The following is a 55,977-nucleotide window of genomic DNA, read 5'->3' on the forward strand; positions in this document are numbered from 1 at the left end:
TCGCCGTGCCGTCGATCCGCGAGGGACTCGACGCCTCGGCCGGGACCGTGCAGTGGGTGGTCTCGGGCTACGCGCTGACCTTCGGCCTCGTGCTGGTGGCGGGCGGTCACCTCGGCGACGCGTACGGCCGGCGCCGGATCATGACGATCGGCCTCATCGCGTTCGTCGTCTCCAGCGCCGCCGTCGGCCTGGCGCCGAGCGCGGGCTGGATGATCGCGGCGAGGCTGGCCCAGGGCGCGGCCGCGGGCCTGCTCACGCCGCAGAACGCCGGCCTGATCCAGGAGCTGTTCACCGGGCCGGAGCGCGGTCGCGCCTTCGGCTACTTCGGCCTGACCGTCTCGGTCGCGTCCGGGATCGGTCCGGTCCTCGGCGGCGCCATCATCGCGCTGGCGGGCACCGACCTGGGGTGGCGGCTGATCTTCCTGATCAACGTGCCCATCGGTCTCGTGGCGCTCGTGGCGATCCGTCGCCTCGTGCCGGTGCCGCGCGGCGACACCGATCGCGAGCACATCGATGTCGTGGGTGCGCTGATCCTCGGCCTGACGGTGCTGTGCCTGCTGTACCCGCTCATCGCTGCCGAGTCCGGCGAGCGGCTGCCGCTGCTGCTCATGCTGGCGGTGCTGCCGCTCGCGGTGGCGTTCGTGCGGTGGGAGCGCTCCGTGCGGGCCCGCGACCGCCAGCCGCTGCTCGACGTCCGGATGCTGTCCGAGCTGCCCACCTACGGCAGCGGCATCGTCATCGGCACGCTCTACTTCGCGGGGTTCACGGGCGTGTTCCTGACGTCGTCCGTGTGGCTCCAGGAGGTGCGCGACCTGAGCGCCCTGCAGAGCGGCCTGCTGCTGACCCCCTTCGCGGTCGGCGCAGCGATCACGTCGACGCCGGCGGGCCGGCTGGTCAGTCGCGCCGGGCGCCTGGTCACGATCGGTGCGCTGGCCGTGATCATGGTCGGCTTCACCGCGATGGCGTGGGTGACGCCCGGGCAGAGCGACGAGGCACTCTGGTGGACCTTCGCGCCGTTGCTGCTGTTCGCCGGGCTCGGCGGTGGCGGCGTCGTCGCGCCCAACCAGACGCTCACCCTCCAGGACGTGCCGCCGAGGGTGGGCGGGGCTGCCGGCGGAGCGCTCCAGACGGGCCAGCGGATCGGGTCGGCGCTCGGCACCGCGGCGCTGATGACCGCCTACGGACTCACGGCGTCGGCCCACGACGGCGACACGGCCCTGCGGGTCTCGCTGCTCGCCTCGGTCGTGGTCCTCGGCCTCGCCCTGGCGGTCGCAGTGGGATCACACGTGCGGGCCGGCCGGCGCGAGGCCGCGCGCGACTGACCTCCGACATGTGAAGCGCTCCCCACCCTTCTCAGCCCGTGAGGGCCGAAAAACGGTGGAGAGCGCTACACATCTGGCCCGCCGGAGGCGGGGCCGGGACTCAGAGAGCCTTGATGATGTCCTCGACGCGGTCCTTGGCGTCGCCGAAGAGCATCTGGCTGTTCTCGCGGAAGAACAGCGGGTTCTGCACGCCCGCGTAGCCGGCGGCCATCGAGCGCTTGAACACGATGACGTTCTTGGCCTCCCACACGTGCAGGACCGGCATGCCGGCGATGGGGCTGGACGGGTCCTCGGCGGCGGCCGGGTTGACCGTGTCGTTGGCGCCGATGACGAGCACGACGTCGGTGTCGGCGAGGTCGTCGTTGATCTCGTCCATCTCGAGGACGATGTCGTACGGCACCTTGGCCTCGGCCAGGAGCACGTTCATGTGCCCGGGCAGGCGGCCGGCGACGGGGTGGATGCCGAAGCGGACCTCGACGCCCTTCTCGCGCAGGCGCGCCGTGAGGTCGGCGACGGGGTACTGCGCCTGAGCGACGGCCATGCCGTAGCCGGGCGTGATGACGACGCTCTTGGCTGACGAGAGCAGCTCGGCGGCGGCCTCGGCGTTGATCTCGCGGTGGTCGCCGTAGTCGGTGTCGTCGCCCGGGCCGGCCTCGATGCCGAAGCCGCCGGCGATGACCGAGATGAACGAGCGGTTCATCGCCTTGCACATGATGTAGGACAGGTAGGCACCGGAGGAGCCCACGAGCGCGCCGGTGATGATCAGCAGGTCGTTGTTGAGCAGGAAGCCCGAGGCGGCCGCGGCCCAGCCCGAGTAGCTGTTGAGCATCGAGACCACGACGGGCATGTCGCCGCCGCCGATGGAGGCGACCAGGTGCCAGCCGAGGCCGAGCGCGACGAGCGTGACCAGGATCAGCAGCCACAGGGCGGGGCTGACGACGAACCAGATCGTCAGGATCACGAACAGCGCGAGCGCGCCGAGGTTGATCCAGTTCTTGGCCGGCAGCACGAGCGGGGCGCTCTTCATCTTGGCGCTCAGCTTGAGGTAGGCCACGATCGAGCCGGTCAGGGTGACGGCGCCGATGAACACGCCGATGAAGACCTCGGCGTTGTGGATGTCGAGCAGGGTTCCGGCGTCTCCGGGCAGGTCGTGCGGAAGGTCGCGGTAGCCCAGGTAGCCGTTCCAGCCGACCAGGACGGCCGCGAGGCCGACGAAGGAGTGCAGCAGCGCGATGAGCTCGGGCATGCCGGTCATCTCGACGATCCGGGCGCGCCACAGGCCGATCGCGGCGCCGATCGCCATGGCGACGATCAGCAGGGCCAGGCCGATGCCGGGCTCGTTGTCGACCACGAGGACGAACGTCGCGGCGAGCGCGATCGTCATGCCCGAGATGCCGAAGACGACGCCCCGGCGGGCGGTCTCGTGCTTGCTCAGCCCGGCGAGGCTGAGGATGAACAGCAGGGCGGCGACGAGGTACGCCGCATTGGCGAGGGAGGAGGCAGTCACAGGTCAGCCCTTCACTTCGAGAACATGCTGAGCATGCGACGGGTCACGGCGAAGCCGCCGAAGACGTTGATGCTGGCGAAGAGGACGGCCACGAACGCCAGCGCCCGGATGACCGCATCGTCGGCGCCGATCTGGATCATGGCGCCGACCACGATGATGCCGCTGATCGCGTTGGTGACGCTCATGAGCGGCGTGTGCAGCGCGTGGTGCACGTGGCCGATCACGTAGTAGCCGATCACGATCGAGAGCGCGAGCACCGTGAAGTGCTGCGGCAGCTGGCCCGGCGCGGTGGCCAGGACCCACAGGAAGATCAAGACGCCCGCGGCGAGCGCGCCGATCTTGACGCCGGGGTTGACCGGCTTCTTGGGCTCGGGCGCGGGAGCCGGCTCCTTCGGCGCGGCGGCCGGGGCCGGAGCGGCCGAGACCTGCACCGGCGGCGGCGGCCACGTCTTCTCGCCGTCGCGCACGACGGTGACGCCGCGCTGGACGACGTCGTCGAAGTCCAGGACGATCTGGCCGTCCTTGCCCGGCGTGAGCAGCTTGATGAGGTTCACCAGGTTGGTGCCGTACAGCTGCGAGGCCTGCGTGGGCAGGCGGCCCGCGAGGTCGGTGTAGCCCAGGATCGTGACGCCGTTGTCGGTGACGACCTTCTGGCCGGCGACCGAGCCCTCGACGTTGCCGCCCTGCGCGGCGGCCATGTCCACGATGACGCTGCCGGGCTTCATCGAGGCCACGTCGGCGGCGGTGATGAGGCGCGGGGCGGCGCGGCCCGGGATCAGGGCGGTGGTCACGATGATGTCGACGTCGGCGGCCTGCTCGGAGTAGATCTCCGCGGCACGCCGGTCGTAGGCCTCGCTGGTGGCCTTGGCGTAGCCGTCGGAGGAGACCTCCTTGGCCTCCTCGGGAACGACCACCTCGAGGTACTCGCCACCGATCGACTTGACCTGGTCGGCGACCTCGGGACGCGGGTCGGTGGCGCGCACGATCGCGCCGAGGCTCGACGCGGCGCCGATGGCGGCCAGGCCCGCGACGCCGGCACCGGCGACGAGGACCTTGGCCGGCGGCACCTTGCCCGCGGCGGTGACCTGACCGGTGAAGAACCGGCCGAACTCGTGGGCGGCCTCCACCACGGCGCGGTAGCCGGCGATGTTGGCCATGGAGGAGAGCACGTCCATGGACTGGGCGCGCGAGATGCGCGGCACCGCGTCCATCGCCAGCACCGTGATCGGTCGCGACGCCAGCTTCTCCACCAGATCGGGGTTCAGGCCGGGACTGATCATGCTGATCAGCGTCGCGCCGTCCAGCATCAGGGCGATCTCGATCTCGGTCGGCGCGTTGACCTTGAAGATCACGTCGCTGGCCCACGCATCGGGCTTGTCGCTGATCGTGGCACCGGCCGCCGCGTAGGCGTCGTCGCTGAAGCTCGAGGCCGCTCCGGCCCCGCTCTCCACCGTCACCAGGTAGCCGAGATCGATCAGCTGCTTCACCGTCGCCGGAGTCGCGGCGACGCGAGTCTCGCCGGGCGCGGACTCCTTCACGACGCCGATCCGCATCGAGCCCAGATCGGGCAGGGGGGTGCTCATCCCGCAGACAATAGCCGGGTCTCTCCGGGGTCGGCGCATGAGGTAGGTCACGTTACGGACAGGTACCAGGGCGTCCGAGCGGCGACGAGCGAATGTGACATCGGCAGTGGCACATTTCACATACCGCCGGTATCTTGGCGGGCATGTCGTCTCTGAAGCCTCAGCAATTCCTCGGCAAGGTCGCGCTCATCACCGGCGCCGCGCGTGGCATCGGCGCCGCCGTCGCCCGGGCCTACGTCGCCCACGGCGGTCGCGTCGCCCTCGTCGGCCTCGAGCCCGACCTGCTGGAGGAGCTGAGCACCGAGCTCGGCGAGTCGGCCGCCTGGTGGCAGGCCGACGTCCGCAGCAGCGACCAGCTCCGCACCGCCATCGACGAGGCGGTGGCGTACTTCGGTCGCCTCGACCACGTGGTGGCCAACGCGGGCATCGCCTCCTACGGCACCGTCCGCCAGATCGAGGACGAGGCGTTCGAGCGCGTCATCGACGTCAATCTCAACGGCGTCTTCCGCACGGCCAAGTACGCGATCCCGCACCTGCGGGCCTCGAAGGGCTACCTGCTCGTCGTGTCGTCGCTGGCCGCGTTCTCCAACATCGCCGGACTCAGCTCCTACAGCGCGAGCAAGGCGGGCAACGAGGCACTCGCCGTCGCGCTGCGCCAGGAGGTCGCGCACCTGGGGATCAAGGTGGGCATCTGCCACCCCTCGTGGATCGACACCGACATCGTCCGCAACGCCGAGGCCGACCTGCCCACCTTCAAGGCGATCCGCCGCAAGCTGCCGTACCCCGCGAACACCACCACCGACGTCGAGACCTGCGCCGAGCGGATCCTGGTGGGCCTGGCGAAGCGCAAGAGCCGCGTCTACGTCCCGCGCGCCGTGCTGCTGGCCAACTGGACGAAGGCGTTCGTGAACTCGCCGGCCACGTGGCCGTACGTGCGGCTGCTGACCCGCCGCACGGTGCCGGCGCTGGAGCAGGAGGTCGCCGCGCTCGGCCGCTTCCACCACGCGCACACGCCGGTGACGCCGCAGCAGTAGGTCAGTCGCCCTCGGTCTGCACGGAGGCAGCGAGCGAGACCATGTGGCCGAGGCGCGCGATCTCCGAGGGCAGGAACTCCGGACCGCCGTGGCGGCCGACGGCGACGAAGAACTCGGTGCCCGAGCGGGTGGTGCCGGGGGAGCCGGCCAGCACGGTGGAGTCCCAGGCGGCCACCTCGGGCAGCGCGCGGGCGCTCTCGACCTTCAGCCAGCCGTCGCAGTCGGGCACGACGCGCGGCGCCGCCGAGGAGCCGTACATGAACGCCGCGCCCTCCTCACCGGGGCCCACGGCCATGGCCCAGTCGGTGCGGAACGTGGACGGGATGACCTCGACGAGGCGCTCGATCGCGAGGTCGGGCTCGTCGGTGAAGGCCTCGACCGCCTCGAGGTCCATGCTGAGGTTCGCGCCGGCGGTGTAGCGGCTGATCCAGTGGACGTGCACGCCCTCGAGCGCGTGGCAGGCCGTGATGAGCGCGTCGGGCATGACGGTGTGCGGGAGCTCGAGCAGCACGTCGTCGACCGCGATCCCGTCGGAGCGGTGCTCGACGATCTCGATCGCCTCGATGTCGGCGCCGGCACCACCGAGGGCCGTCGCGAGTGCGCCGAGGGAGCCCGGCACGTCGGGGAGCTCCACGCGCAACAGAAACGCCATGTCAGCCATTGTCGCGCGTCCCGATTGCGAGGAGGTAAACGCCGCGCTGGCGAGTCGCGGCGGGGTGCAGCCCCTAGGCTGGCGCCGTGGTGGAGCACGCACGCGGGACCGAGGGCCTGCGACTCGTCGGCTCGTCGCAGCTGCTGGCCGAGCCGCCGATCCGGATGCTGGGCGACCTGCTGGTCCGCGGCGGCACGACACGCGTCGGCGCGTTCACCAGCCTCGCCCACGGCGTCGAGTCCCAGGGCGCCACGATCGGCCGCTACTGCGAGTTCGCCCCCGACATCCTCATCAGCGCCACCGGCCACCCGCTGACGTGGCTCGGCGTGAACTCGTTCCAGTACAAGAAGGCCACGTGGGGTTGGCATCCCTCCGCGGCGGAGTCGGAGGTCATCGACCCCGAGGCCGGTGGGCGAACCTCGTTCCGCGGCGAGCCGTCGGTGGTCGGGAACGACGTGTGGATCGGCGCGAAGGTCGTGATCCTGCGCGGCGTCACGATCGGCGACGGTGCCGTCGTGGCCGCCGGTGCGGTGGTCACCGAGGACGTGGCGCCCTACTCGATCGTCGGCGGCATCCCGGCGCGCCCGATCCGCGACCGTGTCGACCCCGCCACGCGGGAGCGACTGCTCGAGCTCGCGTGGTGGCGGTTCTCGCCCAACCAGCTGGCGGGCGTCGCCTTCGACGACCTGCCGCGCGCGATCGCGCAGCTCGAGGAGCGCCTGCCCGACCTCGAGCCCCACGAGCCCGGCTTCGTGCCGATCGAGCCGCCGCAGCGCACGGACGCCAAGCGGTCGCGCTGGAGGCGCTGAGGGCGGATACTGGCTGGATGCGAGCCATCTGGAAGGGTGCGATCAGCTTCGGGCTGGTCCATGTGCCGGTGAAGGTGTACTCCGCCACCGAGAGCCACGACGTGTCGCTGCACCAGGTCCACGACGAGGACGGCGGCCGCATCCGCTACGAGCGCCGCTGCGAGATCTGCAAGGAGGTCGTCCCCTACAAGAACATCGACAAGGCGTACGACGACGGCGAGAGGACGATCGTCCTCACTGACGAGGACCTCAAGTCGCTGCCCGCTGAGCGCAGCCACGAGATCGACGTCGTCGAGTTCGTGCCCGACGACCAGATCGACGTCCTGCGCCTGGGCAACCCCTACTTCCTCGAGCCCGAGGAGAAGGCGCTCAAGCCCTACACGCTGCTGCGCCGCGCGCTCGAGGACACCGAGCGCACCGCCGTGGTCACGTTCGCGCTGCGCCAGCGCACCCGGCTGGGCGCCCTGCGGGTGCGCGACGACGTGCTCGTGCTGCAGACCCTCCTGTGGGACGACGAGGTCCGCACCGCCGACTTCCCCGTGCTGGAGAACACCGCGAAGGTGACCCAGAAGGAGCTCGCGATGGCGGGCCAGCTGATCGAGTCGCTCGCGGGCGACTTCGACGCCAGCCAGTTCACCGACGACTACCAGGAGCAGCTCAAGACCCTCATCGAGGCCAAGCAGAAGGCGGGCGAGGGCATCGACACCGAGGCCACCTTCGGCGAGCAGGAGGACGAGGGCGGCGAGGTCGTCGACCTCATGGAGGCGCTGCGACGCAGTGTCGAGGCGCGCAAGGGCGACGCGAAGTCCGACGACAAGCCCAAGAAGAAGGCGGCGAAGAAGAAGTCGTCGGCCTGAGTCAGGCCGGCTGCGGGTCGCCGGTCTCGGGAGCCTTCTTCGCGGGATCGGCCACGAGCGACTCCGGCACGTCCACGCGGACGGTGCCGGGGAACTCCGAGACGGGGCGCTTGCGGTTCTCCACGACCCAGGTGGCCACGGCGTGCAGCTTCTGGTTGTGGTTCTGGGAGTAGCGACGCAGCACGTCGAACGCGCGGTCGGCCTCGATGTCGAAGCGCTCCATCAGTATTCCCTGCGCCTGCCCGATGACCTTGCGGGCGTCGATCGCGTGGAGCAGTCCCTGCTCGTGGTGCGCGTTGGCGAGCGCGACCGAGGCGTGGCGGGCGAAGATCAGCGCCGTGGCGAGATCGTTGCCGTCGAACGCGTCGGGCCGGTCGGCGTAGAGGTTGAGCGAGCCGTAGCGGCGCTCGCGGGTCTCCAGCAGCACGCTCATCGCGCTGCGGATGCCGAGCTCGCCGGCGGCCCTGCCCCACTGGGGCCAGCGCGGGTCGAGGCCGACGTCGTTCGAGACGAAGCTGCCCCCGGCCTCGAGCGCATCCAGGCACGGACCCTCGTCGAGCTCGCGCTGGAGCTCGTGCGACCGGATCACGCGCTCGGAGGTCGTCGACGCCGTCTCGATGCGCGTGCGCGAGTGGACCAGCATGATGCCGGCGTCGTCGCACTCGGCAGCTTTGCGGGCGTACTCGGTGATGCGTTCCACGGTCTTCTCGGTGGTGGGCTGCTCGTGCAGGTCGAGCGCCACCTCGGAGAAGAAGTCAAGCACGGTCACGGCCGCTCCTTCACACTGGTGACTACAGACACTACGCGCAGGGGGTCAAGGTCGTGGCAGGCGCGTCCTCCCAAACCGTCTCGGTGGACGGACGGCTGTTGAGGCTGACCAACAGCGAGAAGCCGATGTATCCGGCCACGGGCACCACCAAGGCCGACGTCATCTCCTACTACGTGCAGGTCGCGCCGTGGCTGCTGCCGCACCTCGCGGGACGTCCGGTCACCCGCAAGCGCTGGGTGAACGGCACCGGCCCGGGGGCCGAGGTGTTCTTCGAGAAGAACCTGCCGGACTCCGCGCCCGACTGGATCCGCCGGGTCACGATCAAGCACAAGTCGCGCACGAACGTCTACCCGATCTTCGAGTCGGTGGCCGACCTCGCGTGGGCCGGCCAGGTCGCCGCGCTCGAGCTGCACGTCCCGCAGTGGCAGGTCGACGCCACGGGCGTCGCGCAGCATCCCGACCGCCTCGTGATCGACCTCGACCCCGGCCCCGGGACGGGCCTGCCCGAGTGCGTCGTGATCGCCCATGCGGCCCGCGAGCTATTGGCCGACATCGGGATCGAGTGCTTCCCGGTCACGAGCGGCAGCAAGGGCATCCACCTGTTCGCGCACCTCGACGGCACGCACGACTCCGACTACGTCAACGCCTTCGCGAAGCAGGTCGCGCAGGCGCTCGAGGCGTCGATGCCCGAGCTCGTCGTCAGCGACATGAGCAAGGCCAAGCGCTCAGGCAAGGTCCTGGTGGACTGGAGCCAGAACAACGGCGCGAAGACCACGATCTCGCCCTACTCCCTGCGCGGCCGCGAGGAGCCCACGGTCGCCGTGCCGCGCGACTGGGACGAGCTCGACGAGAGCCTGCGCCACCTCACGATCGACGAGGTGCCGGCGCGCCTGGCCGAGCGGGGCGATCCCATGGCCTCGCTCGCCGCGCCCGTGGCCGACAAGCTGTCCACCTACCGCTCGATGCGCGACGCCAGCCGGACACCCGAGCCCGTGCCCGACTCCGTGGTGCGCGGCCGCGACGGCGACCCGATCTTCGTCATCCAGGAGCACCACGCGCGCCGCCTGCACTGGGACTTCCGGCTGGAGCGCGACGGCGTGCTGGTCTCGTGGGCGCTCCCGAAGGGCGTGCCCGACTCGACGAGCGGCAACCACCTCGCGGTGCAGACCGAGGACCACCCGATGGAGTACGCGACCTTCGCGGGGAGCATCCCGAAGGGCGAGTACGGCGCGGGCGAGGTCACGATCTGGGACCACGGCCACTTCGACCTCGAGAAGTGGAACGACCACGAGGTGATCGCCACGCTCCACGGAACCCGGGAGGGCGGCCTCGGCGGCTCGAAGCGCCTCGCGCTCATCAAGACGGGGGAGAACTGGCTGATCCACCTCATGAAGGACCAGCAGCCCGGGGCGCCGTCCACGACCTCGCGGCCGAAGGCGACGAAGAGGGCGAAGCCGGCGCGGAAGAAGGCGCCCGCGGGGCGGTCGGGCTTCGTCCCGCCGATGCTCGCGGTGCTCGCGGGAGGTCGTGACGCCTCGGGCGATGGGTGGGCCTACGAGCTGAAGTGGGACGGCATCCGGTGCGTCGCGGTGGTCTCGGGCCAGGACGTGCGGCTGTACTCGCGCAACCACAACGACGTCAGCGCCAGCTATCCCGAGCTCCTCGAGGAGCTCGCCGGGCTCGGCCTCGACGCGGTCCTCGACGGCGAGATCGTCGCGATGGACGAGCGCGGCATCCCCTCCTTCGGCCGGCTCCAGCAGCGCATGGGCGTCACGAAGCCGGGTGACGTCGAGCGGCTCCGACGCACCACGCCCGTCCGGCTGATGCTGTTCGACCTCCTCGAGCGCGACGGCATGTCGCTGCGTGACCTCTCCTACGACGACCGCCGCGAGGCGCTGGAGGACCTGGATCTCGGGTCGGAGCTCGTGCACGCGCCGCCCGCCCACGGCGGCACCCTCGAGGAGGCCGTCGCGCTGAGCCGCAGCCACAAGCTCGAGGGCATCGTGGCGAAGCGGCGCGCGTCCACGTACGACCCCGGTGCGCGCTCCACCGACTGGCTCAAGATCAAGAACCAGGACACCCAGGAGATCGTCATCGGCGGCTGGCGCCCCAGCAGCGGCGGGCGGGGCATCGGCTCGCTGCTCGTGGGCGTGCCCGTGGAGGGCGGCCTGCGCTACCTCGGCCGCGTGGGCACGGGCTACAGCAACGCCGAGCGGCTCAAGCTGCGCTCGCTGCTCGACCCGCTCGAGCGCCAGACCTCGCCGTTCGTCGACGAGGTCGAGTCCGTCGCCTCGCGAGACGCCACGTGGGTCACGCCGCGGCTGGTCGGCGAGGTCGTCTTCGGCGACTGGTCGCCCGCGGGGCACCTGCGCCACGCCAGCTGGCGCGGGCTGCGCCCCGACAAGGACGCGGCCGACGTCGTCCTCGAGGGGACTGCCGAGGTGCGACTGACCCCGCCGTGAGCCACGATGGAAGTCCGACGACATCTGTGCGAAGGAGCCATTGTGGGCAAGAAGAGCGTGAAGGATCACGTCGACACCGTCGTGGAGCAGCTGCCGGACGCCTCCGAGCTGCGCGACCTCCGGGACCAGCTGGTGGAGCGTCTTCCCGACCGAGCCGAGTGGCTCGCGCTGCGCGACGACCTGCTGGAGAAGCTCCCGGACAAGAACGAGCTGCTCGACCTGCGCGACAATCTGGTCGACAAGCTGCCGGACGAGGTCAGCGACAAGCTGCCGATCGAGAAGCGCAAGCGCTTCACGGGCGTCAAGAAGGTCGCCTTCGTGGGCCTGCTGACGGCCGGCATCGCGGGCGTCGTGGCCTTCTTCAAGGCCAGGTCCGCCGACCAGCCGACGTACACGGCCTCGACCTACACGACGCCGGGCCGACCGACGACCACCACGACGCCGACCACGCCCACGGGCGACGTCGGCGCCACGGGCACGGTCACGCCGCCTCCGACCGTCTGACCGACACACGAGCGAGGGCCCCGGGAATCTCTTCCCGGGGCCCTCGTCGTCGTGTCCTGGATGATCAGTGCTTGAACGCGTCCTTCACGTTCTCGCCGGCCTGCTTGACGTCGGACTTGGCCTGGTCGCCCTTGCCCTCGGCCTCGAGGCGCTCGTTGTCGGTCGCCTTGCCGGTGGCCTCCTTGGCCTTGCCCTTGAGGTCTTCGGCGGCGTTCTTCAGCTTGTCGTCAAGTCCCATGATCTCCACCTTCGCTCGGGGTCTGTTCTTGTCTCCATGCCATCACGGACGCACGGTGCCCGCATCTCCAGAGCGACGCACCGCACGTGTTGCGGGCATGTGAAACCTCTGGCGTTCCAGTGACGCGCGCCACGTCCCTCGGACAGGATGAGCGGAACACCTCCCGACGAAAGAGCAGCAATGCCCCTCTCCCCACCCCTGACCCGACCGGCCCGGGCCGTCGCGGCCGCGCTCCTGAGCGGAGCCCTCTGCCTGGGCACGCTCGGCGCGACCGCCACGAGCGCCTCGGCCGCCGATCCGGTCGCCGGCGCCCGCACCTCCGGCGACTCCCTGTTCCCGAACGTGGGCAACGGCGGCTACGACGTCAAGCACTACGACCTCGACATCGCCTGGACTCCCGGCACGCCGGTCGCGACCGCCAGCACGATCGCCGCGACCGCGAAGATCACCGCGACCGCCGACGCGCCGCTCTCGGAGTTCTCGCTGGACTTCGAGGGCCTCTCGGTCGACTCGGTCACCGTGAACGGCGTACCCGCCACGTGGACGCGCGACGTCGACGCCGCGGTCACGAAGTACAAGCTGATCGTCACGCCGGCGACGCCCGTCGAGGGCGAGTTCACCACGGTGATCACGTACTCCGGCTCGCCCGTGACCCACATCGACCCCGACGGCTCGCGTGAGGGCTGGATCGCCGGCGACGACGGCGCCACCGCCGTGAACGAGCCCGTCGGCGCCATGACGTGGTACCCGGTCAACAACTCGCTGAAGGACAAGGCGAAGTACGACATCAAGCTGACGATCCCGCGGCTGATGGACGGCGAGACCATGGCCGCGGCCAGCAACGGCACGCTGCACTCCAAGACGCGCAACGGCGCGCTGGAGACCTGGCACTGGCGCCAGCCGAACCAGATGGTGCCGTACCTGTCGATGGTCTCGATCGGCAAGTACGAGGTGCGCGAGTCGGTGGTCGAGCTCGAGAGCGGCACGTACCGCGACTGGACGTTCCTCGACTCCGCGATGACGACCACGCAGCGGAGCACGACCCTGGCGAGCCTGGCGCAGACGCAGGACATCATGCGCTGGATGGAGTCGAAGTTCGGCCCGTACCCGGGCGTGGCCACCGGCGCGGTCGTCGACCGCATCAACGTGGGCTACGCGCTGGAGACGCAGGACCGGTCGTTCTACCAGAACTCGGTCAGCCGCGGCACGCTCATTCACGAGATCGCGCACCAGTGGTTCGGCAACGCGGTGTCGCCGACGGACTGGAGCGACCTGTGGCTCAACGAGGGCATGGGCGACTACGCCCCGCGGGCCTACAACCTCGCGAGCGGCACCACCACGACCACGCCGGAGACGGCCTACTACAACTCGTGGAACGCCAGCGCCCCGACGGCGGGCCAGTGGCAGGTGCCGCTGGCGGGCTTCACCGATCCGGCCATCCTCTTCAACTACGTCTACGGACGCGGCGGCATGACGTTCGAGGCACTGCGCACCATCGTGGGCGACGAGGCCTGGTTCGAGATCCTGCGCACGTGGGTCGCGGAGAACAACGGCTCGGACGCCTCGACGGCCGACTTCGTCGCGCTCGCGAACCGGGTCTCGGGCCAGGACGTCCGGCCCGTGCTGAACCCTTGGCTGTACGGCACGGTGAAGCCGGCGTGGCCGTCCAAGTGGAACCTGTCGGCCGCTGCCGACGCCACGGGTCCGGTCGCCGCGGGTGACACGGTCGTGCACACGCTGACGGCGCAGAACACCGGCAAGGTGGCTCTCGGCGGTCAGACCGTGACGGTCGACGTCGCCGATCTCGTCGACGACGCACGCCTCGGCACGCTGCCGGCGGAGTTGGCGAACCTCGGCGGCACGCTGCGGTGGACGATCCCGGCCACGGCGGCCGGCACGTCCGCGACCGTCTCGTTCCCCGCCACGGTCAAGGAGTCGGCCTCCGGCGGCACCGTCGGCATCACGACGAGCAGCAGCGCGCTGGGCTCCTTCTGCGTCACCTGCAGCGTCTCGACGGCGGTCGCCGACCAGGACGACGCGTGGACGCTCGGCCTGTCGGCAGACCCGCTGCCGGGAGACGTCGACACCGGCGACGAGATCACCTACAGCCTGGCCGCGAAGAACACGGCGGTGCACCCGCTGCGCGACGCGACGGCCGAGATCGACCTGTCCGACGTGCTCGACGACGCCTCCGTGGTGTCGCTGGGCGACGGCCTCGAGCTCGACGGCACGACGCTGCGCTGGTCCGTGCCGCGCGTCTCGAGCGGCCAGACCGCGCGCGCGGACTTCACGGTCCGCGTCGAGGCGGAGTCGGACGCGTCGCTGCGGATCTCCGCCGCTCCCGGCACCGCCGGCGGCACGGGAGAGCCCACGCTGACGCACACGGTCGGCCTCAAGCCGCTCGGCCCGGCCCCGGTGCCGGTCGTGAGCGGCACGGGACGCGTCGGCACGGTCCTGACGGCCTCGGCCGGCACGTGGCCCGCCGGCACGGCACTGACCTACCAGTGGTCGGTCGGCGGCGCGCCCGTCGCCGGCGCCACCGGGTCGACCTACCGCCTCGCGCCGAAGGACGTGGGACGGGTCGTGACGGTCGCCGTCACCGGCACGAAGGCCGGCTGGGCGCCCGTGACGAAGGTCAGCAAGGCGCTCAAGGTGGCTCCCGGCCTCCTGACGCGCACGCCGCGGCCGTTCCAGAGCGGCCTGCCGAAGGTCGGCCGCACGCTGAAGGTCAACCCGGGTCGCTGGGACTCCGGCGTCACGCTGTCGTACCGCTGGTACCGCGGCAGCAAGGCCATCAAGGGCGCGACGAAGAAGTCGTACAAGCTCACGAAGGCCGACCGCGGTCAGCGGATCCGGGTCAAGGTCACGGCTCGCAAGACCGGCTACGCGACGGTCGTGAAGTACACGCCCCGCTCGGCGAAGGTCATCAAGTAGGTCCTGGCACCGGCGTCACGAGCGCCCCGGTCCGCGAAGGCGGGCCGGGGCGCTCTCGTCTGTCCCCGCCCGCCCATCCGTCCCACCCGTCCACCGTTTCCCCGGTTACGTGGGTTCCTTGTCACTGACCGGGGGTTGCGATCCCCGGTCAGTGACAGGAAACCCCGGTCAGAGGGGCCCGTCATTCCAAGTGGGGGCGCGGGGCCGCGCTGGGACGCCACCTGCCTCCTCGCTGCGACCGGCCGGGGTTCGCCTCCACTTCCCGGGGTTCGCGATCCCCGGTCGGTGACGGCAAACCCACGTAACCGGGGAAACCGTCGCCCGATCGGACCGCCGAGGGGCGGGAGACACGACGAGGCCCCGGCAGCGGATGCTGCCGGGGCCTCGTGTGACTTCGTCAGCGCAGGCGCACCGACTTCGAGCTCGTGCTCGAGCCGTAGTTGGCGTCACCGGAGTAGACGACCTTGACCCGCAGGCCCTGGCGCTTCTTCGGCGTCTTCACCGTGAAGGACGCCTTGCCGGTCGACGTGACGCGCACGGTCCGGGCCAGCTTGTAGCCGCCCTTCGCCTGCTTCACGTAGACCTTGACCGTGCCGGTCGGGGCGACCTTGGCGACGCCGCCGCGGACGGCGAACTTGCCACGCAGGGTCGTGCCGGCCTTGACCGACGACTGCGCCGAGAGGCTCGTCGTCGTGGCCTTCTTCGTCACGGTCAGCATCGACGAGATGCCCACCCCACCCTCGGTGAGGTCGGTGCCGTCGTACGACGCGGCGACCGTGTAGCGGCCCGGCTTCAGGGTGGCCGGCAGCGTGAGTGAGGCCGAGCCGTCCTTGGCCAGGGCGACCTTCTTCGTGACGGTGCCGTAGCGGAAGGTGACGTTGCCGCCGTCCGCGCCGCCGACGACCGCCGACAGCCTCGCGGCCTTGCCGAACACGGTGGTGGCGCTCGAGAGCGACATCACCAGGGTCGGCTTGCCCTTCACCAGGGTGAAGGTGACCGCACCGGACGTCGAGCCGGCGGTGACGCCGGTCTCGGCGAACGTCGCCACGATCTCGTGCGCACCGGCCTTGAAGCCCGGGACGCCGAGGGTGGCCACGCCGTCCACGACCTCCGCGGTGCCCAGCGAGGTGTCGCCGTCGAAGAACTCGACGCTGCCGGTGGTGTCGCCACCGCCGACCGTCGCCGTGAGCGTGACCGCCTCGTTGATCTTCGGCGCCTCGGGGGAGATCGACAGGGTCGTCGTGCTCGCGTCGAGGATGGCCACCGAGGTGGTGCCCGTGCGGCCGGTGCCGCTGCCCGTGACCGTCACGTCCGCGGCCCCGCGGGTGGCGGTGTCCGGGATCGCGACGGCGGCGCTGACGGCACCGGAGCCGTCGGCCACGGCGACGACCGGGTCGACCCCGGCGATCGTCACGGTGACGCCCTCACCGGAGCGGAAGCCGCCCGCGGTGACGGTGACCGACGCGCCCGGCTGGGGCTTGTCGTCGCTGACCGAGACGTCGGCCTGCTCGTCCTTCGCGGCGAGCTCCGCGCACGCGTCGCCCTGGACACCCGCCGGCGGCAGCGCCGTCGCCGAGCCCGTGACGCCGTCGTCCTCGCGGACGATCATCCAGTCGAGGGCGTTCGTGCCCATGACCGCGCCGGCCGTGTTGATGACCGAGGCCTTCACCGAGGTGGAGGCCGTCGTGCTGGCCAGCTGGTCGCCGAGCACCGGGGCGGTGACGACCTTGCAGGTCTCGCCCGGGGCGAAGGTGACCTTCTCCATCGCGATGCCCGCGCGGCCCGTGGCCGAGCCGAGCGCCGACACGTAGCCGGTGACCGGGATCGAGGCCGCCTCGTCGAGGTAGACCGCGATGTCGGCCGTGCCCGGACCGTTGCCCTCGTCGACGACGGGGGCCTTCACGTTGAGCGTCGGCACCGTGGTGCTGTTCGCCGTGCCGACCGCCGAGCTCTCGAACGCGAGGTCGGACAGGAACACGCCGCCGGTGGCCAGGGCGTCCGGACCGGCGAGGGCGCCGAAGCGGACCTCGCGGATGTCCGAGACGTTCAGGCCGGCGTCCGCCAGCGTGGCGACCGGGAGGTCGACCTGCTGGAGCACGATCTTCTTCAGGATCGTGCTGGTCGAGGCGGGCAGGCGCGTGGTCGCCAGCGGGTTGAGGTCCGCGACGGGCGCCGTAAACGTCCGGCCGGCGTTGTCGACCACGGTCAGCGAGATCGCGGTGCTGCTGGCGACGGTGTCGTCAGCGGCGACCTTGAACGACAGGCGCTCCGAGTCCGACGCGTTGCGCGCCTTCGCGGGGACGCTGACGCGCACCTCGCTGGGCGTCACGGTGGTGGTGCCGGTGCCGAGGGCCGTCCACGAGAACTTCGTGACCGGCGTCGCCGGGACGTTGCCGCCGTTGCTGGCGGGCGTCCAGTGCGGCAGCGCGCTGGTGCTGATCGTCGAGGGCGTGCAGGCCGGGAGCGGCTGCGCGACCGTGCGACCGGCGGCGCTCGCGCAGACCGTGGCGGTGGCCGCGCCCTGGACGCGGACCAGCGAGCTGGTCTCCTCGAACGTCGTGATCGTCTTGCGTGCCGAGGCCGGGGCCGTCGACATGCTGCGGATGTCGGCCGAGCCGAGCACCTCGGGCACCTGCGCGGAGCCGTCGAACATGGGCAGGAACTGCTTCTCGTCACCCATCGTCAGACGGAACCAGCCGGCCATGTAGGCCGTGCCGGCGTCGTACTGCGCGTCGGCGCTCAGGCGGATGTTCGTCTCCGAGCGGGGGCCGCAGACGGCGTCCGTGGAGGTCGCGCCCCAGTCGTCGGAGACGCTGTACGCGTACTTCCCGGGGGTCCAGACGGTGTTGTAGAAGTTGTGGTTCGCGCCCATCATCCACACGCCGCTGCGCAGCACGTCGTCGTCGAACGCGTAGCGCGAGTCGTCGAGCATGTGCTGGCCCTGCTGGTTGGAGACGTCGCCGTCGCAGTAGGGCAGGACCACGTTCATCGGCACGTTCGGCACCGTCATGCGCGCGAAGTCGACCGGCGCGAGCGGCAGGATCGACGTGATCTTCCACGGCTTCGCGAGGCCCTGGTTGAGCGTCGCGGCCGAGGTGACGCCTTCGCCGCCGCGCGAGTGGCCCATCATGCCGATGTTCGAGAAGTCGAAGCGACCCACGAAGTCGGCCGGGGCCAGACCCGCGGTGCCCTCGGTCAGGCCCGGCAGGGGCGCCTGGTTGGCGAGTGCCTGCTCGAGCGTGACGTCGGCGTCGGTCTGCTGGTCGTAATAGCTGACCGCAGCGCCCTCGTTGGCCTTCTTGAGCATCGTGAGGGTGTCCAGCAGCAGCTGGCCGCGTGCCTGGGCGCCCTGGTCCAGCGCGAGCTGGTTGTCGTTGGAGTTGATCGCGTTGGCCGAGATCGACACGACCGCGTAGCCGTGGCTGGCCAGCGCGCGAGCCGTGCCGTCGTAGCCGGCGAAGCTCGGGATGTTGATCTGGTTCGCACCACACGGCCAGCGGTTCGGGTTGGCGGTGCCGGTGGAGCACGAGGTGTGGCGGCCGTGCAGCAGCAGCACGACCGGGCGGGCGCCGCCGGTCTTGGGCAGGTAGACCTTGCCCTGCAGCTCACCGCGGATGCCGCCGATCGCCGCGAGCGGGATCGACTGCGCGCCGAAGTTGTAGACGGCCTCGGTGTGCTCGAACTCGCCGAGCGACGCGGGGTTCGCGTCGAGGGCCTCGGGATCGGCCTCGGCGATCTCCTCGACGCTCGTGACCTGGGCCGGGGCGCCGGACGGCTTGCTGAACCAGCCGGCCTCGATGTCGTCGGCCTTCAGCACGGACGCGTCGGCGGTGAAGACGCTCAGGCTCTTGCCGTCGGCGGACTCCGTGGCGATGCCGATCGGCTCGCCGTCGACCTCGATGGTCGGGGCGTCGGAGACGACCGGGAGCTTCTTCGCCAGGTCGACCGTGACCAGGTAGCCACCGGCGGCGCGCGAGACCGTCCAGTCGCTGCCGGAGGCCAGCTCGCCGTCGTCGGCGTGGGCGGGCACCGCAGCCAGTGGCAGCGCGAGCAGCGCTCCCACGGTGGCGAGCCGCCATCCTCGTTGTGTGAACACGTGATCCCTCTCGGGTGGGGGAGCTCGCAGGTGGGGAAGCGAGCGGGGACCGTCCGAGTCTGGGAGGGCTTCGTTTCGCCGATGTGACGAGAAGCGCTCATCCAGATGTGCTGACGGCGTGTCACGTAACAAGTGCGCGACCGTGGCGCGTCGTCGTGTCCACGGACGGAACGCGGCGCACCTTTGGTACCCAGATGTCGCGGGGGCGACCCGAAGGTCGAAGGATCGCGCGCGGCGGTTGCCGGTGTGTCAGCCGGCGTTGAGGACGGCCCAGCCGATGAGCTGGTCGAGGCGACGCACGTCGATCTTCTTGTCCAGCTTGATCTTGATGTGGCCGGCGCGCGTCCAGAGCTCGAGCTCGGCGTTGAAGTCGAGGAACTTGCCGGCGTTCTCGGATGACCACATGTCGATGCGGCTGTACGGAAGTGAGTAGACCTCGATCTTCTTGCCGGTCATGCCCTGCGCGTCGCGCACGATCAGGCGCTTGGTCGTGAAGATCGCGGAGTCCCGGAAGGTCTTGAACGCCGCGACTGCCTGCTCGCCCTCGACGAGGAGGTCGGTGACGTCAGCGGGAATCGGGATCTCCTGGACGAGGGTCCAGGCGGTGATGGGGGCGGTTTCCATGACGGGAGGGTGGCACAGGAGCCAACTCTGCGTGGGCGAAACGCGGCAGGAGGAGACGGAGACCCCCGAGCGACGCATCTTGGTACCCAGATGTCGCTGGGGCGACCCGAAGGTCGAAGGATCGGTCGCGGCGGGGAACGAGAGACCCCCGGCGACCTGGTGGTCGACCGGGGGTGTCTGGCGCGCCCGTAGGGATTCGAACCCCAAACCTTCTGATCCGTAGTCAGATGCTCTATCCGTTGAGCTACGGGCGCACGCCCTTGCGGGCCTCGACGAGTCTAGCGGGTGTTCCCTCGAGGTGCGAAATCGGGGCAACGGACGGGCCGAAATCCCGTAAGTTGGCTTCGATGTCAGATTCCCCCCGCCTGCCCCAGCGCCGCGACGCCGTGGCGAACCGCGAGCGCATCATCGACACCGCCGAGGCCTACTTCGCCGAGAACGGCCTCGACGCGCCCCTGCACGGGCTCGCGGGGGCCGCGAAGGTCGGCACCGGCACGCTCTACCGGAACTTCGCCTCGCAGGAGGAGCTGTGGCGGGCCCTCTACGACCGGTACATCGCGATCTTCGACGAGATCGCGGAGCGCGCGATGGAGGCGCCGTCGGGCTGGGAGGGCATCGAGCTCGTGGTCGACGAGGCCACCCAGGTGATGATCGACCGGCGCATCGTCGCCGAGGTGATGCGCCGCCAGGCGATCAACGACCCGGACTACCGGCCCACCGACCGCTGGGTGGGCACGCTGGCGATCCTCGCGCAGCGTGCCGTGGCCGAGGGCTCGGCGCGCGACGACCTCGCCGTGGCCGACCTGAGCGCCGCACCGCTGATGCTCGGCGCCGTCCACACGGCCGCGCCGGAGAACCGCGAGTGGCTCGCCCGCCGCATGCGCACGCTCCTGCTGGACGGCATGCGGGCCCATCCGCACGAGGCCACCCCGCTGGCCGAGCTGCCGCCGGACTTCTACGATCGCGGCGCCTCGATCGTCAAGCGCACGACCTGATTCGGCGGCTGGGGGTCGGGGTGGGTATCCTGATCCGGTTGTCTGGAGATGTCGCATAGTGGCCTAGTGCGCCCGCCTGCTAAGCGGGTTGAGGTTTAAACCTCTCGCGGGTTCAAATCCCGCCATCTCCGCCAGTGCGGTGGGAGCAGGAGAGCCTGCTCCCGCCGTTCCTGTTTGCTGGTGTGGGCTGCCGGCACCGGGGCGGGGCTTGCTCCGCCAATGTGAAGTGGGAGCAGGCTCAGCCTGCTCCCACTTTCGCGTTCCCGGAGCTCTCAGAGGCCTTCGGTCGGGTCGAACCGTCGGTAGCCGTTGGCGGTGTTGAGCCGGTCGTAGACCTCGCGGACGAGCTCGGCCCGGCGCGTGCGGTCGACGAGGCTCAGCGGGAACGCGGTGATCGCGCCGGTGCCGTCGGTGAAGCGCAGCAGGCCCTCGCTGATCTCGACGGACTCGACCTGCTTCCACGTGAGGTCGCCGTGGCGCCCGCGCGCGCGGAACCCTGCCTGGTCGAGGGTCAGGACGACCGGCGGCCGCAGATTCATCACGGCGGCCACGAGGAGCGCGATCACGGCCACGCCGGCGGCGAGGACGGTCACGGTGGTGCGCAGGGCACTGTCGGTCCCGGTCAGGAACGCGACCAGCACGCCCACGGCAGCGACGATGAAGCACACCCCGGCGAGCACCATGAGGTGCGCGCGATCGAGTCGGTAACGGTTCACGCAGAGGGGACGGGATTCGAACCCGTGGCTGACATCTCTGCCAGCGACCGCTTTCAAGGCGGTTCCGATCGGCCACTCCGGCACCCCTCCAGGCCCGCCGCCGAGGCGGCGGGACCTGCGTCGATTCTCGCATTCCGCACGCGGAGCGCCCCGACGCGGCACCCCTCCCCACTTGTGGAACGCCTTGCACCCTTCCCGCGGCGGAAAGGGTGCAACCCGTTCCACAAGTGGAGAGGGGGAGAGGCGGAGGGATCAGCGCAGGGGCGAGAGGCGCCCGGGCTCGGTGCGCTCGGCGTGCTGCACGGCACGCGCGGAGCGGCGCGACTGCGGCCGGAAGAACACGGCCCGGATGACCAGGCCGATGACCAGACCGATGGCCGCGCTGTAGAGCGTGGAGAGGGCGAAGTACGAGGGGTAGGCCCGCGGGTCGATGAGCGAGTTCGCGACGATCACGGTGCCGACCACGGCGAAGACGCACACCCACCAGCCCTCGCGGTAGCGCGACCGCATCGAGACGCCCACGATCAGCGCCGGGAAGCCGATGAGGAACTCGTAGGGCCGCGGCACGCCGCCGATGTTCTGGCGCAGCCACACGATCGTGTCGTCGAGCAGGTTCGTCAACGCGGGCGATCCGGCCGTGCGCACGAAGCTGCCGTAGAAGAACAGTCCCACCGCGATGACGGCCACGGCCACGAGCAGCTTGAGGTGGCGGCGACCGAAGCCGTGCAGGCTCGAGCCGAGACGCCACACGATCGAGACGGCCAGCGTCACCGACACGGCCATGACCATGAGGCCGAAGGGCCGCACGTCCACCGAGGCGTTCCACGCCGCGACGCCCACGGCGCCGCTGACGGCCAGGACCAGCATCACGACGTACTCGCGCAGCACCTGCAGCACGTTGGCCGCGGGACGCGTGAAGACCACGGCGGTCACCGCCGAGAGCACGGCCGTGGCACCGGCGGACGCGGCGAGCAGCGAGTTCATGTCGGTGAGCACCGCGGCCACCGCCAGCAGGCCCGAGAGCGTCACCCAGATGCGCATGTAGCCGCCGACCCGGTGGGTCAGGATCACCGCGAACACCACGAGCAGTGCTGCCGCCGAGGGCCGCCAGAGCCACGAGGGGGCGGCGACGTCGGAGATCGACGTCGCCGCGCCGAGGGTGCTCGCGAGCCAGGCCAGGAAGGTGCCGAGCATCAGCAGGCGCGCCCAACGGGGCGACGCGACCCGCGGCTCACGGGTCGCGACCTCGTACGGGGTCGGGACCGACGTGTCCAGTCGTCGTCGGCCCGGCGTGGCGGTCGTCACTGCGTCTACATCCTCCGGTTGGCAAGCGACGGGTTCACGTCGCGAGAGTGCTGCACGGCGTCCACCGCGATCTGCGCGGTGACCAGCTCGTCCCCCCCGGCGGCCTCCTCCACGATAGTTCCCCACGGATCGGCGACCAAGGAATGACCGCTGTAACGCTCGCCGCCCTGGCCCGCGGCGGCCACCCAGACGGTGTTCTCGATGGCCCGCGCGCGCAGCAGCGTGCGCCAGTGGTCGACCTTGTGCTCGCCCGCGACCCAGGCGGCCGGCACCACGAACGCGTCGGCCCCGCCGTCGACCAGGCGACGGGCCAGCTCGGGGAACCGCAGGTCGTAGCAGGTCATCAGGCCGACCGTGAGGTCCTCGACGGTGACCGTCACGGGCTCGATCTCGCCGGCGCGCAGGCGGTCGGACTCGCGGTAGCCGAAGGAGTCGTAGAGGTGGATCTTGCGGTAGGTCGCGGAGAGGTCGCCGTCGGGGCCCATCACGACGAGCGTGTTGAAAGGCAGGCCGTCGGTGCGCTCGAACATGCCGGCGACGATCGTCGAGCCGAGGCGCCGTGCCTCCCGAGCGAGGAGGTCCACGAACGGGCCGTCGAGCGGCTCGGCGACGGCCGCGAGGTCGTGGTCGGCGGCCCCGAAGTCGTGCATCGCGCCCTCGGGCAGCACGACGAGTCCACCGCCCTCGACGTCGCGGAGCCGCGCCTCCACGTGGTCGCGATTCGCGGCCGAGTCGAGGGTCGCGGCCAGTTGCACGAGCGTCACCTGCATGTGGACCAGTGTGCCGGTCACTACGGTGGTTCACATGCGAGCCGTCATCGTCGAAGAGCCCGGGGGCCCCGAGAGCCTCCACGTCGCCGAGCTTCCCGATCCCGAGCCGGGGCCGGGCGAGGTCGTGATCGCGGTGGCCGCGGCCGGCGTCAACCGCGCCGATCTCCTCCAGCGCGAGGGCCACTACCCGCCGCCGCCCGGCACCACCGACGTCATCGGCCTGGAGTGCTCGGGCGTCGTGCACGCGGTCGGCGAGGGCGTCACGGGTCTCGCCGTCGGCGACGAGGTCTGCGCGCTGCTCAGCGGCGGCGGCTACGCCGAGCGCGTGGTCGTGCCGGCCGGCCAGGTCGTGCCGGTGCCCGTGGGCGTCGACCTCACGACCGCGGCCGCGATCCCCGAGACCTACGCCACCGTCTGGTCCAACGTCTTCATGCTCGCGGGCCTGCGCGAGGGCCAGAAGCTGCTCGTCCACGGTGGCGCCAGCGGCATCGGCACCACCGCGATCCAGCTGGCCAAGGCCTTCGGGGCCACGGTGGTCACCACCGTCGGCAGCGAGGAGAAGGCCGAGGTCGTGCGCGGCCTCGGCGCCGACGCGGTCGTGAACTACCGCGAGGACGACTTCGCCGAGACCTGCCAGGACCTCGGCGGCGTCGACGTCGTCCTCGACATCATCGGTGGCAAGTACCTCGCCCAGAACGTCGCCTCCTTGGCCCGCGGGGGCCGCATCGTGGTGATCGGCATGCAGGGCGGCCGCAAGGGCGAGCTCAACCTCGGCGCGCTGCTGGCGAAGCAGGGCAGCATCTCCGCGACCTCGCTGCGCTTCCGTCCCACCGAGGAGAAGGCCGCGATCATGGCCGAGCTCGTCGAGAGGGTCTGGCCGCTCATCGAGGACGGCACCCTGGGACCCGTGGTGCACGAGACCGTGCCGCTCGCGCGCGTCGCCGACGCCCACCGGATCCTCGAGGAGTCCTCGCACGTGGGCAAGGTGCTGCTCGACATGGGCGCCTGAGGTCGCACAGCCGTGCGAGGCACCTCGGCCTAGGCTGGGGCGCATGACCGACGACCGGATCATCGACCCCCAGGGCCAGCCCGTGGCCTCCTCCGAGCCCGCGCGCACGCCGCTGACCGACCTGGTCGAGCAGCCCGCGAAGGTCATGCGCATCGGCGGCATGATCCGCCAGCTGCTCGAGGAGGTGAAGTCCGCGCCGCTCGACGACGCGAGCCGGGCCCGCCTGCGCGAGATCCACCACCAGTCGATCGACGAGCTGAAGGACGGCCTCGCGCCCGAGCTCGTCGAGGAGCTCGAGCGGCTCAGCCTGCCGTTCGACGCCGAGTCCCCGAGCGACGCCGAGCTGCGCGTCGCCCAGGCCCAGCTGGTGGGCTGGCTCGAGGGGCTCTTCCACGGCATCCAGGCCGCGCTCTACGCCCAGCAGGTGCAGGCGCAGAACCAGCTCCAGAACATGCGCCTGGCCCTCCCGGGCGCGGGCGGCGAGGATGGTACCCCGGACGATCGCGTCACACCTTCCGAAACCGGGGGAATGTACCTCTAGACTGGTGTCACTCGCATGATCGGAGATGGCAATGAGGCCGACACTCCCACCGTGTGCCATGGCACCCGAGATGTACCAGGACGAGATCCTGCTGTCCCCGCCCTCTCGACGCGACGTCACCGTCGAGCAATGGCGTGACTATCTGACCAAGCGCGCTGCCGCCCACCGCCGATGTGCGGGCTGCAGCGTCCTCGACGACTGCCTCTACCGGTCCGTCGTCGACGTCGACGTGTCGGGCTTCGTCGCCTGCACCAGCGAGGCCGAGCGCCGCACCATGCGTCGCGATCTCGGCATCGAGGTGCGGGTCGACTCCAGCCCCTACGGCACGGCGCGCGTCGGTGGCGGTCCCGTCGACCACGCCGAGGTCATCGGCGCTCGCAAGGCGCACCCCGACGAGACCTGTCGCGAGCTCGCGCAGCGGCTCGGCTGCTCGACCTCCACGGTCAAGCGCCACCTGCGTCAGGAGCGCGAGGGTCGCGCGGCGGTGGTCACCACGATCGCCAAGCCGACGATGGACGAGGTGCTCGACTCGTTCGACCGCCTCGACAGCTCGCGTCGGGTCTAGGTCAGAACCGCCGGTCCACCTGCACCCGCTCCGGCGTGTGCAGGCGGACCATCGTGCGACCGACGGTGGCCGGGACGCGCGACCGGGTGACCAGTGACACCCCCACCATGAGCCCGAAGCCCACCGGCACCGACCACACGGCCGGCTGGCTCATGAGCGTGCCCCACCAGCCCTCGACGTCGAGGGCGAGCGTGACGAACGGCGCCGCGCCCGCACTGATCCCTCCGCCGATGAGGCCCGCGATGGCGCCGGCCGACGTCAGTCCGCGCCACCAGATGCCCAGCACCAGGAGCGGGCAGAAGGTGGACGCCGCGAGCGCGAAGGCGAACACCACGGAACTGGCCACGGGGATCGGCTCGGCGACGAACGCCAGCACGAGCGGCACCGCCACGCACACGGCGGCGGCGATCCGCAGCGCCGCGATGGAGGAGAGCCGGCTGCCCCACGGCGCGTGGTTGCTCAGGCCCTGGCCCACCACGCCCGCGAGCGCCATCGTCACCCCGGACGAGGTCGACAGGAACGCGGCGAAGGCGCCGGCGGTGACGAGCGCCGTCAGGAGCTCTCCGGCCGTCCCCGCGATCACGCGGCTCGGCAGCTCGAGCGCCACCGTGTCGGCCCGGCCGGAGGCGATGAGGTCGGACGAGTAGACGCGTCCGAGCACCCCGTAGAACGTCGGCAGCAGGTAGAAGACCGACACGAGGCCGAGCACGATGAGGGTCGTCCGGCGCGCGGCGTGCCCGTCGGGGTTCGTGTAGAACCGCACCACCACGTGCGGCAGGCCCATCGTGCCGAGGAACGTCGCCACGATCACCGCGTACGTCGAGTAGACGGTCTGCGGGTTGGCGTCGCCGAGGGGGATCCACCAGTCGCTGCTGGCCTGCGCGGCCGGCTGTCCGTCACGCGACCAGGCCAGCAGCAGGAACACGAGCGGCACCAGCAGCGCGGTCAACTTGAGCCAGTACTGGAACGCCTGCACGAACGTGATCGAGCGCATCCCGCCCAGCACGACGTTGAGCGTCACGATGATCGCGACGAGCACGGTGCCCACCCAGCGGGGCGCGTCGAGGACGGCCTCGAGGGTCAGTCCCGCGCCCTGGAACTGCGGCAGCAGGTACAGCCAGCCGACCGCCACGACCAGGGCGGTGCAGACGCGCCGCACCGCCACCGACTGCAGGCGCACCTGGGCGAAGTCGGGGATCGTGTAGGCGCCCGAGCGGCGCAGCGGGGCCGCCACGAACACCAGCAGGAGCAGGTAGCCGGCCGTCCAGCCGATCGGGTACCAGAGCATGTCGGCGCCGTAGACGAGCACGAGGCCGGCGATGCCGAGGTAGGAGGCCGCCGAGAGGTACTCGCCGCTGATCGCCGAGCCGTTGAGGGCAGGGGAGACCGACCGCGAGGCCACGTAGAAGTCACTCGTCGTGCGGCTGATGCGCAGGCCGAACGCCCCGATCGCGAGGGTCGCGATCGAGACGAGGGAGACGGCGACGATGCCCCAGGTCGGACTCATGGCCTCGTGTCGTCCGGCTCGACCAGCAGGGTGAACAGGCGCTCGGCGCGCTCCACGTGGCGCACGTAGAGCCAGCCCAGCACGATCACGCCCGCGTGCACGCCCCCGCCGAGGACGAGCCACGGCAGCGGGATGCCCAGGACGCGCAGGTCGTTCAGGCCGGGCACCCACGAGAACACCAGCGGCAGGCTGACGACGGTGAGCAGGAGCGTGATCGCCACGGTCATCGCGGCGCGCAGCTGCGACCGGATGAGCGACTGCATGTAGACCTCGCCGACGCCGGTGGCCTCGTCGATCTCCTGGCCCACCGTGCTGCGCACGTGCGCGGGCGCCGTGGAGAGCGGGCTGGTGATGCGGACCCGGCCGGACGGCTCGGGCAGGGCCTCGTCGGTCACGGCGTGTGCTCGCCGATCAGCTCGCGCAGCGCCCGCGTGTGGCGGCGGGCGACCTGCAGCTCGAGGGTGTTCCCGCCGGCGGCCGGCACGACCACGCTGGCGCGGCCCGAGGACATCCGGACCTCGAGGATGTGGGCGCGGTTCACCACGAGGCTGCGGTGGATGCGCAGGAAGCCGGCGTCGGCCCAGTCGTCGGCGAGCGAGCCGAGGGGCGTGCGGATGAGGTGGCTCGAGCCCTCGAGGGTGTGCAGCCGGACGTAGTCGCCCTGTGCCTCGGCGTGGGTGACCTTCGACCGGGAGACGAAGCGTGTGACGCCCGCCAGCTCGACCGCGATCGTGTCGTCGGACTCGCCGCCGCCGTGGTCGGAGTCAGCCACGGCCCTGCGCACGCTCTCGCGCAGGCGCTCCTCGCGGATCGGCTTGAGCAGGTAGTCCACGGCGTTGAGGTCGAACGCCTCCACGGCGTGCGCGTCGTGGGCGGTGACGAAGATGATCTGCGGCGGGGTCTTGAACTTCCCCAGCAGGCGCGCGATGTCGATGCCCGTCAGTCCGGGCATGGCGATGTCGAGGAACAGCAGGTCGATGTCGCCGGCGTCGAGGCGACGCAGGGCCTCGGTGCCGGACCGAGCGGTGTCGATCGTGCCGATCCGGTCGTCACGGCCCAGCAGCCAGACCAGCTCGTCCAGCACCGGTTGCTCGTCGTCGACCACCAGCGTCCGCAGTGCGCGCGCCATGGGAGTGAGCCTAGTCACTGTCGATGGATACGGGGTCGAACCGGGTCAGTCGAGGACGCCGCGGGCGTGCAGTGCGTCGCCGGTGTCCCGCGCCCGGGCGACCACGCGCAGCACGAGCGGGATCGTGCGGGCGCGGATGCTGCGCTCGAGCCCGCGCGCCCGGGCCGCGTCGCGCGTCTCGGCCGCCAGCTCGATCGTGCCGGGCAGCGCACGCAGCATGAGCGAGAACGTGAGGCCGACGCGGTCGGGGTCGACGCCGAGGCGGCGGAAGGGCCGCAGGCCGCGCACGATCGTGTCGAGCAGGTCGTTGACGGCGGTCGTGGCCGTCAGGACCGTCGCGGCGAGGATGAGCGCGGTCAGGTCGGCGACCACCTCGACCGCCCGCGGCCAGCCGTTCTGCCACGCGTTGAACGCCAGCAGGAGCACCGCGACGATGAGGAAGGGCCGCAGCGCCCGCAGCAGGGATCGGGGCGAGAGGCCACCGAGCGCGGCCAGGGCGAGGGCGAATGCGACGAACCCGACGCCGGTCCAGGGACCCTTCGCGACGAGCACGGCCACCGCGAGCAGGAACAGTCCCGCCAGCTTCGGGCCGGGCGTCAGCCGGTGCAGCGGCGACGTCCCCGGCTGGTAGAGCCCGAGTGGCGAGCTCATGACACGAGGGCCCGGTAGTGGTCGACGGCGGTCGCGGCCGGGCCGTCGAACGCGACCCGTCCGGCGTGCACGACCAGCGCCCGGTCGCACCGTGCGGCGAGGTCGAGGTCGTGGGTCACCAGGACGACCTGCTGGGGCAGCCCCAGCAGCACGTCGCCGACCCGACGGGTGTTCGCGAGGTCGAGCAGCGTGGTCGGCTCGTCGGCGATGAGGATGTCGGGGTCGGTCGCCAGCACCGTGGCGATCGCCAGCAGCTGCCGCTGGCCACCCGAGAGCGCGTGCACGCTGCGCTCGGCCAGGTCGGCCAGGCCGAACCGCTCGAGCACGGCGAGGGCGGCCGTCTCGCGCTCGGCCTTGTCGCGGTGCTGCTTGCGCAGCGACAGGGCGACGTCCTCCGCGACGGTGGGCATCACGAGCTGCGCCGCCGGGTCCGTGAAGACGAAGCCGACGCGCCGGCGGACCTCGCGACCGTTCCGGCGCGTGTCGAGCCCGTCGACCAGGACCTGCCCGCTCGTGGGCTCGACGAGGCCGTTCACCAGCCGCGCGAGCGTGGACTTGCCCGAGCCGTTCGAGCCGACGATCGCGATGCGACGCTCCTCGAGCCGGAGGCTGGTGGGCTCGAGCCGTCCCTCGACGGCGGCCTCGACGAGCTCGATCACTTCCGTCGGGCCGGCAGCAGGTCCGGGAACGCGCGGTGCACCGCGGTCGCGACCGTGGCCATCGCGAGGTTCTTGATGACGTCGCCGGGCCAGAAGGTCAGGTCGAACTTGGCCGCGGCCGCGACGCTCATGTCGGCGCGCCAGGCCAGTCCGAGGATGCCGAGCGTGTGGATCAGCAGGGCGCTGGAGAACAGTCCGGCGGCGAAGATCAGCGGGATGCTCGTGGCGACCTTCTCGCGCGGCAGGCGCTCGACGATGAACCCGCACAGGGCGGCGGCCAGCGGGAAGCCGATCAGGTAGCCGACGGTGGGACCGGCGAACACGGCCAGGCCGGCGGCGCCTCCGGAGAACACGGGCAGGCCCGCGGCTCCCATCGCGAGGTAGAGCATGACGGCGAGGAAGCCGCGCTTCGCGCCGAGGACGGCGCCCGACAGCAGTACGGCGAACGTCTGCAGCGTGATCGGCACGAGGCCGGCGCCGACGTTGATGGCCGGGAGCAGCGCGCACGCGGCGATCAGCGCGGCGAAGGCGGCGATCAGCGCGAGGTCGGTGGAGGTGAGGCGACGGCTCGCCGAGGTGGTCGTGGTCATGAGGTCTCCTGAACGGTGTTCACCTGAACGGTGTTCAGGCTAGCCGATAGGATGCCCACATGGCCAACACCCTCGACGACGTCGTCTCCGGGGCCCTGCGCGTGCTCGACGCCTACGGGCTGGAGTTCTGCTCGATGCGCCGGGTCGCCGGCGAGCTCGGGGTGCAGCCCAGCGCGCTCTACCACCACGTGCCGGACAAGCAGACGCTCTTGGCGCTGATGGCCGACCGGATCGTCGCGAACGTCGAGGTCGGCGCCGATCCGGCCAAGGCGGCCCACGCCCTGCGCGAGGCGCTGCTGTCCACGCGCGACGGAGCGGACGTCGTGGCCACCGCCTCGGCCTTCCGGCTGGGTGACTCGCGCATCGAGACCGAGCTGGCCGCGCTGACCTCGCCCGACGTCGCGCGCACCCTGCTGCTCTACGTCTTCGGGCACACCCAGGCCACCCAGATGCACCGGCAGGCCGCCCAGATCGGCATCCTCGCCGAGGACCCCGACCTCGACGCGTCCTTCGCGCGCGGCCTCGACCTCATCCTGCGCTGACCCTCCTCGACCGACGCCCCGTGACGGGGCGGGGTCGACCTGTCGTACTCTGTCGGGAATGACATTCATTCTCAACAAGGAGCGACGATGACGAGATGGCGACACGTCCGCCTGGCGGTGGCGACCCTGGTGGCGGGGTCGGCGCTGGCCGCGTGTGGTGAGACGGCGAGCGAGTCCGGGCACGACGACGACCACGGTGGCGCCGAGGTCTCCGGACCCCGGCTCGTGGTGACGACCGACGACGGACTCCTCGTGCTGGAGCGCGACACCCTCGAGCCGGTGAAGACGCTGCCCGCCGAGGGGTTCGTGCGGGTCAACGCCGCCGGCGACGCGCGGCACGTGTTCGTGTCGACCGAGGAGGGCTTCCGCCTGCTCGACACCGGCGTCGAGGCCGAGGCGCACGGCGACCACGCCCACTACCGGACCAAGGGCGAGCCAGCGTTCGGCGAGACCTACGAGGCCGCGGAGCCGGGCCACGTCACGATCAGCGACGGCCGCACCGTGCTGTTCGGCGACGGTGACGGCTCGATCCGCGTCCTCGACTCCGAGGACCCGACCGAGGTCCTCGAGACGACCGAGACGCCCGACCCCCACCACGGCGTGGCGGTGAACCTCGGCGGCGACCTCATGCACACCGAGGGCACCGCGGACGCCCGCTCGACCGTCGTCCTGCGCGACGGCGTCGACGGTGACGAGAAGGCCCGCACCGACGACTGCCCCGGTGTCCACGGCGAGGCGACCGCCGCCGACGGCCGTGCCGTCGTGGGCTGCGAGGACGGCGTCGTCGTGGTGGACCACGGCACGATCACCAAGGTGTCGAGCCCCGACGCGTACGGCCGCATCGGCAACCAGGCCGGCAGCCCGGCCTCGCCCATCGTCCTCGGCGACTACAAGGTCGACGCGGACGCCGAGCTGGAGCGTCCCGAGCGCATCAGCCTGATCGACACCGAGACGGGCAAGCTGCGCCTCGTGGACCTCGGGACGAGCTACACGTTCCGCTCGCTCGGGCGCGGCCCGGCGGGCGAGGCTCTCGTGCTGGGCACGGACGGCGCCCTGCACGTGATCGACCCCGTGACGGGCCAGGTCGCCGACCGCATCGTCGTGATCGACCCGTGGCAGGAGCCGCTCGACTGGCAGCGTCCGCGGCCGACCCTCGAGGTCGACGGCGACACCGCGTGGATCACCGAGCCCGGCGCGTCCACGGTGCACGAGGTCGACCTCGCCGCCGGGCGGGTCACCCGCAGCGTCGAGCTGCCCGGCGTCCCGAACGAGATCGTCTCGGCCGGCGCCCACTGACGCGGGCCCCTGGAGTGAGCGGTCAGCTGTCAACCCTTCCCGGGGAGACCCGGTGCGTCACCAACCTCATGCGGTGGTGATGAGGTTGACGGCTGACCGCTCGAGCGGGGATCCACAGCGGGGCGTGGGCTGAGCTCGCTTTCCACAGGGGATGGCCGGACCCGCCACTGAGGGTCCTCGCCGCGGCAGCGTGGAACGGTGCCTCGACCACCCGAGATCCCCGACCTGGCTCGCCGCGGACCATTCAGCCGAGAACAGGCGCGCTCCGCCGGTGTCAGTGACCGTCGCCTGCAGGGCAGGCACTTCGAGCGACTCCATCCGGGCGTGTGGCGGTGGACGGGCTTCGAGATGACGCCGCTCGACTGGCAGGCGGCAGCGGCGCTCGCGATGCCGGACGGAGCGGCGCTGAGCCACGTGAGTCGGATCCAGCGGACAGGTCTGGACGTCGGACCGGTTCGACCGGTGCGCTTCACGATCGTCGGCGACCATCACCTCGCGGTGAACGGGACCTTCCTGCATCGCACGGCGGTCATGCCCCCGCGTGACGATGTCGGCGTGACGCCCGCGGCAGCCTTCGTCCAGTGCTGCGCCTCGATGATGCTGCTCGACCTCATCGTGATCGGCGACCACCTGCTGCGTGAGGAGCTAGCAACGGTCGGCGAGATCGTGGACGTCTGCCGACTCCACCCGTGGCGGCCCGGCGCGAGCCAGGCGCCTGCGGTCCTTCCGTGGCTCCACGAACGAGCCTGGTCGCCGAAGGAGTCCGAGCTCCGCGCCTACGTCGACGCAGCGGGCCTGCCGAGACCGGAAGTGAACGCCGACGTCCTCGCCCTCGACGGGACACGGTTGGGCATCGGCGACCTGTGGTTCCCGCAGTGGCGACTGGTGGCCGAGTACGAGGGCCGGCAGCACGCCGAGGACCCACTCCAGTTCCGCAAGGACATCGATCGGTACGCCGGATTTCGGGACAACGACGTCGCCTACGTCCAGATCACGGCCGCCATGACGGCGAACCCGGCCGGAGCCGTGCAGCGGCTCTTCGCCGCGCTCGCTCGCAACGGCTACACCGGACCGCCACCGAAGTTCGCGGAGCGCTGGGGCTCCCTCTTCCGGGCGGTCCCGCGAGGGCGGTGAGCCACCAACCGCATGGGGGACCTGTTCGGTTGACAGCTCACCGCCACCCGCGCGGAGAGGTTGACAGCTCACCGCCCACGAAGGTCACCAGGAGGCGTGCAGCGGGCGGCCCTCGTCGTAACCGGCGCTGGACTGCAGGCCCACGGTGGCGCGGTCGGAGAACTCGGCCAGGGTGCGGGCGCCGGCGTAGGTGAACGAGGAGCGGACGCCGGCGGTGATCTGGTCGACCAGGTCCTCCACGCCGGGGCGCTCCGGGTCGAGGTACATGCGCGAGGTCGAGATGCCCTCCTCGAACAGCGCCATGCGGGCGCGCTCGAAGCCGGCGGCGTCGCGGGTGCGGTTGGCCACGGCGCGCGAGGACGCCATGCCGAACGACTCCTTGTACTCGCGGCCGTCGGCGCCGAACTTCAGGTCGCCGGGGCTCTCGTGCGTGCCCGCGAACCACGAGCCGATCATGACGCTGCCGGCTCCGGCGGCCAGCGCCAGCGCCACGTCGCGCGGCCAGCGGACGCCGCCGTCGGCCCACACGTGGGCGCCCAGCTCGGCGGCTGCCTCGGAGGCCTCGAGCACGGCCGAGAACTGCGGCCGGCCGACGCCGGTCATCATGCGCGTGGTGCACATGGCGCCGGGGCCGACGCCCACCTTGGCGATGTCCGCGCCGGCGGCGACGAGGTCGCGGACGCCCTCGGCCGACACGACGTTGCCCGCCGAGATCGGCAGGCGGCGACCGGTGGCGGCCTCGTGGGCGTCGCGGACCTCGCGCACGAGCGGCAGCGCGTCGAACATCTTGGCCTGGTGGCCGTGCGCGGTGTCGACGACGAGGACGTCGACGCCGATCTCGATGAGCGCCTGGGCCTTGCCCTTGACGTCGCCGTTGATGCCGATGGCGCCGCCGACGACGAGGTGGCCGTCGGGGTCGGTGGCGGGCGTGTAGATGGTGGAGCGCAGCGCGCCCTTGCGGGTGAGCACGCCGGCCAGCGCGCCGCCGTCGACGACGGGGGCGAACGGGACGTGCTGCTCCGAGAGCAGGTTGAACATCTCGCGCACGTCGCCGCCGGCGGGCAGGACGAACGGGTCGGTCAGCATGACCTCGCGGACCTGCGCGAACCGGTCGATCTCGTGGGCCTGGTGCGGGGTGAAGATGCCGACGACCTTGAGCTCGGGGCCGTGCAGAGACTCGACGACGACGGCGCCGCCGTGGGCGCGCTTCGGCACGAGGCTCAGCGCCTCGCCGACGGTCATGTTCGGGGTCAGCACGACGGGCGTGTCGTAGACGGGGTGCGCGGCCTTCACGCGGGCGACCGTGTCGGCGACGATGTCGAGCGGGATGTCCTGCGGCAGGATCGCGATGCCGCCGCGACGGGCGACGGTCTCGGCCATGCGGCGACCCGAGACGGCCGTCATGTTGGACACCACCAGCGGCAGGGTGGCGCCGGTGCCGTCGCTCGTGGACAGGTCGACGTCGAAGCGCGATGCGACGTCCGAGCGTCCGGGGACCATGAAGACGTCGTTGTACGTCAGGTCGTGGCTGGGCTGCAGATCGTTGAGGAACCTCACCGGTCAAGTCTACGGATCGTCAGTCGACCGTGGTGGGAGTGAATTTCGGGACCCGCAGCGTCACCTTCGTGCCCAGTCCCGGCGCGGTCTCCACGACGAGGCCGTGGTCGTTGCCGTAGACGGTGCGCAGCCGCTCGTCCACGTTGGCCAGGCCCACCGACGGCGAGCTCGTACGTCCCGCCAGCGCGGCTCGCACGGTCTCGGGGTCCGAGCCCACGCCGTCGTCCTCGATCGAGATGAGGCACTCGGTGCCGGCGTCCTCGGCGATCACCGTGAGCGTGCCGGGACCGGGCTTGCGCTCCAGTCCGTGGCGCACGGCGTTCTCCACGAGCGGCTGCACGGTGAGGAAGGGGACGGTCAGGCTCAGCACCTCGGGCGCGATCCGCGTGACGACCCGCAGCCGGTCGCCGAAGCGCGCCTTCTCCAGCACGAGGTAGCGCTCGATCGACCGCAGCTCCTCGGCGAGCGTCGTGTAGTCGCCGTGCTGGCGGAACGAGTAGCGCGTGAAGTCGGCGAACTCGAGCAGCAGCTCGCGGGCGCGCTCGGGATCGGTGCGGACGAACGAGGCGATCGCGCCGAGGGAGTTGTAGATGAAGTGGGGCGAGATCTGGGCCCGCAGCGCCCGCAGCTCGGCCTCCATCAGCGCGGTGCGTGATGCCGAGAGCTCGGCGAGCTCGAGCTGGCTGGAGACCCAGCCGGCGACCTCGGTGGCGGTGCGCGCGAGGCCCGCCGACGCGCTCTCGTCGACCACGACGATGCTCCCCACGACACGGCCCTCCACCGAGAGCGGCGCGACGATCACGCGGTTCGAGGCCTGGGTGCGGCCGTGCTCGAGGGCGACCGCGACCAGCTCGGCCGTGTGCTCGGTCTCGTCCGTGCCGGCCCAGCCGAGGGGTCCGTGCGTGTCGGTGATGCCCACCGTCGGCGCGCCGATCAGCTGGCGCAGGTGGGGGAGCGCCTGGCGCACGCTCTCGGCGTCGAGGCCCGACCGGAGGGCGGGTGCCGCCAGCGCGGCGGTGTGCAGCGTCTCGTACGTGGCGCGGTCCTCGGCGGATCCGAGGCTGCGGCGGCGGCTCAGCAGCACCCAGCGCGTCAGCAGCGCCAGCGCCACCAGTACGGCGACGACGGCCAGTGCGATCGCCGCATCGAGGGGACCCACGTCAGTCCAGCGAGAGCAGGATCGCGTCCGGCGGATCGGGCTCGCCGGCGAGCGCGGACTTGTCGACGACGGCGCGGACGCACCGGGTCTCGTGCCGCAGCCGGAGCTTCGCGGCGCCGGAGGCGTACTCGCGCCACAGGTCGTGCACGGCGCCGAGCGCGGACTCGGGCACGGAGGGGCGCCGGGTCTGCTCGGCGAAGCGCAGCAGGTGCGGCAGGTCGAGCTCCTCCCAGGCGTTGAAGACCTCGACCTCGGGCGGGCCGAACAGGCCGGAGGCGGAGAAGGTGTCGACGGCCGGCTCGGGGGCGTCGCGGTCGCCCGTGATGGTGCGCAGGCGGCGCATCCACGGGATCGAGTCGTCGTAGCGGCGGCGGCTCATGCTGGACAGCAGTCCGCCGGGCACCAGGACGCGCGCGTACTCGGCCAGCGCGGCAGGCGACTCCTCGAGGAACGGCGTGATGACGACGTCGAAGCTGTTCGACCGCAGCGGCAGCCGGTCGCCGCCGGAGCGGATGTAGGAGAGGTCGGGATTGCGGACCTGCTCGACGTCGTCGCCGATGACCGTGACGTCGTGGCCCTGCTCGGCCAGCTCGTACGCCAGTCCGCCGTCGCCGAGGTGCAGCACCGTGGCGAGGCGGTCGCCCACCATCCACTTGGCGGCGCGCGCGGCGGGGATGACGTCCACGCTCCGAGGCTACCGCCGGTCAGCCCGTGGCCCCGGAGGTGCGCTGGGTACGCTGCCTGCGTGTCCGATCCGTTCATCGCAGCCGCGTCCCTCGAGGGCGTTCCGTCGGCGTTCCGCGCCGCCCGCGACGGGATGGACGCCGTCCTGCGCGACCGCGGCCTGCGCCGCAGCACGCCCGACGACACCGCGCGCTCGCTGCTGATCGGCGCCTGGGCCACGGCCACGCTCGAGGGCTCCGAGATCGACCTCGACGAGCTCTCCTCGGGCGGCGGCGACGCCACCGCTCGGGCGGCCGTCCGGCTGTCCACCGAGCTGCTCGGCCTGCTGCCCACGTGGCAGCGCTCGCCGGTGCAGGCGATGGCGCGGATGCACGCGCTGGCCGCGGCGGGCTCGGTCCCCGACGACGACCTCGGCCGTCCCGTGAACCCGGCCGGAACCGCCCGGCTGACACAGCTGGCGAAGCTGCTGGGCGCCAGGACCGAGGCGCCGGCGATGGTCGTGGCGGCACTCGTGCACGCCGAGATCGCCTCCGCGGGCGCCTTCGTCTCGCACAACGGCGTGGTGGGGCGCGCGGCCGAGCGGCTCGTGCTGCTGGCGCGCGGCGTCGACCCCGCCTCGGTCACCGTGCCCGAGGCCGGCCACGTCGCCGCCGCGCCCGACTACTTCGCCGCGCTCGAGGCCTACGGGACCGAGGAGACCGGCGTCCACCGCTGGCTGCTGTACGCCGCCGAGGCGTTCACGCGGGGCGCCGAGGCGTCTCCGCTGTCCTCGCGCTGAGCCGTTCGGCCTCGGCACAGGACGACGGCGTCGGGGCGGGCCCGACGCCGTCGTGGAAGTCCGCACCTTCAGCTACCAAGCGTGCCTTCGTCAATCATCGCCTCGGGTCCGGCGTCGTGAGACGGCGGTTGTCCCGTCTGCGATTGCCCTGTGGGACGGGAGATCGCCGCGTGGGTACCGGGGTGCGGACTGCTCTGGAGTTCTGGCTCCAGCGTGCCTCACGCGGACTGGAACCACAAGGGTGAACGGCGTTGTCAGGCCGGTCGCGAGGTGCGACGCCGCACGGCCGCGGTGATCCCGAGGGCCAGCAGCGAGGCCGACGCCGCGATGCCGCCAAGGGCCATCGCCTTGCCCGTGGTGGACTCCGGCAGGAGCCGCGCGCGCAGCGCCGTGGGCCGCTCGAACGTGAGGATCGGCCAGCCCTCCTCGGTGGCCCGGCGGCGCAGTCCCTTGTCGGGGTTGACCGCGAACGGATGGCCCACCGCCTCGAGCATGGGGATGTCGGTCTCGGAGTCGGAGTAGCCGAAGCTGCGCTCCAGGTCGTAGCCCTCGGCCTCGGCCAGCTCGCGCATCGCGGTGACCTTGTTCGGGCCGTAGGAGTAGTGCAGGACGCGGCCGGAGTAGCGGCCGTCGACCTCCTCCAGGCGCGTGGCGATCGCGTGCGTGGCGCCGAGCATCTCGGCGATCGGCTCGACCATCTCGGTGCCGGAGGCCGACACGATGATGACGTCGTGGCCCGACGCGCGGTGCTCCTCGATGAGGTCGAGGGCCTCGGAGTAGACGAGCGGCTCGATGACGTCGTGCAGGGCCTCGCGCACGATCTGGCGCACGGTGACGGCGTCCCAGCCGGTGACCATGGCGCTGATCTCGTCGCGCATCTTCTCGAGCATGTCGTGGTCGGCGCCGCCCGTGCTGAAGACGAGCTGCGCGTAGGCGCTGCGCAGGACGGCGCGGCGGCTGAGCAGGCCCTCGGCGAAGAGGGACTTGCTGAAGGCAAGCGTGCTGGACCTCGCGATGATCGTCTTGTCGAGGTCGAAGAAGGCGGCGGGCCGTCCCGCGGGGGTCGCCATGTCCTCCAGCGTAGGCGGTCCGCACCGACAGTCGGGGAGATTCGTCCACACGCCTGCGTCACACCCGGCGCTCCGTCCACAGGCTCGGCGCGACCTCTCCCGGTGCGTCCCGGGCCTCGCGAGGGTGGGGGCATGGACCCACGCCCGCCCTCCGCAGCACCCCTGGTGGTCACCCGCGACGCGTCGTTCGCCGAGAGCGCGCGGCGCTGGTGCGCGGCCGCGGGTCACGAGCCCGAGACCATCGCCGATGTCGACCGGGTGCGCCGCGCGTGGCGCTCGGCGTCGTCGGTGCTGGTCGACTCCCGCAGCCTCGACGCCCTGCTGGCGATCGACCTGCCACGGCGCGACGAGGTGGTCGTGGTGGCGCCCGACCCGCGCGAGGCCTGGCGCTCGGCGCTCGACCTCGGGGCGCGCGACGTGCTGTGCGCCGACGAGGACGCCGCGATCGTCGGGGCGCTCGTGCGGGCCCTCGACGGCTCGGGCGAGGCCTGCGCCATCACGATCGTCGGCGCGTGCGGAGGCGTGGGCGCCTCCACGCTCGCGGCCGCCACGGCCGGGCTCGCCGCGCGGCGCGACCTCTCTCCCGTCCTCGTCGACGGTGATCCGCTGGGCGGGGGACTCGACCTCGTCACGGGTGCCGAGGCCGTCGACGGCTCCCGTTGGAACGATCTCGACGGGGCCGTCGGGCACGTCGGCGCGGCCGAGCTGGTGGAGAGCCTGCCCGTGCACCGGGGGATCGCGCTGGTGTCCTTCGGCCGGGCCGGACGTCCGGTGCACGGCAGCGCCCCGGTGATCGGCGCGGCGATGCGCGGCTTCGACGTGGTCGTGGCCGACGTGCCGCGCCACCTGGACGATCTCGGCCGCGAGCTCGCCTCGCGCTCGGTCCTCACGGTGGTCGTCGTGCCGCGGCGGCTCCGCGGGGTGGTCGCGGCGCGGGCGCTCGTCGAGCGGCTGGGCTCCTGGTCCGGCTCGGTCGCGCTCGTCACGCGGTCGGCGCCGTCGGGGATGCCGGCCGCCGCCGTCGGGCGCGAGCTCGGACTGCCGGTCCTGGCCGATCTCGGCACCTCGCGACGCCTGGCGGCCGACCTCGAGCACGGCCTCGGGCCGTTGCGCGCGCGGTCGGTGGTCGGGGCTGCGCGGCGGGTCCTCGACACGGTGGGCCTGCGGTGACGGCCGTCCGGGCCGAGGTCGTCGAGCGGGTCCGGCGGCGGCTGGCCGCCTCGGGCTCCGAGCCCACGCCGCACTCGGTCGCCGAGGCGCTGCGCGCCGAGGAGCAGCTGTGGGGCACCACCACGGTGCTGGCGATCGTCGAGCAGCTGCGCAGCGAGGTGCTGGGCGCCGGGGTCCTTCAGCCGCTGCTCGACCTGCCCGGCGTCACCGACGTCCTGGTCAACGGCGCCGAGGGCGTCTACGTCGACGCAGGCGACGGTCTCGCGCCCCGGCCCGAGGTCGGGTTCGCCGACGAGGCCACCGTGCGCCGCCTGGCGCAGCGCCTCGCGGCCACCGCGGGGCGACGGCTCGACGACGCGTCGCCGTGGGTCGACGGCCGCCTCGCCGACGGCACCCGGCTGCACGCGGTGCTCTCGCCGGTCGCCCGCACCGGCACCGCGATCTCCCTGCGGGTGCCGCCGCAACGGGCGATGACCCTGACCGAGCTGGAGGCCGGCGGTTCCGTCGCACCGGAGATGGGCGCCGCCCTGCGTGATCTCGTCGCGTCCCGGCGCAGCTTCCTCGTCACCGGCGGCACCGGCTCGGGCAAGACCACGGTCCTCGCCGCGCTGCTGCACCTCGTGCCGGAGGCCGAGCGGATCGTCGTCGTCGAGGACTCCGACGAGCTGCGGCCCCGGCACCCGCACGTCGTCGGTCTCGTCGCGCGCCCACCCAACGTGGAGGGCGCCGGAGCGGTGGGACTGCGCGACCTCGTGCGTCAGGCCCTGCGGATGCGTCCGGACCGGATCGTGGTGGGCGAGGTCCGCGGTGCCGAGGTGGTCGACCTGCTGGCGGCCCTCAACACCGGACACGAGGGCGGCTGCGGCACCGTGCACGCCAACGCGCCGGACGACGTCCCGGCCCGGATGGAGGCGCTCGGCATTGCCGCGGGGCTCACCCGCGACGCGGTCCACGCCCAGGTCGCGGCGGGGCTCGATGCGGTCGTGCACGTCGTGCGTCACGCCGACGGGGTGCGCGAGGTCGCGGCGTTGGCCGACGTCGCGGCCGACGCGTCGGGCCGACTCGTCGTGCGGCCTCGGCTGGAGATCCGTCGCGGCCGGGTCGTCGAGCCGTGAGGGAGGCGGCCGCCCTGCTGGGCGTGGCCGCGGTGCTCGTCTGGCGACCGCCGTGGGGCTGGGTCCGGGTGCGGATCCGCCCGGTCACGTGGCGGCGGCCGGGGCGCCGCCAGCTCGTCCCGGTGGCCGTGCTCGCGTCGAGCGCCACCCTGGTCGTCCTGCCCGCCGCACCGACGATCCTCGCCTGGACCGTGGCGGGCATCGCGGTCGCCGCCGGCGTCCGCTGGGGCCGGGCCCGCGAGCGCAGGCGCCGGCTCGCGGTCCGCGACGAGTGCCAGGTGGTCATCGACGGACTCGTCGGCGAGCTCCGCAGCGGGGTGCCGCCGACCACCGCACTCCAGCGGCTGGAGCTCGAGGCGCCCGTGCTTCGCGTCGCCGCGACCGCCGCGGCCACCGGTGGTGACGTGGCCACGGCGCTGCTCGAGCTGGGACGCCGTCCGGGCGCCGAGGCGCTGAGGGGAGTGGGCCAGGCCTGGGCCGTCTCGCAGTCGTCCGGAGTGGCGCTCGTCGACACCCTCGAGCGGGTCCGCGAGGCCGCGCGGGAGGACCGCGAGCTCGAGCGCGAGCTGGCCGCGGGCGTCGCGCCCGCCCGTGCCACCGCGCTGCTCGTGATCGCGATGCCACCCCTCGGACTCGGCCTCGGGACGGGCCTCGGGGTCGACCCGCTGCACGTCGTCCTCACCACCGTCCCCGGCGCCGCGTGCGTCGCATTGGGTGTCGCCTTCGCCGCGGCGGGCGTGCTGTGGATCGAGGGGATCGCCGACCGGCTCGAGGCCGGCGGATGATCGCGGGCCTGCTCGTGGCCGCGGCCGTCCTCGTGGCGGTTCCGGGGCACGCCCGGCGACGTCACGGACGGCTGAGACGGGCGCCAGCAGCCCGGCGCGTGGATCGAGCACTGCTCGTCGCAGCCTGCGCGCCGGTGGCGGGCTGGCTGGTCTTCGGGGCCGTCGGTCTCGTCGTGGGTGCGGCGGCCGCGCCGTTCGTCCACCGGCAGGCCGGCCGGTGGGAGTCGTCGCGCGACGCCCGCCGGCGGGTCCAGCTGGTGCGCGGTGCGCCGCTCGCGCTCGACCTCGTCGCCGCGGTCCTCGAGGCCGGGCGCTCGCCGCACGAGGCGGTGCTCGCGGTCGCGGCGCAGGCACCCGAGCCCATCGGGCCAGAGCTCCAGGCGGTCGCCCTCCGCGTGCGCCTCGCCGCCGACCCGGCGACGGCGTGGAGGTCGCTCGACGGCGACGTCCTCGAACCCGTGGGCCGCGCGTTCGCGCGGGCCGAGACCTCGGGAGCCGCGATCGTCCCGCTGATCCGCGACACCGCCGACGACCTGCGCCGGGCCGACCGCGCGCAGCGGCGCGAGATGGTCGGGCGCGTCGGCGTCCGAACGACCGTGCCGATGGGGCTGTGCCTGCTGCCGGCGTTCGTGCTGGTGGGCGTCGCTCCCACGGTGATCGCGGTCGTGGGGTCGGTCCGGCCGTGACTCGTCCCCAGCCCGACGCGTGGCGCCGAGAGATCTCCACAGGCTTCCGGAGGGTCCGCAGATCGGGGCCCCGGATCGCCATCTTCGGGTGTCACATCATCCGTTGGAAGGACACCCATGAAGTTGATCGCCACCCTGCGCCGTGTCGCCGATCGTGCCGACGAGCTCGGCATGAGCACCTCCGAGTACGCCGTGGGCACGCTCGGCGCCTGCACCATCGGCGGCGTCCTGGTGAAGATCGGCCAGTCCGACTGGTTCGGCGACCTCGTCCGGGACGTGCTCGGCCGGATCCCCGACCTGCTGCCGTTCTGACCGTCCCGCCGCGGCACCCGGGGAGCCGGGTGCCGCGGCCCCGCCCGAGGAGGCACTGCATGAAGAAGCTGAGTCGAGCCGAGCACGGCCAGGTCACCGCCGAACATGCCGTCGGCGGCGTCGCGGCCGTCACGGTCGCCGGGGCGATCCTCGGCGGTCCCGGCTCCGCGATGGGCCGGTGGGTCCTCGAGTTCGCCACCGACCTCGTCGCGCGGGCGTTCTCGACCACGCTGCCCGACCTGTTCCGGTGGCAGTGGTGAGGCGCGGCGAGCGGGGGATGGTCACCGCCGAGACGGTCGTGGTCCTGCCGTTCGTCGTGCTGGTGGCGTGCGTGCTGGTCTGGGTGGTGTCGCTCGGCGTTGCCCAGATGCGCGTCGCCGACGCGTCGCGCGAGGCCGCTCGCCTGCTGGCGCGGGGGCAGTCGACGGCGGACGCGCGTGCGGCGGTGCGCGAGGCCGTGCCGGGCGCGAGGATGCGGGTGAGCCGCGACGGCGACCGCGCCGGGGTCACCGTGCGCTACCGGGCGCGGTTGCCACTCGTGCCGCGCGTGCACCTCGACCTCTCCAGTCGCTCGGTGGCGGTCGTCGAATGAGGAGAGCGGAGCGGGGATCGGCCACGGTGCAGGCCGCGGCGGTCGTCGCGCTGCTGGGCCTCGTGGCGTTCGTCTGCCTGCAGGTCGCGCTGGCGGTGTCGCTGCGCGAGCGGGCGGCTGCGGCCGCCGATCTCGCGGCCCTGGCGGCCTCGCGGGCCAGCGTGGAGGGGCAGGATCCCTGTGGCGAGGCGCGTCAGGTGGCCGGCGACAACGGTGCGCGCCTGCAGGACTGCCGGATGGACGCCGACGTCGCCACGGTCACGGCGCGCGTGGTGGGCCCGCGCTGGTCGATCGGCCGGTGGGCCGCCGACCAGCGGGCCCGGGCCGCCCCCGCCTGGTACCTCGAGTGAGGCGGCGGGGGCGGACGGGTTCAGCTCTTGACGGACTTGTCGATGATCGGGTCGTCGCCGTCGACGACGGGATCCGACGGGCCGTCGGACGGGGCCTCCTCCACCACGAGGGCGAAGTCCTCGCCGTGGCGGTCGACGCCGGCCAGCACCGCGTCCTCGACCAGGCTCTGGCCCAGGTCCTCGCGGACGATGATCGGGTCCGAGCGCAGGTCGCGGTAGAGCGACACGCACAGCGCGATCATCACCAGCAGGAACGGCAGCGCGGCGACGATCGTCAGCGCCTGCAGTCCCTGCAGGGCCACCGGGTCGCCCGGGTCGGCGATGAGCAGCATGATCGCCGCGACGGCACCGGTCAGGCCGCCCCAGAAGACGACCGTCCAGGTCGCGGGGTGGATCGAGCCACGCTGCGACAGGGTGCCCATGACGAGCGAGGCCGCGTCGGCGCCCGACACGAAGAAGATGCCGACGAGCAGCATGACGAGCACGGTCGTGATCGCGGGGATCGGGTACTGCTGCAGCAGGTCGAACAGCGCGTAGTTCGAGTCCACCGAGGACTCGCCACCCGAGATCGCGTCGGCCTCGCTGATGCCGGCGCCGCCGAAGATCGCGAACCAGATCAGGCTGACCATGCTCGGCACCAGCAGCACGCCGGTGACGAACTGGCGGATCGTGCGGCCACGGCTGATGCGCGCGATGAACATGCCCACGAACGGCGTCCACGAGACCCACCAGGCCCAGTAGAAGATCGTCCACGCGCCGAGCCAGTCGGCGACCTCGCCACCGTTGGCGTTGGTGCGGCCGGCCATCTCGGGCAGGAACGCGACGTAGTCGGCCATCGACGTCGGGATGAGGTTCAGCATCATCAGCGTCGGGCCGGCGAGGAAGACGAAGGCGGCCAGCACGAGGGCCAGCACCATGTTGATGTTCGACAGCCACTGGATGCCCTTGGCGACACCCGAGACCGCCGAGAGGATGAACAGGATCGTCAGGACCACGATGATCGCGACGACGAGCGTCTCGCCCACCGACTCGACCCAGCCGTTGTGCTCGATGCCGGCGGCGATCTGCAGGGCGCCCAGGCCCAGCGACGCGGCCGAGCCGAAGAGCGTCGCGAAGATGGCCATGATGTCGATGACCTTGCCGATGGGGCCCTCGGTCTGCTTGCGGCCGAGCAGCTTCGTGAACGCGGCCGAGATCAGCTGCGGGCGACCCAGGCGGAACGTGCCGTAGCCGATCGCCAGGCCGACGACCGCGTAGACGGCCCACGGGTGCAGCGTCCAGTGGAACAGGGTCTGGCCCATGGCCACCTGCATGGCGGCGTCGGTGCCGGCCTCGGCGGTCTCCGGCGGCGGAGCGAGGTAGAACGTCAGCGGCTCCGCGACGCCCCAGAACATCAGGCCGATGCCCATGCCCGCGCTGAACATCATCGCGATCCACGAGGCGGTGCGGAACTCCGGCTTCTCGCCGTCACGGCCGAGCGGGATCTTGCCGTAGCGGCTGGCGGCCACCCAGATGGCGAAGACGACGAAGCCGGTGGTGGCCATGACGAACAGCCAGCCGGTGTACTCGATCACCCACGACTGGGCGTCCGAGGCGCGCTCGCCGAGGGAGACCTGGTCGAGGATTCCCCACAGGACGACCACGAGGGCCAGAGCGGCCGCGACCCCGAAGACGACCTTGTCGAGTCTCCCTTCTGGGCGTGGCTCCAGCTCGGGCTCGAACACGTCGTCGGTGGGTCGGTCGATGCCGATGGCCATCGGAGAAATCACCTCAGGTTTCTTTCAGGTCTGTTGGTGCAAACCTTTCAACCCTCGCACCGACGTCCAAGATTGGCCAATCGAGGACGCCCGGAACTCCGGGCGAAACGGCCCGATCAGGCCGGTGCGGACGCCAGCACGGCGTCGAGCAGGAGCACGGCCCCGGCCTTGTCGAGCGGGTGGTTTCCGTTGCCGCACTTGGGCGAGACGACGCACGACGGGCACCCGTCGCGGCACGTGCACTCGGCGATCGTGTGGCGCGTCATCCGCAGCCACTGCGCCATCTGCTCGTACCCTCGCTCGGCGAACCCGGCGCCCCCGCGATGGCCGTCGTGGACGAACACCGTGAGCTTCCCGGTGTCGGGGTGCAGCGCGGTCGACAGGCCGCCGATGTCCCACCGGTCGCACGTCGCCAGCAGCGGCAGGATGCCGATCGCGGCATGCTCCGCGGCGTGCGCGGCACCGGGCAGCGCCTCGGGGTCCATGAGGCCGGTGGCGACGTCGGTGTCGAGGGTCCACCACACGGCCGCGGTGGGCAGCGTGCGCTCGGGCAGGTCGAGCGGCTCCTCCCCGATCACGCGGCCGGTGCTGCGGTCGCGGATCTGGTAGCCGATCACCTGGCTGGCCACCTCGACGTCGCCGAAGGCGACCGTGGCCGGGCCCCAGGCGACGCGGCGGCGCTCCTCGACCACGGTGACCGCCGTGGCCGAGCGCGCGCTGGTGGTGTGGTGCACGTCGGCCCGGCGGACCACCGCCGCCCCGTGCTCGGGGTCGTAGGACTCGACGAGGTGGTCCTCGCCGCGGTGCACGTAGATCGCGCCCTCGTGGACCTCGGCGTCGGCGGAGCCGGCGTCCACCGTGCCGACGAGGCGTCCCGTGGTGCCCTCGACGATCTGCACGGGGTGGCCCCCGGCGGAGCGGATGTCGGCGAGGTCGGCCGCGCGCTCGCGGCTGGTCCAGAACCAGCCCGCCGCGCGCCGGCGGAGCATCCCGGCGGCCTCGAGCGCGGCGACGCCCTCCGCCGCGCGGGGGCCGAACGGGCCGAAGTCGGCCTCGGTGAGCGGCAGCTCCTGGGCCGCGGCCGCGAGGTGCGGGCCCAGCACGTAGGGGTTCTCCGGGTCGAACACCGTGGCCTCGACCGGCGCGCCCAGCACGGCCTCGGGATGGTGCACGAGGAAGGAGTCGAGCGGGTCGTCGCGCGCGATCATCACCCCCACGCTGTCGACCCCGGCGCGTCCCGCGCGCCCCCACTGCTGCCACAGGGCGGCGCGGGTGCCGGGGAAGCCCACCGTGACCACGGCGTCGAGGCCCGAGATGTCGATGCCCAGCTCGAGCGCGTTGGTGCTGGCCAGGCCGAGCAGGTCGCCGGAGCGGAGCCGGGCCTCCAGCTCGCGTCGCTCCTCGGGCAGGTAGCCGCCGCGGTAGGTGGCCACGCGCCCGGCCAGCTCGGGATCGACCTCGGCCAGCGCCCGCGAGGTGGTCATGGCCAGCTGCTCGGCGCCGCGCCGCGAGCGGACGAAGACGAGCGTGCGGGTGCCGCCCACGACGAAGTCCGTGAGCAGGTCGGACGCCTCGGAGCCCGCCGAGCGACGCACCTCCACGCCGTCGCGCGCGGCCTGCAGCGGGGGCTGCCAGAACGCCACGGTGCGGGCGGCGTGGGGCGAGGCGTCCTCGGTGACGGCCGTGACCGGCGCCCCGATCAGCCGCTCGGCCGACGCGGCGGGCTCGGCGACCGTCGCCGACGAGAGGACGAAGAGCGGGTCGGCCCCGTAGTGCGCGCAGATCCGCCGCAGCCGGCGCAGGATCAGCGCCACGTGGGCGCCGAAGACGCCGCGGTAGTGGTGGCACTCGTCGATCACGACCACGCGCAGCCCGGCCAGCAGGCGCGCCCATCGGTCGTGCTGCGGAAGGATCGTGCGGTGCAGGATGTCGGGGTTCGCCAGCACCCAGTTGGCGTGGTCGCGGGCCCACGCGCGCTCCTCGCGGCTGTTGTCGCCGTCGACCGTGGCCGGGCGCAGGCCGGGCACGCCGGTGGGCAGCCGCCGCAGCTGGTCGGCGGCGAGTGCCTTCGTCGGCGCGAGGTAGAGGACCGACGGCCGTCGGGCGCCGGAGAGGCCGGAACCGCCGCGTCCCTCGCGGAGCGCCTGCAGCGCGGCCGCTTGGTAGACGAGCGACTTGCCCGAGGCGGTGCCGGTCGCCACGACGACGTGCCGCCGGTCGCGCAGCGCCGCGAGCGCCTCGGCCTGGTGCCCCCACAGCACGTCGGCGCCCTCGGCCGCGAAGAGGTCGCGGACCTCGGGGTCGATCCACTCGGGCCACGGCTCCACCACGGGCTCGACGGCGGGGTGGTGCTGCACGTGCACGAGTCGCTCGGCATGACGCGCGAGAACGGGGTGCAGGGGCATGGGGGAAGTGTCCCCCACCACCCTGACTGGCCCGTGCGTGCGTTCAGGTGGGAAGACGTGCCCCCGGATGATTGAATTCGGACATGGACCTCACGCTCACCGAACGGGAGTCACCCCCGTTCCACGTGGTCGAGGTCGCGGGGGAGATCGATGTCTACACCGCGCCGCGCCTACGTGAAGTCGTCGTCGGCGCGATCGACGACGGACACATCCGCCTGGTGATCGACATCGAGAACGTCGCCTTCCTCGACTCGACGGGCCTCGGCGTGCTCGTCGGGGCGCTGAAGCGCGTGCGGGCCGAGAACGGCTCCCTCGACATCATCTGCACCAGCGAGCGTCTCCTGCGCATCTTCGCCATCACCGGCCTCGACAAGGTCTTCGGCCTGCACACCTCGATCGACGAGCTGGTCTCCTGACCGTGGCGACCCCCGACGTCGGCAGGCTCCGGGAGGCGATCGACGGCTTCACCGTCGACGCCGTGCACGGAGTCCTCGGCGACGCGGCGTGGCGCGCCCTGGCCCGCAACGAGACGGTGCCCGGGCTGCGGGCCACGGCCGACGGGTCGGCCCTCTCGACGCTCATCAGGCTCTTCCAGCTGCAGGCGTCCGTGCCCCGCACGAGTGCCGAGGCGGCCTTCGGCGACGCGTGGGAGACCGCGCTCGCGGTGGGCCTGGTCGAGGCCGACGGCGACGAGGCGCGGGCGCTGCTCGACCTGCGTCCCTACGGCGACGAGCTCCACGACTGGTGGGTCGTGTGCGACCTGACCCCGGGCCTCGACGGACGCGAGAACCCGCGTGACCCCTCCTACGTGCTGGGCATCAGCGAGGCCTCGTCCTCGCTGGCGCAGCTCACGGTGCGGCCGCCGGTGGGACGCGCGCTCGACCTCGGCACCGGCTGCGGCGTGCAGGCCCTGCACCTCGCCACCCACTCACGCGACGTCGTCGCCACCGACGTCAACCGGCGCGCCACCGACCTCACCCGGCTCACCGCCGCGATCAACGGCGTCGACCTCGACGTCCGCGAGGGCAGCCTCTTCGAGCCCGTCGCGGGGGAGCGGTTCGACCTCATCTCCACCAACCCGCCGTTCGTCGTCTCGCCGCCCGAGGGCCACCGCCTCGTCTACCGCGAGACCGGCTTCCCCGGCGACGACGTCGTGCGCCGCATCGTCACGCATGCGCCCGACCACCTCAACGAGGACGGCTGGTGCCAGGTGCTCGCCGCGTGGATCCACGAGGACGGCGTCCCCTGGCAGGAGCGGCTCGCGTCGTGGATCGCGCCCACCGGGATGGACGCGTGGGTCGTGCAGCGCGAGCGGGTCGACCTGCCCGAGTACGCCGAGATGTGGCTCGCCGACGCCGGACTCCGGCACGCGCCCGGTCACCTGGAGCGCTACGACCGCTGGCTCTCGTGGTTCGCCGAGCAGCGCATCGAGGCCATGGGCTTCGGCTGGATCACCCTCCGCAAGGCCGGCCGCGCCACGCCGCAGGTGCGGATCGAGGAGTGGACCGGCCCCGTGGCGCAGCCGGTGAGCACCGAGTTCGCCGCCTGGGCCGACCGCGCGGACGCCCTCGACGCTGGCGACGTGCTCGACCGCGCGTGGCGGGTGGGCGACGACGTCGTCCAGGAGACGGCGGGTCCGGCGGGCGCGCCCGACCCCGCCATCATCCGGGTCGTTCGGATGGGCGGCCTGCGCCCCACGCGCCAGCTCGACACGATCGAGGCCGGACTCGTCTCGGCCAGCGACGGCGACCTGACGGCGGGTCAGCTGCTCGACGCGATCGCCCAGCTGCTCGAGCAGGACGCCGCCGAGGTGCGCCGGACCTACGAGACCGCGGTGCGCGAGCTCGTGGCCGACGGCTTCCTCGTCTAGCTCCCGGCCCCCACTCGCACGGGCCGACGCTGGCCGCCCAGCGACACGAGCGCGATGGCCACGGCGATCCCGCCTCCGGCCGCGAAGCCGGCGGCAGCGCCCCACTGGTCGATCGCGGCGCCGATGACCGGAGCGCCCGCGGCGCCGCCGACCGTGAACGCCGTGGCCTGCCAGCCCATCGCCTCGCCGCGACGGGACTCGTCGGTGAGCTTGGCGATGTACTCGCTGCACGCGGTCATGATCGGCGCGCACAGCAGGCCGGCCGGGATCGCAGCGAGCGCGAGCGTCCACGGCGCGTGCGCGATGCCGACGGGGATCGTCAGCAGGCCCATCGCGAGCAGCAGGTATGTGGGCCGGATCGACGCGGGGCGTGCTCCGTAGATGAGGCCGCCGACGAGCGACGACAGGCCCCAGCCGAGGTACACGACGCCGACGAGCCCGACCGCGTCCAGCTCGCGCAGCACGGCGATGATCCCGAGGTCGGTCGACATCAGGGCCACCATCGCCCCGCCCGACACGAGGAAGAGGAACATCAGGTCGCGCGTGACCCAGTCGAAGCCGCGGGTCCGGGCGGCCGGCGGCTGGCCCTCGCTGCGCGTGGGCGGATCGAGCCACCACAGGATGAGCAGTCCGAGCGCGACCGTGAAGCCCACCGCGAGCAGCGCGATCTCCGGCGAGGCCGCCACGACGAGCACGCCCGCGGCGGCCGGGCCGATGATGAAGGAGGCCTCCGCGATGACCGAGTCGAGCGCGAAGGCGCTGCGGTGGTGGCTCGACGGCAGGTTCGCGGCCAGCGACACCCGCACGATCGAGTGCACGGGCGCGATGAACAGGCCCATGACGAACGCCAGCGGCAGCAGCCAGAGGTAGTTCGCGGTGGCGGCGAGCGGGTAGACGATGAAGAGGACGGCGATCGAGGGGATCAGCGCGCGCCGCACGCCGAGGCCGTCGATCATCCGGCCGCGCCAGGGCGCGCCGAGACCCGCCCCGATGGTCTCCACGGCGGCCACGATCCCGGCCTCGCCGTAGGAGGCTCCGAGCCCCTCGACGACCAGCAGCGTGAGCACGAGCGGGACCGCCATCATGGGGATTCGGGCGAGGAACGCCGCGATGTACAGGGGTACGGTTCCGGGTGACCGGAGCACCTGTCCGTAGGTCACCTTCTCCACTCGCCGGATTCTTCCACGGCTGGCACCTGTGAGAAAAATGGTTGACAGGAGGCGCTACGGTGGGCCTCCATCGGCCTCTCTCCCCAACAGGCCCCCTCGGAGGAACCCAACGTGACATCACTGGTGATCGTCGAGTCGCCCAACAAGGTGCGCAGCATCGCGGCGTACCTCGGCGACGGCTACGTCGTCTCCTCCTCGGTGGGCCACATCCGCGACCTGCCGCAGGGCGCCGACCAGATCCCCGCGAAGTACAAGGGGGAGTCGTGGGCGCGACTCGGCGTCGACATCGACAACCGGTTCGAGCCGGTCTACGTCGTCCCGGCCGAGAAGAAGAAGCAGATCGCCGAGCTGAAGAAGCTGCTCAAGGAGGCCGACGAGCTCGTGCTCGCGACCGATGAGGACCGCGAGGGCGAGGCCATCGCGTGGCACCTCTTCGACGAGCTGAAGCCCAAGGTCCCGGTCAAGCGCATCGCCTTCAACGAGATCACCAAGGAGGCGATCCAGCGCGCGATCGCCAACCCCCGCGACATCGACCAGGACCTCGTCGACGCGCAGGAGACCCGCCGCATCCTCGACCGCCTCTACGGCTACGAGATCAGCCCGGTCCTGTGGAAGAAGGTCATGAGCGGCCTGTCCGCCGGCCGCGTGCAGTCGGTGGCCACCCGCCTGGTCGTCGAGCGCGAGCGCGAGCGGATGGCCTTCCGCACCGCGTCCTACTGGGACCTCGAGGCCACGTTCGGCTGCGATCTCGAGCCCTCGCGCTTCCCGGCGAAGCTCGCCACGGTCGACGGCAAGCGCGTCGCCTCGGGCTCGAACTTCGACAGCTCGGGCGCGCTCAAGGGCAACGTCGTCCACCTCGACGAGCCGGCCGCGCAGGCACTGTCCACCGCGCTCGAGGGCCGCGAGTTCACCGTGCGCTCGGTCGAGTCCAAGCCGTACACGCGCCGTCCCTACGCACCGTTCCGCACCACCACGCTGCAGCAGGAGGGCTCGCGCAAGCACGGCTTCGGCGCCCAGCGCACGATGTCGATCGCCCAGAAGCTGTACGAGGGCGGCTACATCACCTACATGCGCACCGACTCGGTCACGCTGTCGCAGACCGCGCTCACCGCGGCGCGCTCGCAGGTCAAGGAGCTCTACGGCGCCGACTACCTGCCCGACAAGCCACGCGTCTACAGCTCCAAGGTCAAGAACGCCCAGGAGGCGCACGAGGCGATCCGCCCCGCCGGCGAGACGTTCCGCACCCCGAAGCAGACCGGCCTGTCCGGTGACGAGCTCAAGCTCTACGAGCTGATCTGGAAGCGCACGATCGCCTCGCAGATGGCCGACGCGAAGGGCAACTCGGTCTCGATCCGCATCGGCGCGGCCACCGAGGGCGGCCAGGACGTCGAGTTCGGCGCCTCGGGCCGCACCATCACGTTCCACGGCTTCCTCAAGGCGTACGTCGAGTCCACCGAGGACCCCGACGCCGAGGGCGACGACCAGCAGACCAAGCTGCCGAACCTCTCCGAGGGCGACGTCGTCACCGCGGTCGAGCTGGCCGCCGCCGGCCACCAGACCAAGCCGCCGGCGCGCTACACCGAGGCCTCGCTCATCAAGGAGCTGGAGGACCGCGAGATCGGCCGCCCCTCCACCTACGCCTCGATCGTCAACACGATCCAGAACCGCGGCTACGTCTACAAGAAGGGCACGGCGCTCGTGCCGGCCTGGGTCGCGTTCAGCGTGATCCGCCTGATGGAGCAGCACTTCCCGCGCCTCGTGCAGTACGAGTTCACCGCCGAGCTCGAGGGCGTCCTCGACGAGATCTCGCACGGCCGCGAGAACCGCGTCGCCGTCCTCGAGGGCTTCTGGTCGGGCGAGGGGGAGACCGACACCGGCCTCAAGCGCCTCGTCGACAACCTGCCCGAGATCGACGCCCGTGGCCTGGCCACCTTCGAGCTCGGCGAGGGCATCGCCGTGCGCGTCGGTCGCTACGGCCCCTACGTCGAGGGCCCGCCGATGGTGCCGGCCAAGGACGGCGGCGAGCAGCCCACCCGCGCCAACGTGCCCGAGGACCTGCCGCCCGACGAGCTCACGCTCGAGAAGGCCAAGGAGCTCCTCGCCACGCCCGCCGGCATGGAGAAGGTGCTCGGCACCCACCCCGAGACCGGTCTCGAGATCGTCGCGAAGAACGGCCGCTACGGCCCCTACGTCACCGAGTCGCTGCCCGAGGACGCCAAGAAGGGCGCCAAGCCCCGCACGGCCAGCCTGTTCAAGTCGATGGACCTCGACTCGATCGGCCTCGAGGACGCGGTGCGCCTGCTGACGCTGCCGCGTGTCGTCGGCACCGACGTCGACGGCACCGAGATCACGGCGCAGAACGGCCGCTACGGGCCGTACCTGAAGAAGGGCACCGACTCGCGCTCGCTGGAGTCCGAGGAGCAGCTGCTGACGATCACCGAGGAGCAGGCGCGGGCGATCTACTCCCAGCCCAAGACCTACGGTCGTCGTGCTGCCGCGGCTCCGCTGAAGGAGCTCGGCGAGGACCCCACCAGCGGCAAGCCGATCGTGGCGAAGGACGGCCGCTTCGGCGCCTACGTCACCGACGGCGAGTACAACGCCACGCTGCGCAAGGACGACGACATCGCGACGCTGACGCACGAGCGTGCCGTCGAGCTGCTCGCCGAGCGCCGCGCGAAGGGGCCCGCGAAGAAGGGCGCCAAGAAGACGGCGAAGAAGGCCACCAAGAAGACGGCCACCAAGAAGACGGCGGCCAAGAAGACCACCGCGAAGAAGACCACCGCGAAGAAGGCCACGACGAAGAAGTCGACCGCCGAGAAGTCCTGAGTCCACCCCCGCGGAGGTCTCGCCCACGACCGCGTTCGTGCCCTACGGTGTAGGAACCCTTCGCAGTGGGACGGAGCACTCATGACCGAGGCACCTCAGTACACGATGGCCCAACGGCTGGGCGCCGAGGCGCTCGGCACGTTCTGGCTGGTCTTCGGCGGCTGCGGCACGGCGATCTTCGCCGCGACCGCCATCCCCGTCGACGCGCAGATGGCGGTCGGGGTGGGCTGGCTGGGCGTCGCCTTCGCCTTCGGCCTCACCGTGCTCACGGGCGCGTACGCGTTCGGCCCGGTGTCGGGCGGCCACTTCAACCCCGCGGTCTCGGTGGGCCTCGCGGTCGCCAAGCGATTCGCGTGGCGCGACCTGCCCGGCTACGTCGCGGCGCAGGTCGTCGGCGCCACGCTGGCCGGGGCCGTCCTGCTGATCATCGCGCGGGGGATCGAGGGCGGCTTCGACCCGGTCGAGACCGGCTTCGCCACCAACGGCTACGGCGACCGCTCGCCGATGGGCTACAGCCTCGCGTCGGTGGCGCTCATCGAGGTCGTGCTGACGGCGGTGTTCCTCTTCGTCATCCTCGGCACCACCGCGAAGCGCGCGGCGGTGGGCTTCGCGGGCCTGTCGATCGGTCTGGCGCTGACCCTGATCCACCTCATCAGCATCCCGGTGTCGAACACCTCGGTGAACCCGGCGCGCTCGCTCGGCGTCGCCTGGTACGCCGGCGGCGACGCGTTGGCGCAGGTGTGGGTGTTCATCCTCGCGCCGGTGGTCGGCGCCGCGATCGCCGGCTTCGCGCACGACTTCCTGCTCGGCCGCGACCGCGATCCCGTCGCGTAGCCGGCGTCGTCCACAGGCGCGCTCGGCCGTGCGCCACGCTGTCGGGCGAGCCGACTAGGCTCGCCCCATGCAGCCATCGGACGACCCCCTCGTCACCGAGGTCGGCGTCTTCGTCGCGTTCGAGGGCGGCGAGGGCTCGGGCAAGTCCACCCAGTCACGACTGCTCGCGTCGTGGGTCGAGTCGCGGGGGCACACCGCGCTGCTCACGCGTGAGCCCGGCGGCACCGAGGTCGGGGCGCGGCTCCGCTCGATCCTGCTCGACCCGGCCACGGGCGACCTCTCCCCGCGCACCGAGGCGCTCATCTACGCCGCCGACAAGGCCGAGCACGTCGACACCATGATCCTGCCGGCGCTGGCCGACGGCACGGTCGTCATCACGGACCGCTACGTCGACTCCACGCTGGCCTACCAGGGCGCCGGGCGGGCCCTCCACGTTGGCGAGCTCGAGCCGCTGGCCCGCTGGGCCACCGCCGACCTGCGCCCGCACCTCACCGTGGTGCTCGACGTCGACCCGCGCGTCGGCCTGGCCCGAGCGGGCGAGCCCGACCGCATCGAGGGCGAGCCGATCGAGTTCCACGACCGCGTGCGTCGTCACTTCCTCGACCTCGCCGATGCCGACCCCGATCACTACGTCGTCCTCGACGCCGACGAGGCGCCCGGGGTGATCCACGAGCACGTCCGCGCAGCCGTCCTGCCGTGGCTGCCCCAGGCGCGAGGAGCGCAGGCATGACCGCTCCCGTCTGGGACGAGCTCGTCGGACAGGACGACGTCGTCGCCACCCTCGGGTCCGCCGTGGCGGGGCAGATGACCCACGCCTGGCTGTTCACCGGTCCGCCCGGCTCGGGTCGCTCCAACGCCGCCGTCGCGTTCGCCACCGCGCTGCAGTGCGAGCAGGGCGGCTGCACGACGTGCCACTCGTGCGTCACCGCCGCGGCGGGCAGCCACCCCGACATCGCCGTCATCAACACCGACGGCCTCAGCATCGGCGTCGACGCGGCCCGCGATGCCGTGCGCCGCTCGGCCCTGCACCCCTCGATGGGGCGCTACCAGATCCTCGTCGTGGAGGACGCCGACCGCCTCACCGACCAGGCCGCCAACGCGCTGCTCAAGTCGATCGAGGAGCCCGCGCCCGGCACGGTCTGGCTGCTGTGCGCGCCGGCCGTCGAGGACGTCATCATGACGATCCGCTCGCGGTGCCGGCCGGTCCTGCTGCGCACGCCGCCCGCCGCGGCCATCGCCCGGCTGCTGCACGAGCGCGACGGGATCGAGCTCGACGTCGCGCAGCGCGCCGCGGCCGCCGCCCAAGGCCACATCGGCCGCGCCCGCGGCCTCGCCCGCGATCCCGAGGCGCGCCGTCGTCGTGCCGAGATCCTCGCGCTGCCGGTCGGCCTGCGCGGCCTCGGCGACTGCCTGCGCGCCGCGCAGCGGATCGACCAGGAGGCCACCGCCCGCGCGAAGGAGCGCTGCGACGTGCTCGACGCGCGCGAGCTGAGCAACCTCCAGGAGTCCTGGGGCGTCGAGGAGCGGGGCCGTCGTCCGGCCGGCTACGCCGGTGCGCTCTCCTCGCTCGGCAAGGAGCAGGAGCGTCGGCGCAAGCGCATGGCGCGCGATGCCATCGACGGCGTGCTGCTCGACCTGCTGTCCTTCCAGCGCGACGTGCTGGCGCAGCAGCTGGGCACGGGGGCGGCCGCCATCAACGCCGACGTCGCCGACGACATCGCCACGATGGCCGCCCGCTCCACGCCCGAGGGCACGCTCGCCTCGATCGACGCGATCGTCGGCTGCCGCGAGGCGCTCCAGGCCAACGCCGCGCCCCAGCTGGCGCTCGAGCACATGATGTCGAGGTTCCTCGGATGAAGCGCGTCACCGTCATCGCCCTGGTCTCGCTGCTGGTGGTGGCGCTGGTCGCCGGCGCCGTCAGCGCGCTGTTCCTCGTCGACCGGGCCGCGCCCGACCCCGAGCCCACGGGCGAGACGGCCCCGGCCGGCCTCGAGCGCTTCTACGACCAGGACGTCACGTGGCGCGACTGCCGTGACGACCGCTGCACCACGATCGAGG

The 55,977-nt window shown here is 72.1% G+C and carries 53 protein-coding genes and 3 tRNA genes (2 of these 56 cut by a window edge); 31 read left to right on the forward strand and 25 right to left on the reverse strand.

Features of this window, described 5'->3' with window-relative positions; genetic code table 11:
- A protein-coding gene (locus tag ACK99Q_RS04995) for an MFS transporter (protein ID WP_410185115.1) crosses the window boundary here: on the forward strand, nt 1-1,322 show its 3' portion. 133 nt of this gene lie to the left of the window's left edge; 1,322 of the gene's 1,455 nt are visible here — the last part of the coding sequence; its start codon lies beyond the left edge, outside the window; the stop codon is at nt 1,320-1,322.
- Nucleotides 1,323-1,422: 100 nt separating this feature from the next.
- Here the strand turns inward: ACK99Q_RS04995 and pntB are convergent, their stop codons facing one another.
- Together pntB and ACK99Q_RS05005 are read right to left on the reverse strand one after the other, a co-directional pair.
- Nucleotides 1,423-2,829: a Re/Si-specific NAD(P)(+) transhydrogenase subunit beta gene (gene pntB, locus ACK99Q_RS05000; RefSeq protein ID WP_410185116.1), complete on the reverse strand. Its 1,407-nt coding sequence runs from the start codon at nt 2,827-2,829 to the stop codon at nt 1,423-1,425.
- An 11-nt stretch (nt 2,830-2,840) separates the two neighbouring features.
- A complete protein-coding gene (locus tag ACK99Q_RS05005) occupies nt 2,841-4,382 on the reverse strand; it encodes a Re/Si-specific NAD(P)(+) transhydrogenase subunit alpha (protein ID WP_410186063.1) in 1,542 nt (513 codons plus the stop codon).
- Nucleotides 4,383-4,555: 173 nt separating this feature from the next.
- Here ACK99Q_RS05005 and ACK99Q_RS05010 point away from each other — a divergent pair, with 173 nt between their 5' ends.
- Nucleotides 4,556-5,446 carry an SDR family oxidoreductase gene (locus ACK99Q_RS05010; protein WP_410185117.1) on the forward strand — a complete coding sequence of 297 codons (891 nt, stop codon included), beginning with the start codon at nt 4,556-4,558 and terminating at the stop codon, nt 5,444-5,446.
- Between the two features lies 1 nt (nt 5,447).
- On the opposite strand, the gene ACK99Q_RS05015 is transcribed toward ACK99Q_RS05010, so the two are convergent.
- The gene (locus tag ACK99Q_RS05015; RefSeq protein WP_410186064.1) at nt 5,448-6,089 is read right to left on the reverse strand and encodes an amino acid-binding protein; all 642 of its coding nucleotides are present in this window, start codon (nt 6,087-6,089) and stop codon (nt 5,448-5,450) included.
- A 95-nt stretch (nt 6,090-6,184) separates the two neighbouring features.
- Here ACK99Q_RS05015 and ACK99Q_RS05020 point away from each other — a divergent pair, with 95 nt between their 5' ends.
- On the forward strand, nt 6,185-6,907 hold the full coding sequence (locus ACK99Q_RS05020) for a DapH/DapD/GlmU-related protein (RefSeq protein WP_410185118.1): 723 nt from the start codon (nt 6,185-6,187) through the stop codon (nt 6,905-6,907).
- 17 nt (nt 6,908-6,924) lie between these two features.
- Nucleotides 6,925-7,764, forward strand: coding sequence for a Ku protein (locus ACK99Q_RS05025; RefSeq protein WP_410185119.1), 840 nt, complete (start codon nt 6,925-6,927; stop codon nt 7,762-7,764).
- 1 nt (nt 7,765) lies between these two features.
- On the opposite strand, the gene ACK99Q_RS05030 is transcribed toward ACK99Q_RS05025, so the two are convergent.
- Nucleotides 7,766-8,533: a GAF and ANTAR domain-containing protein gene (locus tag ACK99Q_RS05030; RefSeq protein WP_410185120.1), complete on the reverse strand. Its 768-nt coding sequence runs from the start codon at nt 8,531-8,533 to the stop codon at nt 7,766-7,768.
- Between the two features lie 53 nt (nt 8,534-8,586).
- Between ACK99Q_RS05030 and ACK99Q_RS05035 the strand changes: the two genes are divergently transcribed.
- Nucleotides 8,587-10,995, forward strand: coding sequence for an ATP-dependent DNA ligase (locus ACK99Q_RS05035; protein WP_410185121.1), 2,409 nt, complete (start codon nt 8,587-8,589; stop codon nt 10,993-10,995).
- A 42-nt stretch (nt 10,996-11,037) separates the two neighbouring features.
- Nucleotides 11,038-11,499 (forward strand): hypothetical protein, encoded by a 462-nt coding sequence (locus ACK99Q_RS05040; RefSeq protein WP_410185122.1) that lies wholly within the window; start codon nt 11,038-11,040, stop codon nt 11,497-11,499.
- Nucleotides 11,500-11,563: 64 nt separating this feature from the next.
- Here ACK99Q_RS05040 and ACK99Q_RS05045 read toward each other — a convergent pair whose 3' ends face one another.
- Complete coding sequence (locus ACK99Q_RS05045; protein ID WP_410185123.1) at nt 11,564-11,737, reverse strand: CsbD family protein; 174 nt, start codon at nt 11,735-11,737, stop codon at nt 11,564-11,566.
- Between the two features lie 180 nt (nt 11,738-11,917).
- Between ACK99Q_RS05045 and ACK99Q_RS05050 the strand changes: the two genes are divergently transcribed.
- Nucleotides 11,918-14,671, forward strand: coding sequence for a M1 family aminopeptidase (locus ACK99Q_RS05050; protein ID WP_410185124.1), 2,754 nt, complete (start codon nt 11,918-11,920; stop codon nt 14,669-14,671).
- A 397-nt stretch (nt 14,672-15,068) separates the two neighbouring features.
- On the opposite strand, the gene ACK99Q_RS05055 is transcribed toward ACK99Q_RS05050, so the two are convergent.
- From ACK99Q_RS05055 to ACK99Q_RS05065, 3 genes are all read right to left on the reverse strand, one after another.
- A complete protein-coding gene (locus tag ACK99Q_RS05055; protein ID WP_410185125.1) occupies nt 15,069-18,767 on the reverse strand; it encodes an Ig-like domain repeat protein in 3,699 nt (1,232 codons plus the stop codon).
- 249 nt (nt 18,768-19,016) lie between these two features.
- Entirely contained in the window at nt 19,017-19,391 is a 375-nt protein-coding gene (locus ACK99Q_RS05060; RefSeq protein ID WP_395486598.1) for a PH domain-containing protein, read from the reverse strand.
- A gap of 178 nt (nt 19,392-19,569) precedes the next feature.
- Nucleotides 19,570-19,645, reverse strand: a tRNA-Arg gene (locus tag ACK99Q_RS05065).
- Nucleotides 19,646-19,738: 93 nt separating this feature from the next.
- On the opposite strand from ACK99Q_RS05065, the gene ACK99Q_RS05070 reads away from it, so the two are divergent.
- Both ACK99Q_RS05070 and ACK99Q_RS05075 read left to right on the forward strand, forming a co-directional pair.
- Nucleotides 19,739-20,386: a TetR/AcrR family transcriptional regulator gene (locus ACK99Q_RS05070; protein WP_410185126.1), complete on the forward strand. Its 648-nt coding sequence runs from the start codon at nt 19,739-19,741 to the stop codon at nt 20,384-20,386.
- A 44-nt stretch (nt 20,387-20,430) separates the two neighbouring features.
- Nucleotides 20,431-20,520, forward strand: a tRNA-Ser gene (locus tag ACK99Q_RS05075).
- Nucleotides 20,521-20,658: 138 nt separating this feature from the next.
- Here ACK99Q_RS05075 and ACK99Q_RS05080 read toward each other — a convergent pair.
- From ACK99Q_RS05080 to ACK99Q_RS05095, 4 genes are all read right to left on the reverse strand, one after another.
- Nucleotides 20,659-21,102: a hypothetical protein gene (locus ACK99Q_RS05080; RefSeq protein WP_410185127.1), complete on the reverse strand. Its 444-nt coding sequence runs from the start codon at nt 21,100-21,102 to the stop codon at nt 20,659-20,661.
- A gap of 1 nt (nt 21,103) precedes the next feature.
- Nucleotides 21,104-21,192: transfer RNA gene (locus tag ACK99Q_RS05085), tRNA-Ser, on the reverse strand.
- A gap of 162 nt (nt 21,193-21,354) precedes the next feature.
- Nucleotides 21,355-22,407: a hypothetical protein gene (locus tag ACK99Q_RS05090; protein ID WP_410185128.1), complete on the reverse strand. Its 1,053-nt coding sequence runs from the start codon at nt 22,405-22,407 to the stop codon at nt 21,355-21,357.
- Nucleotides 22,408-22,412: 5 nt separating this feature from the next.
- Complete coding sequence (locus ACK99Q_RS05095; protein ID WP_410185129.1) at nt 22,413-23,177, reverse strand: carbon-nitrogen hydrolase family protein; 765 nt, start codon at nt 23,175-23,177, stop codon at nt 22,413-22,415.
- A 34-nt stretch (nt 23,178-23,211) separates the two neighbouring features.
- On the opposite strand from ACK99Q_RS05095, the gene ACK99Q_RS05100 reads away from it, so the two are divergent.
- Genes ACK99Q_RS05100 through ACK99Q_RS05110 form a run of 3 tightly spaced genes read left to right on the forward strand, consistent with a single transcriptional unit; the run spans nt 23,212 to nt 25,292 of the window.
- A complete protein-coding gene (locus ACK99Q_RS05100; protein ID WP_410185130.1) occupies nt 23,212-24,186 on the forward strand; it encodes an NAD(P)H-quinone oxidoreductase in 975 nt (324 codons plus the stop codon).
- Between the two features lie 43 nt (nt 24,187-24,229).
- Nucleotides 24,230-24,727: a bacterial proteasome activator family protein gene (locus tag ACK99Q_RS05105; RefSeq protein WP_410185131.1), complete on the forward strand. Its 498-nt coding sequence runs from the start codon at nt 24,230-24,232 to the stop codon at nt 24,725-24,727.
- 58 nt (nt 24,728-24,785) lie between these two features.
- Nucleotides 24,786-25,292 carry a transcription factor WhiB gene (locus ACK99Q_RS05110; RefSeq protein ID WP_410185132.1) on the forward strand — a complete coding sequence of 169 codons (507 nt, stop codon included), beginning with the start codon at nt 24,786-24,788 and terminating at the stop codon, nt 25,290-25,292.
- Between the two features lies 1 nt (nt 25,293).
- On the opposite strand, the gene ACK99Q_RS05115 is transcribed toward ACK99Q_RS05110, so the two are convergent.
- From ACK99Q_RS05115 to ACK99Q_RS05140, 6 genes are read right to left on the reverse strand one after another with little or no spacing between them, the layout of a single operon-like run.
- Nucleotides 25,294-26,799, reverse strand: a complete 1,506-nt coding sequence (locus ACK99Q_RS05115; protein ID WP_410185133.1) for a cation acetate symporter — start codon at nt 26,797-26,799, stop codon at nt 25,294-25,296.
- Nucleotides 26,796-27,194 (reverse strand): hypothetical protein, encoded by a 399-nt coding sequence (locus ACK99Q_RS05120; protein ID WP_179427660.1) that lies wholly within the window; start codon nt 27,192-27,194, stop codon nt 26,796-26,798. Before ACK99Q_RS05120 ends, ACK99Q_RS05115 begins: the two co-directional genes overlap by 4 nt.
- Nucleotides 27,191-27,928, reverse strand: a complete 738-nt coding sequence (locus ACK99Q_RS05125) for a LytR/AlgR family response regulator transcription factor (RefSeq protein ID WP_410185134.1) — start codon at nt 27,926-27,928, stop codon at nt 27,191-27,193. Before ACK99Q_RS05125 ends, ACK99Q_RS05120 begins: the two co-directional genes overlap by 4 nt.
- 45 nt (nt 27,929-27,973) lie before the next feature.
- Entirely contained in the window at nt 27,974-28,579 is a 606-nt protein-coding gene (locus ACK99Q_RS05130; protein ID WP_410185135.1) for an energy-coupling factor transporter transmembrane component T family protein, read from the reverse strand.
- A complete protein-coding gene (locus ACK99Q_RS05135; RefSeq protein ID WP_410185136.1) occupies nt 28,576-29,238 on the reverse strand; it encodes an energy-coupling factor ABC transporter ATP-binding protein in 663 nt (220 codons plus the stop codon). The genes ACK99Q_RS05130 and ACK99Q_RS05135 overlap by 4 nt, the downstream gene beginning before the upstream one ends.
- Entirely contained in the window at nt 29,235-29,828 is a 594-nt protein-coding gene (locus ACK99Q_RS05140; protein ID WP_410185137.1) for a biotin transporter BioY, read from the reverse strand. The genes ACK99Q_RS05135 and ACK99Q_RS05140 overlap by 4 nt, the downstream gene beginning before the upstream one ends.
- A 59-nt stretch (nt 29,829-29,887) precedes the next feature.
- Here ACK99Q_RS05140 and ACK99Q_RS05145 point away from each other — a divergent pair, with 59 nt between their 5' ends.
- The 3 genes from ACK99Q_RS05145 to ACK99Q_RS05155 all read left to right on the forward strand — a co-directional run bounded on the left by ACK99Q_RS05145 (nt 29,888) and on the right by ACK99Q_RS05155 (nt 32,800).
- On the forward strand, nt 29,888-30,370 hold the full coding sequence (locus ACK99Q_RS05145) for a TetR family transcriptional regulator (RefSeq protein ID WP_410185138.1): 483 nt from the start codon (nt 29,888-29,890) through the stop codon (nt 30,368-30,370).
- 87 nt (nt 30,371-30,457) lie between these two features.
- Entirely contained in the window at nt 30,458-31,666 is a 1,209-nt protein-coding gene (locus ACK99Q_RS05150; RefSeq protein WP_410185139.1) for a hypothetical protein, read from the forward strand.
- Between the two features lie 324 nt (nt 31,667-31,990).
- Nucleotides 31,991-32,800, forward strand: coding sequence for a hypothetical protein (locus ACK99Q_RS05155; RefSeq protein ID WP_410185140.1), 810 nt, complete (start codon nt 31,991-31,993; stop codon nt 32,798-32,800).
- An 84-nt stretch (nt 32,801-32,884) separates the two neighbouring features.
- On the opposite strand, the gene ACK99Q_RS05160 is transcribed toward ACK99Q_RS05155, so the two are convergent.
- The 3 genes from ACK99Q_RS05160 to ACK99Q_RS05170 are packed head-to-tail and all read right to left on the reverse strand — an operon-like array spanning nt 32,885 to nt 36,201.
- Entirely contained in the window at nt 32,885-34,357 is a 1,473-nt protein-coding gene (locus ACK99Q_RS05160; RefSeq protein WP_410185141.1) for a GuaB1 family IMP dehydrogenase-related protein, read from the reverse strand.
- A 19-nt stretch (nt 34,358-34,376) separates the two neighbouring features.
- A complete protein-coding gene (locus tag ACK99Q_RS05165) occupies nt 34,377-35,516 on the reverse strand; it encodes a sensor histidine kinase (protein ID WP_410185142.1) in 1,140 nt (379 codons plus the stop codon).
- A 1-nt stretch (nt 35,517) separates the two neighbouring features.
- Nucleotides 35,518-36,201, reverse strand: coding sequence for a methyltransferase domain-containing protein (locus ACK99Q_RS05170; RefSeq protein WP_410185143.1), 684 nt, complete (start codon nt 36,199-36,201; stop codon nt 35,518-35,520).
- A 60-nt stretch (nt 36,202-36,261) separates the two neighbouring features.
- Here ACK99Q_RS05170 and ACK99Q_RS05175 point away from each other — a divergent pair, with 60 nt between their 5' ends.
- Nucleotides 36,262-36,978, forward strand: a complete 717-nt coding sequence (locus ACK99Q_RS05175) for an oxidoreductase (RefSeq protein ID WP_410185144.1) — start codon at nt 36,262-36,264, stop codon at nt 36,976-36,978.
- A 254-nt stretch (nt 36,979-37,232) separates the two neighbouring features.
- Here the strand turns inward: ACK99Q_RS05175 and ACK99Q_RS05180 are convergent, their stop codons facing one another.
- Nucleotides 37,233-38,048: an HAD family hydrolase gene (locus tag ACK99Q_RS05180; protein WP_410185145.1), complete on the reverse strand. Its 816-nt coding sequence runs from the start codon at nt 38,046-38,048 to the stop codon at nt 37,233-37,235.
- 132 nt (nt 38,049-38,180) lie between these two features.
- On the opposite strand from ACK99Q_RS05180, the gene ssd reads away from it, so the two are divergent.
- The 8 genes from ssd to ACK99Q_RS05220 all read left to right on the forward strand — a co-directional run bounded on the left by ssd (nt 38,181) and on the right by ACK99Q_RS05220 (nt 43,058).
- A complete protein-coding gene (ssd, locus tag ACK99Q_RS05185; protein ID WP_410185146.1) occupies nt 38,181-39,218 on the forward strand; it encodes a septum site-determining protein Ssd in 1,038 nt (345 codons plus the stop codon).
- Entirely contained in the window at nt 39,215-40,333 is a 1,119-nt protein-coding gene (locus tag ACK99Q_RS05190; RefSeq protein WP_410185147.1) for a TadA family conjugal transfer-associated ATPase, read from the forward strand. The genes ssd and ACK99Q_RS05190 overlap by 4 nt, the downstream gene beginning before the upstream one ends.
- The gene (locus ACK99Q_RS05195; protein WP_410185148.1) at nt 40,330-41,118 is read left to right on the forward strand and encodes a type II secretion system F family protein; all 789 of its coding nucleotides are present in this window, start codon (nt 40,330-40,332) and stop codon (nt 41,116-41,118) included. The genes ACK99Q_RS05190 and ACK99Q_RS05195 overlap by 4 nt, the downstream gene beginning before the upstream one ends.
- A gap of 98 nt (nt 41,119-41,216) precedes the next feature.
- Nucleotides 41,217-41,804, forward strand: a complete 588-nt coding sequence (locus ACK99Q_RS05200; protein WP_410185149.1) for a type II secretion system F family protein — start codon at nt 41,217-41,219, stop codon at nt 41,802-41,804.
- A 117-nt stretch (nt 41,805-41,921) separates the two neighbouring features.
- The gene (locus tag ACK99Q_RS05205) at nt 41,922-42,116 is read left to right on the forward strand and encodes a DUF4244 domain-containing protein (RefSeq protein ID WP_410185150.1); all 195 of its coding nucleotides are present in this window, start codon (nt 41,922-41,924) and stop codon (nt 42,114-42,116) included.
- Nucleotides 42,117-42,175: 59 nt separating this feature from the next.
- Nucleotides 42,176-42,376 (forward strand): hypothetical protein, encoded by a 201-nt coding sequence (locus ACK99Q_RS05210; protein WP_410185151.1) that lies wholly within the window; start codon nt 42,176-42,178, stop codon nt 42,374-42,376.
- Nucleotides 42,373-42,708, forward strand: coding sequence for a TadE family type IV pilus minor pilin (locus ACK99Q_RS05215; RefSeq protein ID WP_410185152.1), 336 nt, complete (start codon nt 42,373-42,375; stop codon nt 42,706-42,708). The genes ACK99Q_RS05210 and ACK99Q_RS05215 overlap by 4 nt, the downstream gene beginning before the upstream one ends.
- Entirely contained in the window at nt 42,705-43,058 is a 354-nt protein-coding gene (locus ACK99Q_RS05220) for an Rv3654c family TadE-like protein (RefSeq protein ID WP_410185153.1), read from the forward strand. The genes ACK99Q_RS05215 and ACK99Q_RS05220 overlap by 4 nt, the downstream gene beginning before the upstream one ends.
- A 20-nt stretch (nt 43,059-43,078) precedes the next feature.
- On the opposite strand, the gene ACK99Q_RS05225 is transcribed toward ACK99Q_RS05220, so the two are convergent.
- Both ACK99Q_RS05225 and ACK99Q_RS05230 read right to left on the reverse strand, forming a co-directional pair.
- Nucleotides 43,079-44,815 (reverse strand): BCCT family transporter, encoded by a 1,737-nt coding sequence (locus ACK99Q_RS05225; protein WP_410185154.1) that lies wholly within the window; start codon nt 44,813-44,815, stop codon nt 43,079-43,081.
- Nucleotides 44,816-44,931: 116 nt separating this feature from the next.
- Nucleotides 44,932-47,220: a DEAD/DEAH box helicase gene (locus tag ACK99Q_RS05230; RefSeq protein WP_410185155.1), complete on the reverse strand. Its 2,289-nt coding sequence runs from the start codon at nt 47,218-47,220 to the stop codon at nt 44,932-44,934.
- Nucleotides 47,221-47,303: 83 nt separating this feature from the next.
- On the opposite strand from ACK99Q_RS05230, the gene ACK99Q_RS05235 reads away from it, so the two are divergent.
- Together ACK99Q_RS05235 and ACK99Q_RS05240 are read left to right on the forward strand one after the other, a co-directional pair.
- Complete coding sequence (locus tag ACK99Q_RS05235; protein ID WP_410185156.1) at nt 47,304-47,636, forward strand: STAS domain-containing protein; 333 nt, start codon at nt 47,304-47,306, stop codon at nt 47,634-47,636.
- A 2-nt stretch (nt 47,637-47,638) separates the two neighbouring features.
- A complete protein-coding gene (locus tag ACK99Q_RS05240) occupies nt 47,639-49,090 on the forward strand; it encodes a methyltransferase (protein WP_410185157.1) in 1,452 nt (483 codons plus the stop codon).
- Here ACK99Q_RS05240 and ACK99Q_RS05245 read toward each other — a convergent pair.
- Nucleotides 49,087-50,259 (reverse strand): MFS transporter, encoded by a 1,173-nt coding sequence (locus ACK99Q_RS05245; protein WP_410185158.1) that lies wholly within the window; start codon nt 50,257-50,259, stop codon nt 49,087-49,089. The genes ACK99Q_RS05240 and ACK99Q_RS05245 overlap by 4 nt on opposite strands.
- 111 nt (nt 50,260-50,370) lie before the next feature.
- Between ACK99Q_RS05245 and topA the strand changes: the two genes are divergently transcribed.
- The 5 genes from topA to ACK99Q_RS05270 form a co-directional block, all read left to right on the forward strand.
- Complete coding sequence (topA, locus tag ACK99Q_RS05250; protein WP_410185159.1) at nt 50,371-53,085, forward strand: type I DNA topoisomerase; 2,715 nt, start codon at nt 50,371-50,373, stop codon at nt 53,083-53,085.
- 81 nt (nt 53,086-53,166) lie between these two features.
- Entirely contained in the window at nt 53,167-53,919 is a 753-nt protein-coding gene (gene aqpZ, locus ACK99Q_RS05255) for an aquaporin Z (protein ID WP_410185160.1), read from the forward strand.
- Nucleotides 53,920-53,986: 67 nt separating this feature from the next.
- Nucleotides 53,987-54,649: a dTMP kinase gene (gene tmk, locus ACK99Q_RS05260; protein ID WP_410185161.1), complete on the forward strand. Its 663-nt coding sequence runs from the start codon at nt 53,987-53,989 to the stop codon at nt 54,647-54,649.
- Entirely contained in the window at nt 54,646-55,776 is a 1,131-nt protein-coding gene (locus ACK99Q_RS05265) for a DNA polymerase III subunit delta' (RefSeq protein WP_410185162.1), read from the forward strand. Before tmk ends, ACK99Q_RS05265 begins: the two co-directional genes overlap by 4 nt.
- Nucleotides 55,773-55,977: the start of an alpha/beta hydrolase gene (locus tag ACK99Q_RS05270; protein WP_410185163.1), read on the forward strand. It continues 1,316 nt past the right edge of the window; 205 of the gene's 1,521 nt are visible here — the first part of the coding sequence; its start codon is at nt 55,773-55,775; the stop codon falls past the right edge of the window. The genes ACK99Q_RS05265 and ACK99Q_RS05270 overlap by 4 nt, the downstream gene beginning before the upstream one ends.

It is taken from the genome of Aeromicrobium sp. MLTX1 (assembly GCF_046452335.1).
In the GTDB taxonomy this organism is placed as follows: domain Bacteria; phylum Actinomycetota; class Actinomycetes; order Propionibacteriales; family Nocardioidaceae; genus Aeromicrobium.

Excerpts from the sequence above, each read along its gene's own strand:
- ACK99Q_RS05005 (WP_410186063.1), bottom strand. The coding sequence starts at position 4,382 with ATGCGGATCGGCGTCGTGAAGGAGTCCGCGCCCGGCGAGACTCGCGTC.
- ACK99Q_RS05010 (WP_410185117.1), top strand. The coding sequence starts at position 4,556 with ATGTCGTCTCTGAAGCCTCAGCAATTCCTCGGCAAGGTCGCGCTCATC.
- ACK99Q_RS05025 (WP_410185119.1), top strand. The coding sequence starts at position 6,925 with ATGCGAGCCATCTGGAAGGGTGCGATCAGCTTCGGGCTGGTCCATGTG.
- ACK99Q_RS05045 (WP_410185123.1), bottom strand. The coding sequence starts at position 11,737 with ATGGGACTTGACGACAAGCTGAAGAACGCCGCCGAAGACCTCAAGGGC.
- ACK99Q_RS05050 (WP_410185124.1), top strand. The coding sequence starts at position 11,918 with ATGCCCCTCTCCCCACCCCTGACCCGACCGGCCCGGGCCGTCGCGGCC.
- ACK99Q_RS05060 (WP_395486598.1), bottom strand. The coding sequence starts at position 19,391 with ATGGAAACCGCCCCCATCACCGCCTGGACCCTCGTCCAGGAGATCCCG.
- ACK99Q_RS05070 (WP_410185126.1), top strand. The coding sequence starts at position 19,739 with ATGTCAGATTCCCCCCGCCTGCCCCAGCGCCGCGACGCCGTGGCGAAC.
- ACK99Q_RS05095 (WP_410185129.1), bottom strand. The coding sequence starts at position 23,177 with ATGCAGGTGACGCTCGTGCAACTGGCCGCGACCCTCGACTCGGCCGCG.
- ACK99Q_RS05100 (WP_410185130.1), top strand. The coding sequence starts at position 23,212 with ATGCGAGCCGTCATCGTCGAAGAGCCCGGGGGCCCCGAGAGCCTCCAC.
- ACK99Q_RS05105 (WP_410185131.1), top strand. The coding sequence starts at position 24,230 with ATGACCGACGACCGGATCATCGACCCCCAGGGCCAGCCCGTGGCCTCC.
- ACK99Q_RS05110 (WP_410185132.1), top strand. The coding sequence starts at position 24,786 with ATGGCACCCGAGATGTACCAGGACGAGATCCTGCTGTCCCCGCCCTCT.
- ACK99Q_RS05115 (WP_410185133.1), bottom strand. The coding sequence starts at position 26,799 with ATGAGTCCGACCTGGGGCATCGTCGCCGTCTCCCTCGTCTCGATCGCG.
- ACK99Q_RS05125 (WP_410185134.1), bottom strand. The coding sequence starts at position 27,928 with ATGGCGCGCGCACTGCGGACGCTGGTGGTCGACGACGAGCAACCGGTG.
- ACK99Q_RS05130 (WP_410185135.1), bottom strand. The coding sequence starts at position 28,579 with ATGAGCTCGCCACTCGGGCTCTACCAGCCGGGGACGTCGCCGCTGCAC.
- ACK99Q_RS05140 (WP_410185137.1), bottom strand. The coding sequence starts at position 29,828 with ATGACCACGACCACCTCGGCGAGCCGTCGCCTCACCTCCACCGACCTC.
- ACK99Q_RS05145 (WP_410185138.1), top strand. The coding sequence starts at position 29,888 with ATGGCCAACACCCTCGACGACGTCGTCTCCGGGGCCCTGCGCGTGCTC.
- ACK99Q_RS05150 (WP_410185139.1), top strand. The coding sequence starts at position 30,458 with ATGACGAGATGGCGACACGTCCGCCTGGCGGTGGCGACCCTGGTGGCG.
- ACK99Q_RS05180 (WP_410185145.1), bottom strand. The coding sequence starts at position 38,048 with ATGGCGACCCCCGCGGGACGGCCCGCCGCCTTCTTCGACCTCGACAAG.
- ssd (WP_410185146.1), top strand. The coding sequence starts at position 38,181 with ATGGACCCACGCCCGCCCTCCGCAGCACCCCTGGTGGTCACCCGCGAC.
- ACK99Q_RS05205 (WP_410185150.1), top strand. The coding sequence starts at position 41,922 with ATGAAGTTGATCGCCACCCTGCGCCGTGTCGCCGATCGTGCCGACGAG.
- ACK99Q_RS05210 (WP_410185151.1), top strand. The coding sequence starts at position 42,176 with ATGAAGAAGCTGAGTCGAGCCGAGCACGGCCAGGTCACCGCCGAACAT.
- ACK99Q_RS05220 (WP_410185153.1), top strand. The coding sequence starts at position 42,705 with ATGAGGAGAGCGGAGCGGGGATCGGCCACGGTGCAGGCCGCGGCGGTC.
- ACK99Q_RS05225 (WP_410185154.1), bottom strand. The coding sequence starts at position 44,815 with ATGGCCATCGGCATCGACCGACCCACCGACGACGTGTTCGAGCCCGAG.
- ACK99Q_RS05230 (WP_410185155.1), bottom strand. The coding sequence starts at position 47,220 with ATGCCCCTGCACCCCGTTCTCGCGCGTCATGCCGAGCGACTCGTGCAC.
- ACK99Q_RS05235 (WP_410185156.1), top strand. The coding sequence starts at position 47,304 with ATGGACCTCACGCTCACCGAACGGGAGTCACCCCCGTTCCACGTGGTC.
- aqpZ (WP_410185160.1), top strand. The coding sequence starts at position 53,167 with ATGACCGAGGCACCTCAGTACACGATGGCCCAACGGCTGGGCGCCGAG.
- tmk (WP_410185161.1), top strand. The coding sequence starts at position 53,987 with ATGCAGCCATCGGACGACCCCCTCGTCACCGAGGTCGGCGTCTTCGTC.
- ACK99Q_RS05265 (WP_410185162.1), top strand. The coding sequence starts at position 54,646 with ATGACCGCTCCCGTCTGGGACGAGCTCGTCGGACAGGACGACGTCGTC.